The following is a 57671-nucleotide window of genomic DNA, read 5'->3' as shown; positions in this document are numbered from 1 at the left end:
AGAAATACTAAAGCTATTCATTTCGGCTAATTCGGCATGAGCTCCTACGGCTAAAATTTCGCCATCTTCAAATAAAATGCTGTCAAATTGCTCTAATTGGCCGTCTTTTATGGTGTAACCGTTAATATTGTGGAGTAATGTTGGCAGTGCTTTTGCTGAGCTTATTCCCATCATGCTCAGCGTTATAAAAGATAGTGCTATAAAAGAAAGTATGGTGTTGATGACTTTTTTCATAAATGGGTCGGTTTTTTTAAAAGGAATTACCATACTCTAATACAACTGATTACTAAGATAAAGCGAGTAACATACTTTATAAGGTACTGATTTATAAGGTATGGATTTATAAAGCATATGCTTGCAGCGTACGGATTTATGATATACCGATTAAGGACGTTTGGAGTCGGTAATTAACATAAAACTGTCATCTAACTGACCTTTCACTGTCACTTGAGCTCGTTATAAAGTGAAAAACGTGAGAGGTATTATAATGTTCAAATCATTCAAAGGCTTACCTGATTTACCTTATGCTGTTGCACCTGTTGAGCAACATAACCTAGAAAAGCAAGCTCTTGGAGAAAAGTACCAGAGCGATATTCTTGATCTAATTCAGGCGCTGATCCGTAAGCCATCCATTACACCAAAAGACGAAGGTTGTAGCCAATTACTAGAGCAGCGATTAGGTGCCATAGGGTTTCAAACGGAATACTTTAATAAAAACCAAGTAACTAATTTGTGGGCAAAGCGGGGGCAGTCAAAGGGCGCTCCTGCTGTGGTCTTCTCTGGACATACGGATGTTGTTCCACCAGGTCAGAACGCTCATTGGCATACAGGTCCATTCGAGCCCACCATCAAAGACGGTATGATATATGGTCGCGGAGCTTCGGATATGAAGGGTAGCTTGGCAGCGATGATTGTTGCGGCTGAACACTTTATAGCGCAGTATCCTGAGCATAGAGGCTCTATCGGGTTTATGTTTACGAGCGATGAAGAGGGAGATGCTGTTGATGGGACTAAGCATATCGTGCACACTTTAAAGCAACGTCGTGAAGGTATTGATTTTGCAATTGTTGGAGAGCCCACCACTGACAAAAACTTAGGTGATTCGATTCGAATTGGTCGTCGAGGCTCGATTAATGGGAAAATCACGATCAAAGGAAAACAAGGCCATGTGGGCTATCCTGAACAGTTGATCAACCCGATACATAACTCGTCAAAGTTAATTCATAAACTAGCGACAAAACGCTGGGATATGCCAAGCCGATACTTTCCTTCAACCAGTTTTCAGTTAGTTAAAGTGCACTCAGAGAGTGGCGCTATGAATGTCACGCCTGCAACTCTGGAAATGGTATTTAACTTTCGGTATTCACCACGTAATTCTTTCGAGAAAATTAAGTCTTACGTCGAAAAGAAAGCACAAAAGTACGGCTTAGAAGCACAGTTCGAGTGGGAGCATGAAGCTTCTCCCTATCTAACGCGCCGCGGTAAGCTCAGAAAAACCGTGCAAAAAGTGATCCAACAAGAAAGTCAGATTAAAACCAAGTTGACGACAGGTGGTGGTATCTCTGATGGTCGCTATATCAAGCAGCTGGCGACTCAAGTCATAGAGCTGGGACCTTGCAATAAAACCATTCACCAAGCAAACGAATGCGTTTCGGTTAGTGAACTCAATCGTTTGTGTCACATGTATTATCGACTTCTTGAAGAGTTGCTGGTAAAAGTTGTCGATAAAAACTAACTCAGCTGTCTTTATTAATATCAATCGAGCTCTGCTGGTGTTCATCGATTATCAGCAGTAAACTGACGTCACAACAAATGATCTAGATTCACTATGTTCGAGATAGCCGGAATTGATCACATTGTCTTACGAACCAGCAAGTTGGCAGAGATGTTAGAGTTTTACTGTGATGCGCTGAAGTGTACTGTAGAGCGCGAAACCTCTGAAGAACTGGGGTTGACTCAGTTGCGTGCAGGGAGTGCTTTAATCGACCTCGTAACAGTCGATGGCAAGCTAGGGCGCATGGGAGGCGAAGCCCCTTCAACAAGCGGCAATAACCTTGACCACTTCTGTCTGCAGCTAAAAGCTATTTCTGAGTCTGATATTAAGCAACACCTAGAAAGCCATGGCGTTGACGTCGGAGAGTTTGATGAGCGCTATGGTGCCCAGGGCTTTGGACAGTCGATTTATATCCAAGACCCTGAAGGAAATACAGTCGAGTTGCGCTCTGCAATTATTCCAAGCTCGTTGTAAACCAAAGATCGTAATCCATAAAGTGTATGGCTGGGAGTTAGCAGTCGGTATAGAATGCAAAGCTTTGCTGTGTAATATAACTACTTAAGGAGTTCGTGTGAAAGGTTGCTTGTTTATAATTTTGTTATTGTTGTTGGGATGCCAAGGAAAAGAGAATGATAAGGGGTTGGAGTGTCTCTTGAACGATGATTATGACTGTGCCTATAAAGAGTTTTATCCGCGTGCTAAAAACGGAGATGATGTTGCGCAGTACCACATCGGAGAAATGTTCTCGTTAGGATTATTAGGGGAACAAGATCATGCAAAGGCCATGAAGTGGTTCAAGTTATCAGCGGAACAGGGTAATGAAAAGGCCATTCAGCGTTCTGCTGAAGGCTACGAATTTGGACATGGGGTTAAGCAAGACAAAGATAAAGCCTTAGAGTTGTACCATGAGGTTGATCATCTACCTATAGTGCAATTTATTTTAGGGTTTAAATATCTTACTGGAGATTTGGTGGGGCATCGAGATTATAAAAAGGCCTTAGAGTGGCTTCTAAAGTCCACGGAAGGAGACACAGGCTACAATATCCCTGAGCAATATATTGGTAGAATCTATTTAGAAGGTGGAGATGGAGTAGAGCAAGACTTCCATAAAGCCGCAAAATGGTTTCAAAAAGCCATAGATTTAGGGGCTACTGACGTTAAAAATGAGCTTGCACAACTCTATTTACAGGGGCTTGGCGTTAAGCAAAACAAGTCTAAGGCCATAGAATTATACAAAGAAAGCTGTAATGACAGAGGTCATAACGGTATTAATTTTATTGAGGGATGTGAAAAATATAGAGCTTTAACTGAACAAAATTAAGTTGAACAGTGAGTTCATTAAGTATGGATGGGCAGACTTTCTTTCTTCGAAAGTACATTCCAACTCAAAGTCTGCCACCTCTTTTTTCTGTTTCTATATTTATTTCATTATATAAGCGTTTTATTTATCGGACCAAATCGCCAGTTCATTACCGCTTGGTTCGGTAAAGTGAAACCGGCGACCGCCTGGGAACGAAAAGATAGGCTTGATGACTGTGCCGCCTAAATCTTCCACCACTTTTTGAGTGTCTTCTAATGACTCAGAATAGAGCACGATGAGAGCGCTGCCGTTTTCCGTGCTGGCCTTGAGGTTTGACTGAAAAAAGCCACCCTCTAACCCTGACTCGCTGAATGCGCTATACTCAGGGCCATAGTCGACAAACTTCCAGCCAAACGCTTTTTGGAAGAAATCCTTTGTGGATGCCAAATCATTCGCGGGGAATTCAACGTAGTTGATCAATGTTTTACTCATCAAAGATCCTTGTTGTGTATTTTTTAACGTAAAGAAAGTTATAGCGCTGATCTAATAAAAAGAAAAGCCTGCAATGCTGATAGGGGCACATCGCAGGCTTAAAGTGTTGTACTAGAGAAGTTTATTGTTATGAATATCATGTTTAATCGATATAACGTTTACGTTTCTTCTCTTTAAGCTTCAACATATCAATCCACACCACGCTATCGACGCAATCGCCAAAGTCAGGGTCTACACCAAAGTCGTAAAACGTCACGCCGCCCGGCTCACACAGATCGCTGTATTGCTTGAACAGAGTTGGAACAGAGACCTCCATATTAGCGAGTTCTTTTTTTAGCACCTTGAAAGCTTCGGGTTGCTCAAGATGGTTAAACAGGCGTTCAAGCTTAGCTTTTTGCACCGGCTTTATGCGATAAGGATTAAAGGAGCGTACTAGGTTGATGTTTGAGCCATAGTATTGGCTAAAGTAATACACCAGCATGTCTTTTGCGTAAGCAGGGTAGTCGTTGCTTAAGCTTACTGAACCGAACAGGTAGCGAATATGTGGGTTCTGGCGGATGTAAGCACCGATTCCGAACCATAAATAATCCAAGCTTCGTTTGCCCCAATACTTGGGTTGTATAAAGCTTCTACCTAACTCCATCGCGGTTGGGAATTTCTTTTGTAAGCTCTCTTCATAACTAAATAACGTTTCTGAATACAGAGTATCGTCTTCATTGAGCTTGTGAATATCGGCGATACGATAGCTCCCTACGACTTCCATATCGTTTTTATCCCACAGGACGATGTGTTTGTAATAGTAATCGAACTTGTCCATATCTCGTCGGTTGCCAGTGCCCTCACCAACTGCGCGGAAAGCTATTTCTCGTAAACGACCAATTTCACGTAATATTGCGGAATCTGAAGTGTCTTCTAGTAGGTAAATGCTTTTGCCGTCAGAAGTTTCGCCAATTTTGTCGCATTGGTTAAGCTCATCAATAAGGACTTTTCTACTTTCTGGGTGGGCAATGGCTCGCTCTGTTTCAAACAAATCTTCACGCTCACGCTTTAAGCCATAAACATGTTGTTTGAAGCGACTAATACTTTCTTTGCTGCTCGGCAGCATGCCACTAAATGATGAAAACGGAATTAGTTTGCCAATCTTAATCGGCAGGGTTAATGAGACATTTTTGAACATTTCTCGTACCAAGAACAGGGCACTCAAGGGCTTCGCTATCAACGAAAAACCATAAAAGAATCGTGAGTTTTTTCCGCCAACGTGCACTGGTAGAACAGGGGATTTAGTGTGTTTGGCCATTTTAAGGAACCCTGAGCGCCACTTGCCATCACGAATACCTTTAACGGACAGTCGCGATACTTCTCCCGCTGGAAAGAAAATGACGGCTTCGTCGGCTTCGAGAGCTTGTTGAATAGAGGTTAAATTTGCTTTCGGTTTTTTCCCCTGGCTTAGATTATTTATTGGTAGGAAAAATGGTCTTAGCGGCGATAATGCCCATAGCATATCATTTACCACAATTTTGACGTCTTTGCGGACTGAGTAAATTAATTCCAGTAGAGCAAGGCCATCAAGAGAACCTAAGGGGTGGTTTGCGATAATGACCACTCTACCGGAAACTGGAACGTTCTCTAAACATGAGTTAGAAACGGTATAACTTAGCCCCAATCGCTGATTAACTGTTTCCAAGAAGTCCACGTGAGACATGTGTTTGTTTTGTTGTATAAAATCGTTGATTTCGTCTTGGTGAAACAATCGAGCTAAAAAGCGAGTCAAGCCGGAGTGTAACCTTGGAGACTGCTCTAATTGAGGTAAAAATCGAGTAAGGACGTCTTTGCTGTCAATCATATTTTTCCACCTTGTTGTGTTTTTGTGTGATCGGTATGTGACAGAAATTTATTCAGGATAGTATTCATGATGTTCATTATTAAGCGACTCTGTGACAAGCCTAAGTCACTAAAGAGACACTTTGATGACAAAATTAATGGCTCAGCACGTAGACAGTAACTTGCGACAAACCCTTGTCTGACGTACTATATGGCGTCTTCTGGGCACCTATTGGATAGCTGCCCATCAATATTGTTTATCAGTACTTTTAAACAACATTTTAAAACTACAACCAAGCGTTAGGCAGATACGAGATTATGGCAACTGAAATGCGTAGCCACTACTGTGGTGAATTATCGAAAAACGAAGAAAATCAAACAGTTACTTTATCAGGCTGGATTCACCGCCGTCGTGATTTAGGTGGCTTAATCTTTTTACAGTTGCGCGATCGTACTGGCGTTATCCAAGTGGTTGTCGATCCTGACTTTGAAGAATTGTTCAGCACAGCTGAGCAGCTGCGTAATGAATTTGTGGTACAGGTTAAAGGCCAAGTTCGCGCCCGTCCTGAAGAAATGATTAATAAAAACATGGCTTCTGGCGAAATAGAAGTTCTAGCGCAAGAGCTAGACATCTTAAACCGCGCTAAGCCACCAGCGATTCCGATTGATGAAAACTTAGAAGCGTCAGAAGAGCAGCGTCTAAAATACCGCTACCTTGACCTTCGTCGTCCAGAAATGGCGGAGAAGATTATCTTCCGTCACAAAGTGACTAGCGCCATGCGCCGCTATATGGATGAGCACGGCTTTATTGACGTTGAAACGCCAATATTAACTAAAGCGACGCCAGAAGGTGCACGTGATTATCTAGTTCCGAGCCGTGTGCACAAAGGTTCTTTCTACGCATTGCCACAGTCGCCACAGCTGTTTAAGCAGCTGTTGATGATGTCTGGTTTTGATCGCTATTACCAAATTGTTAAGTGTTTCCGTGATGAAGACTTACGTGCGGATCGCCAGCCTGAATTTACACAGCTTGATATCGAGACATCGTTCTTGAACCAAGAAGAAATCATGCAGTTAATGGAAGGCTTGATTCGTCACTTGTTCAAAGAGCTTAAAGAAATTGAGTTACCAGAATTCCCACGTATGCCATACGCCGAAGCGATGGAGCGTTATGGTTCCGATAAGCCTGATTTGCGTATGGACACTGAGCTCGTAACCGTTGATGAGCTAGTTAAAGACGTTGAGTTTAAGGTTTTCGCAGGCCCAGCTAATGACGAAAAAAGTCGCGTAGCAGCGCTTCGTGTTCCAGGTGGTGCCCAGTTTAGCCGTAAACAAATTGATGAATACACTAAGTATGTTGGTGTTTATGGCGCTAAGGGCTTGGCGTGGATGAAGATTAATGGCGCTGGCGCCGAAGGTATTCAAAGCCCAGTGTTAAAATTCTTGGGCGAAGAGGTGGCGCTTAACATCATCGAAAAAGTCGGTGCACAGGAAGGCGATATTATCTTCTTTGGCTCAGACACAAAGATGACGGTTGCCGATGCCATGGGCGCGCTACGCTTAAAGACTGCACAAGATTTAGGCTTAGTTAAAGACGAGTGGAAGCCACTGTGGGTTGTAGACTTCCCAATGTTTGAAGAGATTGATGGCCAGATTCATGCGCTTCACCATCCGTTCACTGCACCAAAAGAAAACGACGTAGAAGCAGTTAAAGCAAACCCAACGGGTACCTTGTCAAAAGCATACGACATGGTCTTGAATGGTAGCGAAGTAGGCGGTGGTTCTGTGCGTATTCATAGCGAAGAAATGCAGGAAGCCGTGTTTGGTATTTTAGGTATCGACGAAACTGAGCAACGTGAAAAGTTTGGCTTCTTGTTGGACGCCTTAAAGTTCGGCTGCCCACCGCACGGTGGTTTAGCGTTCGGTCTCGACCGTTTGGTTATGCTGATGGTTGGCGCTGACTCGATTCGTGATGTTATCGCGTTCCCTAAAACGACGACGGCGAGCTGTCCTTTGACGCAAGCTCCGAGCAATATTGAAACTAAATTGCTTGATGAACTTGGTATCGAGATCAAAAAGAAAGAGTCATAAGAGCATATGACATAGAGATTGCTTCGCCACTAAAGTGACTCGCAATGACGTAACGTATAAGTGTCATTGCGAGGTTTCGCAGATACCGTGGCAATCTACTCAGGCATAAACGAGCCAAGTGCCTGATGCGTTTTTAGTTAGAAAAGGCAGGTTAGAGCTAAAGCCTGTAGAAAAGAAACTGTCAAAAAGTTAAGTAAGAGAATGCTTTAGGCCAAGTGCCTGATGCGTTTTAATAAGAAAAGCAGGTTAGACTAAGATCTAACGGTAAATTTAGAGTTTTAGAGTAAATTTTAAAGAAAAGAAGGTTGACTAGACGAGGTTTAATCGAGGCGTAAAGATGTTTTGAAGCACAGTTTAGTTATCGCTAAATGAGCACTCAAAACAGTTTTACAACAAAGAGTAAACGCAGGATAGCGACCTGTGAGGAAGGTATTTATGGCGGGTCACAGTAAATGGGCAAACATCAAACACCGCAAAGCTGCCCAAGATGCAAAACGTGGAAAAATCTTTACTAAAATTATTCGTGAGTTAGTGGTAGCTGCGCGCGAAGGTGGCGGTGATCCGAATGACAACCCACGTCTGCGTGCTGCCATGGATAAAGCGCTTGGCGCTAACATGAAAAAAGATACCATTGAGAAAGCGGTTGATCGTGGTACAGGAAACGCAGAAGGCGATAACTACGAAGAGTTAAACTACGAAGGTTATGGCCCAGGCGGTGTGGCGATTCTTGTAGAGTGCATGACGGACAACAAAAACCGTACAGTCGGCGAAGTACGGCATGCTTTTACTAAGCACGGTGGCAACTTAGGAACTAGCGGTTCGGTTGCCTATCTTTTCGAAAAACGTGGTCAGTTTGTGTTCGGCGACAACTATAACGAAGATGAACTGATGGAAGCGGCATTAGAAGCAGGCGCTGAAGATTTCATCACTCATGATGATGGTTCGTTTGAAGTGTTAACCACACCTGAAGATTATTTAGACGTTAAAGAAGCGTTAAAAGAAGCCGGTTTTGAAGCTGAAAATGCCGAAGTAACAATGCTTCCATCGACTCAGGCCGAATTAGATGTTTCCGAAGGTGCTAAAGTGATTCGTCTGATTGATCGTTTGGAAGAGCTGGACGATACGCAGAATGTGTATACAAACGCCGACATTCCAGCGGAATCCTACGATCAGGTTTAAGCTAGTCGTATCGCCTATACTTTGTTAAAAGTGTGATGCCAAATACTCATTTATTGAATATAAACTCCGTGTTGCCATCACACTTTTGCCGCGTCTAGCCATCACGACTGACGCTTAAAAGGATACCCTTAGGAGCTGTTGCAGTTTTTCCTAGGCTCTATATTCTGGTTTTGAGTAACTCCGCTATTTATAAAACTTTTGCCGCGCCTCAGCTGCATCTAATTCATTTCTAGCCCACGGCGCTAATGCTTAAAAGTTTCTATTATCTATGTACTAACAGGTTATACGTGATTTGAAAAGCTAGCTCCAACCTTCCCCTTAAAGTTAGCCTCATTATTTAAAATAATAGTGTAAATTGGGCATGGAGGGCCAATTTAGCAAAGACGAAACATGGAGGTTTCGTTTTGCGACACGTTAAATGATTTTAGATAATGAGGGAAGTGCGGAGCACCTAACTTTGCGGGGCGAGTTTTTTGGTTCGTTTTTTTGCTCGTTCAAAAAATGAACGAAAGAAGCAAGTTGTCATATTAGAAGGTAAGTATTAGCTTAAAGTATTGCTATAAAAAACAGACCATAAAACCCCACAGCAATATCTTTTAGTCGTGGTATGATTAACACACTTTAATAGAACATAGTTTTATAAGCTTTGAGATTGCTTCGTCGCTTAACACTCACTCCTCGCAATGACGGGATAACAATATAAATGGCAATAATACTTGGCATCGATCCCGGCTCACGCATTACTGGCTTCGGGATAATTGAAGTCGGTGGCGATATTCCTGTGAACAAGCCACGTTATATAACCAGTGGTTGTATTCGCATCAAAGATGATTCTTTGGATTTAAAGCTAAAGCAAATTTTTGATAGTGTGTGCGAGTTGATTCTTGAGTTTAAGCCTGACGAGTTTGCCATCGAGTCGGTGTTTATGTCTAAGAATGCAGACTCTGCATTAAAACTTGGGCAGGCGAGGGGAGCGGCTATCGTTGGCGCTTCGCATTATGCATTACCCGTGTTTGAGTACCCAGCGAGAAAAGTTAAGCAATCGGTCGTCGGAACTGGCGCCGCTGATAAAACCCAGGTTCAACACATGGTAAAAATGCTTTTAAAATTACCATCAAGCCCACAAGCTGACGCAGCTGATGCACTGGCTATCGCCTTGTGTCACGCCAATACGAGCCAAGGTTTAGCGCAGTTAAAAGGGGCAAAAACTATAGCAAGAGGACGGTTACGTTGATTGGTCGAATTCGTGGAACGTTAATAGAAAAAACGCCACCTTTTATTATTATTGAAACTAGCGCTGGCGTCGGTTATGAAATCCAAGTACCGATGACGACGTTTTATCAGCTTCCTGATGAAGGTGCCGAGGCGATAGTTGTTACTCACTTATCGGTTTCCGAGAACCTTCATGCGCTATATGGCTTTATTAGTAATAAAGATAAGAACTTATTTCGTGAATTAATCAAAGTTAATGGAGTCGGCCCTAAGTTAGCCCTAGCGATATTGTCAGGGATGGAAGCGGACGAATTTGTGATGACGATTCATGATAATAATGTAGACCGTCTTATTAAATTGCCGGGCGTGGGTAAGAAAACTGCTGAACGTTTATTAGTCGAGATGTCGGATCGCTTAAAAGAGTGGTCAATTTCAGGCTTACCTGAAAGCAACGAGGCAGGCGCTACAGCGCCGTCTACTGTTCGAGTTGGCGATGTGACTCAAGAAGCAGTTAGTGCGCTGGTGGCGTTAGGTTATAAGCCACAGCAAGCGAGCAAAGCGATTGCGCAGGTTGAAAGCGAAGGGTTAAAGAGTGAAGAAATCATTCGTTTAGCCCTAAGACAATTGGCCGGATAACAAGTTAAAGCTGCACGATTAATAAGGTATGTGCAGCTTTATTCTTAGAGTGGCTAGAGAGTGGCTAGATTTCAGTTTGTTGCTTAAGCTCTTTAAGCTCATCGAGTTTTAGCCTATAGAAGAATGCTCGGCCATAAACATTATCGTTGATTCTCCATGTCCCATCCATAACCATTCCACTGTGTCTGATTACTAAGTTATATTGAATAACAGTATCTGAGTTGCTGTAACTCTTTGTAAACGAGAGGTATTTACCTTGGCGCTTGGGGTCCAAAGTTATTGCCGCTTGAACATACTCGCTGGGGTGGTTGCGTGGCTCTAAGAAGGTCATGGAAAATTCATCACCCAGGTCTTTCATGACCGCAGTGAAGGCCCCATCTGGTTGGCCTTTTGGCATATCGTATTCATAATAGCCGATCCATTGACCGGTAAGGTTAACACTATCCTCAACGGTGGCTTCTGATTTCTGCAGGCTATTTTGAGCCACGCTCTCACCAAAGAACTCTTTCCACAGCTGTGCTTCTTCTTGCGTGAGCTTTGAGTTGTCGCTAGCCGCCATGACACTAGCGGGCACAAAAAGAACGACTAAAAAAATAGTCATTAACGATATAAGGAAAGCCTTCATAACGGGCCCATCTTGTTGTTTTGTATGAATAATAATCATTGAGTCTAAAGTGATTTATAATTTAGGGCAAATGCTTTACGGTTGCACGACATCAATCGGATCATCTAAACTAAGCAATTATTAATCCTTTCTGTGAGCTTTGCACTCAAAGAACAGATACTAACTATCAATATCGATAAATCATGGCCGATAAACAATTCCGATACAAAGAAACTCAAGCAATGATGCCACCAATGGTTATCAAGCTAGTCATACTAATGCTTATAATCATCATGGGCTTATTTGGTTATATGTATATTGCGCAGGAGTTCCTAGAACTTGAGGTAGGTGAAAATGCCTTGCCACCACTTTGGGCTCTGGCTATTTTTATCCTGACTGCATTGCTGACTTATTATGTGGCGAACCTCAAAATCAATATTAAAGTTGACGATAGAGACCTGATGCTTGGTTTGGGAGTTATCGGCAAACGTAGCTTTCCGCTTGATAAAATTCGTAGTGTTGAACTCTACGAAGGTAGTCCTGCTAAGGATTTTCTAGGTTATGGCTATCGAGTTGGTTTGAAAAAGTTAGGGTATGTTGGCAGGGCTCCAGAGGCTATAGCGATAACTTTTGAGCACTTTAAGCGCACCTTGGTGGTTACTACAAAAGACCCTGAAGCGTTAATAAAAAGTCTAAAAGACTTAGACTAAAATCAAAGGCTTAGTTTAGATCGAGTAAATGGTATTGGTGTTTGTCTTTGAAATATTCCACCGGCTGGGGTTCATCAAATAAAAAACCTTGGCCGCCTCGGACACCAATAGATTGCAATGCCTGTAACTCTTTAACCGTTTCAATCCCCTCAGTTTCTAATTCAAACCTGCGCTCTTTGGCAAAGCCCATAAGCGCTCGAATCAAAGATTGCTTGGTACTGTCTTTGTGGACATCTTTAGTTAGCGTCATATCAAGTTTAACGATCTCTGGTGCTAAAGCGACAACATGCCTTAGGCTCGAGTATCCAGCGCCCGCATCATCGACCGCGATTCTCAGGCCTTCTTCGCGTAAAGGGGCTAAAACTTTCTCAACAATACTGTAGTCGTCGATTAAGCTATGCTCTGTAATCTCTAACACTAGTCGCTCTAGAGGAAGACCAGAATTTGCCAAAGAAGACATAAAAGAGGTGTTTGCCAACAGATCAGGGGTGATGTTAATCGATAGACTGATATGACTGGGCAATTGTGGGAAAACGCTTTTCGTTAATTCAAGGACCCTCGTTGTTGCTTCTTCCGATAAGCCAGCGTAAACCGCGGACTCGAAAAATTTGTGGGGTGGCCACTGTCCATCGTTTATTCTGGATAAAACTTCATATCCTACAATATTACCAGTTTTTAAATTCACAACTGGGTGTAATTTAACTGCCAGAGCACCGTTGGCAATCACCTTACGGATATTATCCTTTAACTCTGTGTCGATACTGGCATTATTTTGTTGGATTTCAATAATGGTTGCACTCAAATCTGCAATGACTCGAACATAAGCTAAATCTTTTTGATTAAGGCGAGAGTCCGCGACTCCTTTGAACACACATAAGGTACCGTAGACTTTACCGTCAGAAAGGATAACGGGAACTCCAATATAGGAGCCAATATTGATCCTTCTAGTGACTTTTAAACCGTTTGTGATTTTATGTGCTTTAGTATCTTTAATGATTTGAGGAAGACTGTTCTGCACAATATGATAACAATAGCTATCACATAAAGAGTCTTCATCGCCCACTTCGATGTTTGAACTATCGATTTGACTGATTACTTGAAAGCGGCGTTTGCCTTCAGTGAATTCGCTAAGGAAAGCCACCTCCATATTAAGGTGTTCACGCAGAGAATGGAGAAGTTTCTGAACAATTTCTGTCCAATCGTCATCCACATGACTGAGACTAATATCAAAAAAACTTTTAAAGATGTCAAAGTCAGCAGAGGGGTCGATCGTATTGTCAGGAGCTTGATCCATATATATTCCTTCATATAAACCACAATCCTAGATTACTACTAAACGAGTACCGCTTCAACTTGAAGGAGGGAAGCTAGAATCTGCGCAACTTCCCCTTTGATAGGCTAACTTTCTTTATCTTCAGCCTTTTTAACTCGGATTTTGTTGCCGTCTATACTTCTACCATTAAGGTTCTTTACCGCAACTTTAGCCTCGCCTGGCTTAGGCATTTCAACGAATCCAAAGCCTTTTGAGCCGCCGGTGGCTTTATCCATAATGAGCTTACACCACTGAACCGTGCCGTATTCTTCAAATAACTCTTTTACCTGCTCTTCAGTAGTCGTGCGAGCAAGGTTTCTTACCAATAATTTCATATATTAATCTAATTTCTAAATCGTGAAGCACATCATACCATTAGATGGCGATAATTTTTCATTTATTAGTAAAGGCATGATATCTCTGTTAGCCAAAAAGCGAACCAAAAAATTCGAAAATACCGCCAATAATCTCCATACCCCCATCTAACAAAGCCTCAAAGAAACCTGCGATTATTTCAAGAAAGCCCTCGCTAGACATAGCGCTAGGCACTACTAGCCCTAATATGCCCGTGGCTAATATCGTGGTTACGTATAAATTAAAACCAGCGATAACTATAAAGATAAGTGATCCAATAAACATCAGTGATGCCACTGAAGAAAGAATTCTCTTTCCAACAGGCTTGTCTTTTCGATGTGCCAAAGTGTTACCTCCTTGTATTGATATTTTGATAAAGCTTTAACTAATGTTAAGACTCGCTGTTATCATCCAAGCTTTTGCCTTGGTGTTTTAAGGCTTCCAACTCCATTTTTCTCAACTCTTTCTTGTGGTCGAGATAGGACGCATACATGACAAAAATAACGCCAGCAATGACGCAAATACTTAAAAATCCCCATAAACCCATATCAAAACTCCGCTTTTAAGGTTAAAACCATTGAGAATGTCCTAGAAGGACACTCACCGCTTAAAACTAGTCCTCGGACTTATCTTTCCACTGTCCCCAAGGGTCACTGCTAGTCGATGAGCTGTGGCTTTTGCCACGACCGCCTGATCGACTACCGGACTTACTACCATAGTTTTTATTATAATCTCGGCCGCGCGAGGCGCCAGCTCTTTTGTTATGACCTGATTTATCGCTAAATTTTCGCCCACCGCTTTTGCTGTACTCTTCTGCTTTTGCCGCACGCTTTTCCTGCAATTTCTCAGCATCTTCCAAGCTTAACTTTGCCGGTTCGCCTGGCTTTTCGTCATCAGACACGATGCGATCACGTGGCGGAATATGGAACTGCTCGGACGATACTGGCGGTAGACTTTTATACTGATACATATAAAAAGCCTCAACCTTCTCGCGCGCCCAGTCAGTTTTCTTAAGGAACTTAACGCTAGACTCGACGCTAGGGTTGGTCTTAAAGCAATTAAGGTTTAGATAAGCATGGAGAATCTCGAAGCCATAGTGATCTACTAATTCTGTCACTAAGGCCTTCAAACCCACACCATTAAGAGGGTTGTTCTTGTAATTTATTTCTTCAGACATTCAATATTCCAGCAAAAAGAGCTATATCACCTCATTATAACTGTGAATGGCCAAACTAGCACGAAAAGCTAAGAAATACGTGTGATTGGCAGGTTTTAGCGCATTGAGAGCGGTTTGCACTCAAAGAAGGTTGCGTTAGCTTGCAGTACAAGCTGCTACTCACTAGGCGCCTGAGCATCAACGCTATGCTTGGTCTTTATTAAGAAAAAAGCACAACCGAGCACAGCCATGACGGCAAGCGAAGCAGCGATCACTTTGTTGCTTTCAGACAAGTGAAAGGATCCACCCACCATCGCGGCTAACATCAGCAACAAGAAAGCGAGCAATGATAAAACGCCCATAGCTCTTGCGATCATTAGCGACGCTGTAGCGAGAGGTTTGAAGTAAATAGACAGAAGCAAAAATAAGCTCAGTAGAATAAAGAGAAGAGTCCAAAGACCTATACCGAACACCCCCGCAGAATAAAAGCAGGTGGCGAGCGTAACGGACGACAATAGAATTTTTAGAATATTGACCATGATTTACTCTTTATTTTAGTAATTAGAGTCACAAATATAGTGGCGTGGTTGGGGGCTGGAACAGCTTAATACCCTATTATCATCACCGACGCCAAAATCAAGTAAGCGTTATTAATGATCGCTGCCCATCCTAATAGTTCGGTTAACTGCGCTAACGTAATCATAGACTCACCACCTAGTGAAGTATTCGATACCTCACTATACTACCCGTCATGGTGAAAGAGTATTGCTTTGTTTAGCGGTGTAATAGAGTGGGAATAGAGGGGCTTAAGGGGGACGTGACAGGGCGTAGGTTGTAGGGTGCGTTATAACGCACCATTAAAACCACTTTATGAAATTCGGTTCGTCTGATATATATCCAATAATTGCAATGATTAGAATTAAGTTTAAAGCTCCCACTATATAACCAAAAATTTTAACGCTATTATCTTTCATATAAGATTGAAAATAGCCAAAAGTGAACCCAAGAAATAAAACGGGCATTAGTAATATTCCTAGGTAAATATAAATTGTGCCTGAATGATCCCAGCCCATAGAATACTTTATAAACGTCATAGCTTTGCTGTGTTTCTTTTCTAGCTCCCCTGACTCCGTTGCCTGAGGTAAAAGACTCAAATAACCAAGGTATAAAAGCAAAGGCCAAAGAGTAAGAATTATGCCTAAATATATAGATTCCATATGATTACTTATTAGTTTTTGTAGCCTTGATTAGCGGTAGCGCACCACGGGAGACCTTTGGGAATGCCTTTGGTGCAATTCCTTCAATCGTAATCGAGGGAAGTCGTTAAAGTTTGGATTAAAACCTCGAAGTCACTTCGTTCCTTTGAGGCTGCGCTTGCTAATACACTCTGACCCCATTAATTAGTTTCTTGCTTTCTGTACCTCATAGCTCACTTTAATTGCTGATGTAATATAAAAGGAATGGTATAGCGAGCATTAAGAATATAAAAAAATAGGTAATACCCAAAATTAGATAGAATTTCACTTTACTCTCATGCTTAAAATAATAACCAGTCCTTAAGCTGATTACTTTATGACGGTGCGCCAAGTAGGCTATACTTATCAGTAGTAACCAGCCAGATATAACCACCCCTAAGCCTATACCCACCTTAAATTCAATTCCAAAAGTAGCTTTTAAGCCTAGTGCTAGTACAAGAACAAAAGGTAATAAAAGCCAAAGCTTCTTCTCGCTTTTTTTGTACTTCTTAATTGTTTGTTCATTTCTAAGAAACATATTACGCCCTAAAATGTACTCTGACCCCATTTATTCCTATGTAAAATTTGTCCCACAGCAGCGTCTTGTTAGACGACAACTCGGTTGCGCAAGACGCTACGGTAGTAACTATCGTACTCTCCATCGCTCGGAAAACGCCTATCTATGTACTCAGACCATTCAGAATTAGAAAGTGGATTATGCAGCAATGGCCCCTTTTTCAGTGAGCCATTATATAATTCGATTGAGAGGGGGCATTCAGGTTCAAGCTCTACTGCCCTTTTTAGAATGTCTGTATAAAGCTTGTCGTTTTCATCAGAGTTTCCAGGGAACAGATATCCGGCAATATTCATCCCATAACCAATTTCTCTTAAGATATCTGGAGAATCTGACGATAAAGATTTCGGGAATATTTCGACCAAACACTCATGAGCCAATTCGATGATATCTTCCTCGGGCTCAGGCTCAATACAAAATGACTCCAACGGAAGATACCACCCGTAAAATACGCTGCGGCTCATAGCGATCACAGAATTTTTCTCATCAAACGCCAATTGGACGGCATCTTTCCATTTCCCTTTAAACTCTAGTTGATCAAGGTGGCTACGTATCATGCTCTTCCGCCTAACACTATATTACTGGACAATGCCGGTAATCTTCTGATTTTAAATTAATTATTTTAATGTGCATTTTTGTGGGTAATGCCAAGCAAAGCAGACATCAATGACGTGTTTGTTTTAAAGGATATTAGCAAAATCAGGGTGTTAGTGGAAATCTTTGTTAGTTTCCGAGATATGGGGGCTCTTACCAATTCCAATTGTACTCGCACCACTTACCTTTATAATGTCCACAACTTTTATCAATCCATAATTACATGCTGTTTTTCGAGAACATGGCGCTTCGCCGTGGTAAAAAAGTTTTATTTGAAGACGCGAGTTTTATCATCAACCCAAAGGATAAGGTTGGGGTTACTGGGGCTAATGGTACCGGTAAATCGTCGTTGTTTGCGTTGATCCGTGGGGAGCTTGAGGAGGATTCGGGCAATTTCTCGATGGCGGGGAATGTGACGATTTCGAGCGTGCGTCAGGAGACGCCCGCGGTGGAGACGTCGGCGTTGGAGTATGTGATTGAGGGTGATGTCGAGCTGTGTGAGATTGAGGCGGCTTTGGCTAAGGCGGAAGCTGAGGAAGATGGTCATGCCATCGGTAAGCTTCACCAACAACTCGATTCGATTCAGGGCTACGCGGCAAGGGCGCGAGCTGGATCATTAATGCACGGCTTGGGTTTTAGCGCTGAGCAAGAGCAATTACCGGTATCGAGCTTCTCGGGCGGTTGGCGTATGCGCTTAAACTTAGCGCAGGCGTTGATGTGTCGTTCGGACTTGTTATTACTCGATGAGCCGACGAACCACTTGGATTTCGAGGCGGTGGTGTGGCTCGAAAAGTGGCTAGAGACTTATCAGGGCGCTGTCTTGTTGATTTCGCACGATAGGGATTTCCTCGACCGCGTGATTAACCGTGTGGCGCATATCGAACAGCAGCACATCAAACTTTACAGCGGCAATTATTCCAGTTTCGAATTACAGCGTGCAGAACAGTTAGCGCAACAGCAAGCGAATTACGAGCGTCAGCAAAAAGAAATTGCTCACATGCAATCTTACGTCGATCGCTTTAAAGCCAAGGCGAGCAAGGCCAAGCAGGCGCAAAGCCGTGTTAAGGCTTTGGAACGTATGGAAACCATTTCGGCCGCACACGTCGATTCACCGTTTAACTTTAGTTTTCCAGAGCTTGGTCATGTGCCAAGCCCTTTAATGCAATTAAAAAGTGTCAGCGCTGGCTACGATACTGATACAGGCCCAGTGACGATTCTCAACAAGGTTGGTTTTACTTTATTACCAAACGATCGTATTGGCCTTTTGGGTAAAAACGGCGCCGGTAAATCGACCTTAATTAAGGTGTTGGCGGGCGAGCTGGCGGTGCAGTCTGGCGAGCGAATCGAAGCTAAGCATCTTAATATTGGTTACTTTGCTCAGCACCAACTTGAACAATTACACCCACAAATGTCGCCAATTCAGCATCTACAGCGTGAATATCCCGATGCCACCGAGCAGGAGTTACGTAACTTCTTAGGCGGTTTTGATTTCCATGGCGATAAAGCGCTAGAGCCTGTGGCACCGTTTTCGGGTGGTGAGAAAGCACGTTTAGTGTTGGCCTTACTGGTTTATTCGAAACCGAACGTACTCTTGCTCGATGAGCCGACTAACCACCTGGACTTGGAAATGCGTCATGCCATGACCGTGGCACTGCAAGGCTTCGAGGGCGCGGTGGTGTTAGTGTCGCACGATAAATACATGCTAAGAACCGTGACTGATGACCTGTATTTGGTGGCTGACGGTGGCGTGAAACCGTTTGAAGGTGATTTAGACGATTATGCCAAGTGGGCGCTTGAGCAATCGAGCATTGAACGTCGTTCTAACAAAGATAAGGCGGATGACACGCCTTCAGACCAACAGCCTGAGGTCTCTCGAAAAGAGCAACGTCGAATCGAGGCCGAGAAACGTAAAGCCTTGCAGCCTTTGAAAAACAAGCTGAGAAAGGTTGAGCAGGAACTTGATAAGGTTCAACAGCGAAAAGCTGAGCTGGACGAGTTAATGGCTGAACAGTCTTTGTATGAAGAAACGAATAAAGGCAAGTTGGCTGAGTTAAGCACCGAGTATGGCGACGTAAGTCAACGCTTGGAAACGCTTGAAGAAGACTGGCTGATGTTGAATGAGGAATTAGAAGGCTAAAGCGTCATTACTTCGCCGTTCCTCGCAAAGACGACATTATCTGTCAATCCTAGCAAAGACGGATATTCTTTTCTGGTGGCTTTAAATAACGGAGCTTAATGAGCTTATAAAACCATCTAACCCTTTAAATTAACTAGAAAAAGGCAGAATCTGGCCAAATATGGAAAAGGATTTGTTTTGGTTCCATCTAAGCCTGAGGCTTGGTAGACTTAACCGCAATAAGCGTTTGCTGCTATGAGCACCCAAAATTAATGATTGAGCACGACAGAATAATAAATCCAACTGAGACAACTGACGAAGAGCAGTTTGATCGCGCTATTCGCCCAACAACCTTGCAGGACTATGTTGGGCAGGAAAAAGTACGCGAGCAGATGGAGATTTTCCTCAAAGCGGCTCAAATGCGAAAAGAAGCGCTGGATCATGTGCTTATCTTCGGCCCTCCTGGGCTCGGTAAAACCACGCTTTCCAACATTATCGCCAACGAGATGAACGTGGGGATTAAGCATACGTCGGGCCCTGTGCTCGAAAAAGCGGGCGATTTAGCCGCTATGCTGACCAACCTTGAGCCTAACGATGTTTTGTTTATCGATGAGATTCATCGTCTTAGCCCACACGTTGAAGAAGTGTTGTATCCGGCGATGGAGGACTACCAGCTCGATATTATGATTGGTGAAGGTCCTGCCGCTCGTTCGATTAAGGTTGAATTGCCGCCGTTTACGCTTGTCGGAGCGACCACTAGAGCAGGTTTATTGACCTCGCCACTGCGCGATCGCTTTGGTATCGTGCAACGTCTTGAATTTTATAATATTAAAGACCTCACGGGCATTGTCATGCGCTCGGCGCAGATTTTGGGTTTGCAGATTGAAGAGTCTGGAGCGCATGAAGTCGCACGCCGCTCACGCGGCACGCCTCGTATTGCTAACCGTTTATTGCGTCGTGTGCGCGATTATGCCGAAATTAAGTCGGATGGTTTAATCACGGACAAAGTCGCCGATCGTGCTTTGGATATGCTTGATGTTGATGCTAAAGGCTTCGATACCATGGATCGCAAGCTATTACTGACGATCATCGAAAAATTTGATGGTGGTCCAGTGGGTTTGGATACTTTAGCAGCGGCGATTGGTGAAGAGCGCGATACGATTGATGATGTTTTAGAACCGTTTCTTATTCAACAAGGTTTTATTCAGCGGACCCCCAGAGGCCGCGTTGCAACAAAGCATGCCTATGAGCACTTTGGGATCATCCCTTCCTCGGATGACTTATTTGATAAATAAATGTGATATTTAAACCTGATAAAAGGTTTTATGAGTAAATTTTCGTCAAGAATATTTTTTCGGGATAGCCTTAACACTATTTCGAACTTGAATCGTTATAATAAGTTGCGGTTAAAATTACGTTACTCTTTGTTGCAGCTCGCTCGTTTAGGTTGACTAAACCACGCTCGCAGCGCCTCGATTAACGTAATTTTCCCTCGCAACGAGGTAATTTAATGGTAGACAGAAAGCCGGTTACAAATAAGCGTGAATTTAATTGGCCAGTCAGGGTCTATTACGAAGATACTGATGTGGCCGGCGTGGTTTACTACGCGAATTACTTGAAGTTTTATGAGCGTGGCCGTACGGAATGGTTGCGTTCATTGGGTTGGGAGCAGGATGTATTGATCGACAAGGGGTTGGCGTTTGCGGTAGCTCATGTCGATGCAAAGTATATTCGCCCAGCCCGTTTTAATGACCAATTGGTGGTTAAAACGCGCATTAGCTCGGTTAGAAAAGCGAGCGTAATTTTTGAACAAGAGATTCATCTCGTTGACGAAACTCAGAAGAGTGAAGGTAGCGATGGTGAATCCGATGACAATAAACAACAAATAGTGAATAAGGCAACAATACGAGTGGCTTGCGTAGATATGGACACCATGACGCCTGCTCCTATGCCGAATTATTTACAAGAGGAGATTGCACGTGAATGGTGCTAATGACATGTCCATTGCTGGTTTAATTTTAGACGCCAGTATCCCTGTACAGCTTATTATGCTGTTACTTTTGATTGTTTCTGTAATGTCTTGGGCGTTGATCTTCCAACGTTCCTCGGTTCTTAATACCGCATCGAAAAAAAGCAAAAAGTTTGAAGATAAGTTTTGGTCAGGCATCGATCTGAGCAAACTGTCAACCGAGCTGTCGCAGAGCCAGCAGAAAAAGCAGGGGCTTGAGTCGCTGTTTTTAGCAGGCTATAAAGAATTTATCCGCTTACGCCAGCAAAGTGGCGTTAGCCCTGAAGCGGTGATGGATGGAACTCACCGTGCCATGCGCGTGGCACACAGTCGTGAAGTGGAAAAGTTAGAGCAGAACTTATCGTTCTTGGCGACAGTGGGTTCGGTAACGCCTTATATCGGTTTATTCGGTACGGTGTGGGGCATTATGACCTCGTTTATCGCGCTAGGTAGTGTCAAGCAGGCGACGCTAGCCATGGTTGCTCCAGGTATTGCGGAAGCTTTGATCGCGACTGCGATGGGTCTTTTCGCTGCAATTCCTGCGGTGATTGCCTACAACCGTTTTACTAATCGTTTGCAGCGCATTGAAATTCGCTATGAAAACTTTTTAGAAGAGTTCTCTGGAATATTGCACCGTAAGGCGCACAGCTAATTAAAGGTCGATAATTATGCCGCAACTCGTACGCAGACAAAGACGTCGACTTAACGCTGAAATCAATGTGGTTCCATACATTGATGTGATGCTGGTGTTATTGGTGATCTTTATGATTACCGCGCCACTCATCACCGCTGGAATCCAAGTTGACCTACCGACGGCGGACTCTGAGGTAATTTCGTCGGATGAAGAAACGCCGTTTATTGTCTCTTTCGATAGCGAAGAACAATACTATCTTGATATCGGTGCTTCTCCAGACAGTAGAGCTCAGCCGATGAGTCGTGAGGAGCTTTTGGAAAAGGTCGTAAGCGAGCTTGAAAAGTCGCCGAGTTCACCTATTTATATCAATGGTGATAAGTCGGTGTCTTATGGTGAAGTGATAGAATTGATGGACCAATTGAGGAAAGTCGCAGGGATAGAAAATGTTGGTCTTATGACACAGCAACCCGAATAGGTGACAACTTTGTCTAATAAGAAAAACATTTTACCTATTATTTTATCGGTCGTACTGCATTTAGTACTGATCGGTGCAATTGTTTGGAAGTTTATTTGGCAGCCAAATATTCCTGATCATAAGTACGTCGACGCACCGATTCAAGCGCGCATCGCGCAAGCTCCGAAACAAACGCCGCCTCCGGCTAAGTCTGAGCCATCGAAAGCGGAGTTAGAAAAGCGCGAAAAAGAGCGTCAGAAAAAGCTCGAGCAAGAAAAAGCAAAGCAACGAGAAATAGAGCGTCAAAAGAAAATTGCTGAACAAAAAGCCAAAGAAAAAGCCGAGGCTGAGAAACAGGCGAAAGAACAGGCTGAACTTGAGCGCAAGAAAAAAATTGCGCTAGAGAAAAAGCTTGAGGAAGAAAAGCGCAAAAAAGAAGAAGCTGAGAAAAAGCGTCTGGCCGAAGAGAAGCGCAAGAAAGAAGAGGCCGAGAAAAAACGTAAAGCCGAAGAAAAACGTAAGAAAGAAGAAGCCGAGAAAAAACGTAAGGCTGAAGAGAAACGCAAGAAAGAAGAAGCTGAACGCAAGAAGCGTGAGGAAGCCGAGCGTAAACGTAAGGAAGAAGAGCAGCGACTTCTAGAAGAGCTAGCGGCTCAAGAAGGCGAGTTCTTCGATGCAATGGAAGGCGACGTTAAGAAAGCGCAGGTCATGACCGAGCGAGATAAATACTTGGCTATGATTGACGCAAAGATACAACAAAACTGGTACAAACCTAAAAACCCAGGAATGTGTAAAGTCCAAATTAGGACTGGGCCTGGTGGGGTTGTGCTTGATGCGCAGGTTGTTAATGGTACAGACGATGCAACCTGTAATACGGGATTGGCTGCGGTCCACAGATCGGAACCTTTGCCATTCCCTGAAGATCCAGATGTCATTGAAGAGCTGAGAGTTATTGGAATTACGTTTGAACCAAAACAAGATTAAACAAAGAGAGTAGAGACTCTATGAAACATATTTGTAAAAAACTGATGATATTGTGTATTGGCTTGATGGCTTATTCGGCTCAAGCTGAAGTGCAAATTTATATTACTGAAGGCCGCGATGATGCGAGACCTGTGGCCGTTTTGCCATTTAAGTTTGAAAGTGCGTCGGAAGTAAAGATTTCACCGCCACACAATTTTTCACAAATCATTGCGGATGATTTAGAGCGCAGCGGTAAATTCAAGCCAGTTGATATTTCTGATTTGCCGCAAAACCCAAGCGACATCACGGAAGTGGATATTGATGCTTGGAAAGAATTAGGCGTCGACGGTGTGGTTTATGGTGTTGTTAAAGAAACAGCACCGGGTAAGTACATGGTGTCTTATGACTTGATTGACCCTTATAACGATAAGGCGGTGATGGAGTCGAATATTGCTTCAGGTAGCTACCCATTAGTAGATCAGTCGTTCCACTTAATGGTGCTAAAAACCAAACTGGTCAATGATGATAATTTCCGTTGGGCTGCGCATATTGCGGCTGATGAAATTTATGAAGCGTTAACTGGTGAACGCGGTGCTTTCGCGACTCAGATTGCTTATGTTCAAGTCGATCGATTAGCGGAAAAACCTTATGAGTTGAATGTGGCGGATAGTGATGGTTTTAATCAAACTAAGATTTTTTCATCAAAACAGCCAATCATGTCACCAACTTGGTCGCCAGATGCGAATAAACTAGCTTATGTTAGTTTTGAGAATGGTCGTTCGGAAATATTTATTCAAACCATTGCTACGGGACAGCGTGAGTTAATCGCAAGTTTTAAAGGATTTAATAGTGCGCCAGCTTGGTCACCAGACGGTACTAAAATGGCGATGGTACTGTCGAAAGACGGAAATCCAGAAATTTATGTTATGGATTTAGCCACAAAAAGTCTTAAACGATTAACGCGACATTATGCAATTGATACCGAACCTTCGTGGAATCCAGATGGTAAAAGTTTGATATTCACCTCAGATCGAGGAGGAAAACCGCAAATTTATAGGGTTTCACTTGCAGGAGGGGATGCAGAAAGGGTAACCTTCGAGGGTAGGTATAATGCCGGCGCTGAATTCGCACCGGACGGGAAAACTATTGTGATGGTTCATCAAAGCAATGGTAATTTCCATGTGGCTGCACAAGACATCGAGACGGGGAACCTAACTGTGTTGACGACAACCAGTTTGGATGAATCGTTGTCAGTCGCTCCTAACAGTAGCATGATAATTTTCTCTACTGTCGATGGGCGTCAAAAAGTTTTGAGTGCAGTTTCAATGGATGGACGCTTTAAGGCAAGACTACCGGCCAACGTTGGAGAGGTTAAGGCTCCGGCTTGGTCTCCTTTTATTTTGTAAATGTAATAATAGTTAAATAACAATCCTGGAGGATGACAATGAAACGTTCGGTAAAATTACTAATGGCTTTGTTCGCGGCGGCAACGTTAGCGGCATGTAGCACTACAGAGCCAGCAGAAGAAACTACTGATACAACGGTTCAACAAGATGACGCTACAAACGCAGAAGCTGAAGCTTTAGCACGTCAACGTGCTGCTGAAGAAGCAGAAAGACAGCGTATCGCGGCATTGTTGGAAAACACAACAATCTATTTCGACTTCGATAGCGATGCTATCCGTAGTGGTGATATGGAGTTGTTAGAAGTTCACGCAAAGCACATTCAAGCAACAGGTAAGAAAGTTGTTCTTGAAGGTCATGCGGACGAGCGTGGTACTCCTGAGTACAACTTAGCGTTAGGCGAGCGTCGTGCGAAGTCAGTAGCTCAATTAATGCGTACTTACGGTGTATCTGCGAGCCAAATCGAAGTTATTAGCTTTGGTGAAGAGTCGCCAGCGAACCCAGGTCACACTGAGCAAGCATGGCAAGAAAACCGTCGCGTGGAAATTAAATATCAGTAATGAATTATCGTTTTACTAAGATAATCGCATTATCGTTGCTCACAGCATCTGCTGTGGGCAACACTGCTGCTCCTGTGGTCGATGGTAAAGCAGTCGAAGCGGTTCAACAATTCAAAGATAATGACCAAAACAAGTTAGTCGGTGAGTTGATGCGCCAAGTGATGCAGCTTCAACGTGAAGTTAGCTATTTGCGAGGCCAATCTGAAGAGCAAGCCTATTTGATCCAAAAGCTGCAACGTCAGCAAAAAGAATTGTATGCCGACCTTGATCGACGTCTCAGCGACGCAAATCAGGGTGGCTTAATCAGTCCGGAACTAGCTGGCACTGATGAGACGGGGAATCAGGCGGAAGGTAACGCAGACTTGAGTGATGCCCAAATCGCCTATAACAAAGCATTCACCCAGTTTAGTGAAAAAAAATACGCCTTTGCTAAAAGCTCTTTTAAAGCTTTCGTAAAAGACTATCCAGATCATGCGTTAGCCTCTAACGCACACTATATTTTGGGTCAACTACACTTTAACGATAAAGAGTATAAGCAGGCAGCTAGTGAGTTTGAAGCGGTTTATAGCCAATTCCCTGAAACTACAATCAAGGACAAGGCACTATTAAAACTAGCGCAAACTTATGAGATTAGTGGCGACAAAGCTGCAGCGAAAAAAACTTACCAAGAGTTAGCGAAGGCTTTTCCAAACTCTACCGCAGGTAAGCTCGCTAAAGTGAAGCTAGGTTCGTTATAAAACCAACCAGCCGCTCAAAAGCACTAATATCGATAAAAAGCTGACTATTTAGTCGGCTTTTTTGTTACAATCCGCCCAATTTATAAACACTTCTTTTACTACTTAGGTTCATTTTGAGCAAATTACGAATCACTGAGATTTTCCACTCACTACAAGGCGAAAGCCTAACGGTCGGCCTTCCTACAGTATTTGTACGCCTTACAGGATGTCCTCTGCGTTGCACTTACTGCGATACAGACTATGCCTTCGGTGGCGGTGAGTGGATGAGCTATGACGAAATATTAGCGGAAATCGAGCAATATAACTGTCAGCATATTTGTATGACAGGAGGCGAACCGCTCGCTCAAAAACGTGCTTATGAGTTTTACCACTTACTTTGTGAAAAGGGTTACAAGGTTTCTACGGAAACCGGTGGCGCGCATGATATATCGGTCTTAGACAAACGTGTAATGGTCGTGATGGATTTAAAAACCCCTGATTCCGGTGAAATGTCTCGTAATCTATATGAAAACATTGACCGCTTAAAACCAACCGACCAAGTCAAGTTCGTCATTTGTAGCCGCAAAGACTACGACTGGTGCAAAATGACCATCGACAAATACAACTTAACCGAAAAATGCGAAGTCCTATTTTCACCAAGCTATGGACAGGTAGAATATGCAGACTTAGCCGAGTGGATCTTAAAAGATCGATTAAGAGTGAGAATGCAGGTGCAACTGCATAAAGTTATTTGGGGTGAGCGTACCGGGGTCTGATTGGAATTGTTAAAATACTCTTCTGCTTTGTTATTCTAATCGATTCAAAATACTCACTTACTTTAGTAAGCTCCGTGTTTGAATCGATTGAATGCCTCGCAGGCTGAGCATTTTTCCTGCTTCCAATACCTTAAACAAAAGGTTGGTGTTTGTTATCTTTAGTGCTTTATACGATTTTCGCTGTTTAGTGCCAAGCAAAAACTGAGGTTAAGGCCTTCTTCGAAAGTGTCAGAAAAATGTACCTTGCGGGTTATCACGAAACATTTACTTCGTTACTAACTTTTAGGTGACGGTAACCCCCTTAAAAGTTAGCCTTGGAATCATAAGTTATAGTGTAAATTGGGCAGGGAGAGCCCAATTTAGTAAAAACGAAATAGGGATGTTTCGTTTTACGGCACGTTAAATAACTTTTGATTGCGAGGGAAGCGCAGGGCGCCTAACTTTTGGGGCGAGCTTTTTTGGTTCGTTTTTTGCTCGGACAAAAAATGAACATGTTTATCTACTCATAACTAATGATTAATTAGCGCTGTATTAGTATTTTAAAGAAGCGATAGTGAACACCATGACAAAACGAGCAGTAATACTACTTTCCGGCGGACTCGACTCGACCACAGTCCTCGCCATGGCAAAAGAGCAAGGCTACGAATGCTACACCATGAGTTTCAACTATGGTCAGCGTACCGTAGCTGAACTTAAAGCGGCAAAGGCTGTATCGACTCAGTTTGGCGCAAAAAAGCACATTGAAGTGAAACTTGATATGACTGAAATTGGTGGTTCTGCGCTTACGGATCACGATATCGATGTTCCAGTTGGTGACGCTATCGCAGAAGAAGCGGATATTCCAGTAACCTATGTTCCCGCGCGAAATACCGTATTTTTATCAATTGCACTTGGCTGGGCTGAAGTTTTAGAAGCACAGCATATCTTTGTTGGGGTTAATTCTGTCGATTACTCTGGTTACCCTGACTGTCGCCCAGAGTTTATTCAAGCTTTTGAGGACATGGCCAATTTAGCCACTAAAGCCGGTGTAGAAGGCCGTAAAGTGCATATTGAAGCTCCTTTGAGCGACATGACAAAGGCGCAGATTATAGCGTCTGGCGTGGCTCTTGGCGTGGATTACCAGCAAACTGTCTCCTGCTATATGTCAGACGACGATGGCAGAGCTTGTGGTGAGTGTGATTCTTGTATTTTAAGACGCAAAGGTTTTGAAGAGCAGGGCTTTACCGATCCTACGATTTATCAATAACTCTCTCCCAGCAATAAAATCTACAGCGACATAAAAATGTCACCTTTGCTCGAGGCAACGAGAAAGGTATAAAAACCCTGAATAATCAGTTGCTTAGGGTTGTTTTAACGCAACTGTCATATCTGTCAAATTAAGTTCACTGGAAGCTTTTCGCTTTCTGGAAATAATACCCCTGTCTTTAACCAATACCCACATACCTGGGGCGTATATTTCTAGGAGAGAACATGAACACATTGAGCAAAGTAGTATTTGGATTATCAATCGCAGTCTCCACCACGATCACATCTGCGCAAAGCTACACCATGACTTCACCAGTGGATTACCGCAGTTATAAAAATACTCATGGCGGAACAGTTAGTGTTTCGGTTGTGGAAAGCTCTGGTGCAAACTGGAAGCAGTATTCCAGCTACTTCGGGAAAGAAAATCAATGGCTGTGGGTGTCAAACGACGGCCAGAAGGTTTATTGGTATAACGAGTCTGAAGAGGCTGATCTGTTATTTGATGCAAAGGATGCAGTAGGTACGGAATACCCAGTCCGTATTGATGGCTGTACTGATAGAGCCGTGTTGGCTGACAAATCTGCGACGGCAACAATCGCAGCCGGTACTTTCAGCAATGCATTACGTTTAGACTTTTCGGGCTATTGCTTTGACGAAGGGCTTGAAAGCGCTTGGTTTGTACCGAATGTAGGGCTGGTAAAGTGGACGCAAGATTCGATTCTTGGTAGCGTGGAGTTCGAACTGGAACACGCAAAAGTAGGGAGTATGACATTACCGAATCAAGGCGGCATTGAGCTGTCGGCGCAATTTCCATCAGAGCCGGTTATCTTGAATCAGCAACAATCCGTAGAAGCGAATATCACTCTAATTAACCACTCAGATGAAACTATTCGTTTAGATTTCACTTCAGGTCAAACTTTTGAAATTTATCTTTATGATGACAAGGATCAATTAGTCACAATATGGTCAAAAGATAGAATGTTCACCCAAGCGCTGCATTCTATAGAAATCAAGCCTGGTGGTGCTGAGCGTTTTGGCGGTGAACTGAAGTTGAGCAATTTAGACGACCAAAAGCTCGATATTGGTACTTATAAACTTAAAATCGAGATAAAAGGAAGCTATTCCCCAGAAGCCAGTAGCTTCAGCCATATCCCACTCAGCGCTGAATCTGTGCTTCATATCGATAATATGATGAATCACTACTAATAACAGCGTCTTCGGCATTGCCCAAATAATGCACATTCTGTATAATACGCGCGATTTTAAAGGGGTTATCAATTAACCCCTTTTTTGCGCTAGCGTATTTTGGCTCTGAGTAAACAGCCAGCGTTTAGCCGCACAAATTCCCAGTTTGTCTTTACAGACTGTGCCGAGAAGGTAGTCTTGGCAAAATACTAATTTATTGCTTATTAACAATTATTGGAGTCTAAAATGGCTGTTGAACGTACTTTTTCTATCGTAAAACCAGACGCAGTAGCGAAAAACGTTATTGGTGAAATCTACTCACGTTTCGAGCGCGCAGGTCTTCGCATCGTTGCTTCTAAAATGATCCACCTTTCTCGCGAAAAAGCTGAAGGTTTCTACGCTGAGCACAAAGAACGTCCTTTCTTTGGCGCACTAGTTGATTTCATGACTTCTGGTCCAGTAATGGTTCAGGTTCTTGAAGGCGAAAACGCAATCAAAGCAAACCGTGAAATCATGGGTGCAACAAACCCAGCAGAAGCGCTACGCGGTACTATCCGTGCAGACTACGCGGTATCAGTAGACGAGAACGCTGCACACGGTTCAGATAGCCCTGAGTCAGCTGAGCGTGAGATTAGCTATTTCTTCTCTTCAGACGAAATTTGCCCTCGCACTCGCTAAAAACGTTTGTTTTGTCTAATTTCTTTTGTTGCCTGAATATTTTTCATGCTCAATGACCTAGCAGGTCACCTGCGCTAAAAACATTCAGGCGCCTCGAACTTAAACAAAACTCTTCGTTTTTAAGTTTTCTTTAGCCATGGGGCTGTTAAGCAGTTTCTTGAACTAAAGACAAATTTCTAAGTCTTTTAAGAAATATGTGATGACTTAAAATGAAAATGCAGGCTTAGCCTGCATTTTTTAATGACAGTTATTTTGCTATTGAAGTGCTAAGCGCCTAGAATAGCGTAAAATTTATACAAATAGCTTTGTGGCGTTTTCGTTGTAAAGCTTTAAAACCGCTTGTTGATGCTATAACAAGGCATAAAAGGTGTGAAAATACGAAGATTACCATTTAGGTAATTGAGCACTTTTTAGCGCAGTTATAGTGAAGACGGGTGATTTTAATCGCAAAAAGGTATTCCTAATGAGTTGTTCTACTACGGTTAATGAAAAAACCAACCTACTCAACCTGACGCGCGATGAAATGGTGGAGTTCTTCGTTGAACTCGGTGAAAAGCCATTCCGTGCTCAACAAGTCATGAAGTGGGTTCACCAGTTTGGCGTCGATAACTTCGACGAGATGACTAATATCAGTAAGGCGTGTCGCCAGAAACTAGCCGATGTTGCTGTGATCGAAGGTCCAGAAGTCTTAAGTGTTCAGGAGTCTAGCGATGGCACCATTAAGTGGGCTTTGAAAATTCCTGGCGGACAGGCTATCGAAACGGTCTTTATTCCAGAGCGTCACCGCGGCACCTTGTGTGTATCGTCACAAGTCGGCTGTGCACTCGAGTGCAGTTTCTGCTCAACGGGTTATCAAGGTTTCAACCGTAACCTTACTACGGCTGAAATTATCGGCCAAGTATGGCATGCGGCGCGTTATCTGAACGGTAAGCATAAAAGTGATGATCGAGCGGTAACCAACGTTGTGATGATGGGCATGGGCGAGCCTTTGGCTAACTATCAGCCGGTTATCAACTCTATGCAGTTGATGTTGGATGATTTTGCTTACGGACTCTCTAAGCGCCGTGTAACATTAAGTACTTCAGGCATGGTACCTCAGCTTGACCGTATGGCTGATGATATTGATGTGGCTTTGGCTATCTCGCTACACGCGCCAAACGATGAGCTGCGTGACGTATTAGTCCCTATTAATAAAAAGTATCCGATCAAAGAATTCATGGCTAGCGTCCACCGCTACATGGAAAAGTCGAATGCGGCGCGCAAAGTAACTGTTGAATATGTCATGCTGAAAGATGTTAACGACAGCATAGAACATGCAAAACAATTAGCTAAGCTATTGAAAAATACGCCCTGTAAGATTAATCTAATTCCATTCAACCCGTTTCCACAGACTCATTACGAAACGTCAACGCCGAAGGCAATCGATGCATTTAGCGATTATTTGCACCGCAATGGCTTTGTTGTTGTCGTTCGCCGTACGCGCGGTGATGATATTGATGCGGCTTGTGGGCAGCTCGCGGGTAAGATTAACGATAAAACTAAGCGACAGCAAAGACGAACTCAGTTCTCCAACGATATTGATGTGAGGGCTTTAGTTTAAGTTACGATTATAATAAGCAGGTAGGTATTAATGAAATCTCTTAACTGGATGTTACTGGTTGCAGGAATGGCTTTGGTTGGTTGTGAAACGACAACGACAACAACGGTTTCAGCCTCAACCAATGATGGTATCGAGGTTAGCAAGAATAAATATGATGCAACTAAAGCTGCGCAAACTCGTTTGGCGCTAGGTTTGAAGTATATCGAAACCGGTTATATGGAGAGAGCGAAACAGAACCTAATTAAGGCTTATGAGCATAAGCCTGACTTGCCAGATGTTCTTTATGGGTTAGGTTATTACTATCAAGCTGTTTATGAATATGAAAAAGCCGATGGTTATTACCGTCAAGCCATCAAAAAAGCCCCAAAAAACCCAGATTACCTCAATGCCTACGGCGCATTCTTATGTGAGTCAAAAAAAGAGTATGCGGAAGGTATTGAGTATTTTTTAAAAGCCATATCACAGCCTAACTACACATCGGTGGGCGAAGCTTATGAAAACGCAGGCTTTTGTAGTCTAAATGCTGGTCAAGTGACTCAAGCCGAAGAGTATTTTGAAAAAGCGCTAACGCTAAACCCAAGTTTACATAAGTCCTTGTATGGTCTTGCGAGTGTTTTTTATGAGCAAGGCAACCCGCGACGTGCAGCGGATTATATCTTCCGCTTTGAAGGTCGCGCGCGCCCAACAGCTGGTTCGCTGTTGCTTGGCTTCAAGGCGGCAAAAGCTATTGGTAATCGTGCCAGTATGCGCAGTTATGGTGAGAAGCTTATGCAGCTTTATCCTAACTCGCCACAAGCTACAGAATACCTAAACCTGCGATAAGCTATGACTGAAGAAACCGAACAGCATTCTGATAATCATGACTTTGGCCCTGGCGCTTTATTAAAGCGTACCCGGGAAGAGAAGGAGATATCGCTTGATGAAGTGTCGGAACGCCTAAAACTGACGAAGTCTGTGCTTACGCAAATTGAAAGTGACGAATATGCAGGCGATTTGCCCGTCACTTTTTATCGAGGCTATGTAAAAAACTATGCAGAGTTTCTTGAGTTAAATGAAACTGACGTCCTCGCAAACTTCGAACAGTTTTGTCGGAAAAACAATCTATTTAAAAGTCCTTCGGCGCCTAGAGTCGAGGGAATGTCCTTGGAGAAGTCTGTAAACTCTAATAACTGGTTGTTCAAGATTGTCACGGGGTTGATCATCTTGGCATTAGTCGTTGCCATATACTACATAGTGGTTGAAAAAGAGTTGTGGAAAAAAGTTATCCCTGCGGGACAGGAAACTGAGCAGCTGGAAAGTGATGACCAAGGATTAGAGCTTGATAACTATGAGGGGGATGATGGTCAGCCAAACAGCGAGTCTAGTGGCTCATTGTCTTTGCCTGGCGACAAACCACAAGATGAAAGTGATGATGCAGACGGTAGCCTTGAATTAAATACCCTCGAATCAAAAAACTCAGAAGATTCTACTGATAATGACCCAAGATCTGATACTGGTAGCTTACCACTTGATGACGCAGACGAGTCATCGAGTGTTGCAGAGGAAGTTCAGCGTAACTCTAGCAATGTCAGTGCCACAGCTAATTCTGGTCAGTCGCTCTTTTTAAGCTTTACTAATGATTGCTGGGTGCGCATCGAAGACGCTACTGGAAAGGTGTTGGCGCTGGGCATAAAGTCGGCTGGTACAAACTTGCAACTTTCGGGGAAAACCCCATATTATTTGAATCTTGGTAAGGCTTCAGCGGTAGAGTTATCATTCGATGGTAATGAGGTCGACCTGTCGCAATACCCAGATACTCGAGCTGCCAAACTAACTCTTGGCGACTCCTGATTTTAGCATTGATTTAACTGTTACTTGCGATGCTGGGAAATCCAGTGAGATAGGTAACAAGGTGAGATAGCAACAATTATGAATAGTCCATCTTGGATTCAACGACGTAAATCACGTCAAATTATGGTCGGAAATGTTCCGGTAGGTGGCGATGCGCCAATCGCTGTCCAAAGTATGACTAATACGGATACTTGTGATGTTGAAGCTACGGTTCAGCAAATCCAGGCGTTAGCAGATACCGGAGCTGACATAGTCCGTGTTTCAGTGCCGACGATGAAAGCGGCGGAAGCCTTCAAAGAAATTAAAAAGCAATCACCGATCCCTTTAGTCGCGGATATTCATTTTGATTACCGCATAGCACTAAAAGTTGCGGAGTATGGTGTCGATTGTTTACGTATTAATCCAGGTAATATCGGCTCTGAAGAGCGTGTTAAAGCTGTGGTAGACGCGGCTAGAGCGCGAAACATTCCGATTCGAATTGGTGTTAATGCCGGTTCATTAGAGAAAGATCTGCAAGAAAAGTACGGGGAGCCTACGCCCGAAGCTTTGGTCGAATCAGCATATCGCCATATTGATATTCTAGAGCGCCACGGCTTTAAAGATTACAAAATCAGCCTAAAAGCCTCAGACGTTTATATGACTGTTGCTGCTTATCGTATTTTAGCCAAAGAGATCGACAACCCGTTACACTTAGGTATTACAGAGGCGGGCAGTTTCCGCTCAGGTACTGTGAAGTCTTCAGTGGGTTTAGGAATGTTACTGGCAGAAGGTATTGGTGACACCATTCGAATTTCGTTAGCCGCCGATCCAGTTCAGGAAATCAAAGTCGGTTTCGATATTCTTAAAAGTTTGGGTTTGCGTCAAAGAGGGATTAACCTTATCGCTTGTCCATCGTGTTCACGCCAGCAATTTGACGTTATTAAAACGGTTAATGCCCTCGAAGAGCGTCTTGAAGACGTAAACGAGCACTTAGATGTTGCAGTGATTGGCTGTGTGGTTAATGGGCCTGGCGAAGCTAAAGAAGTTTCGGTTGGACTCACCGGTGGTTTTAAGAAAAGTATGCTCTATTTGGATGGCGATAAAAGCCATAAAGTCGCTAACGAAGACTTGGTAGATGAGTTGGAAGCCCGTATTAGAGCTCAGATAGCCGCTAAAAAAGCCCAGACAGACGAAAAGACTAAAGGCGCTGAACAACTGCCTATCGAGGAAGTAAAGTAGCAATTTCCCACTAGATCCGCTATAAGACCTTATAAATTCTGAAATTACGGCGAAATAACTACTGTTTTTCGCCAAATTAGCTATAATTTCGCACTTTCACAAAAATTATCACTTGAACGTATCGGGATAGATTTTGGCGCAAAAAATTCAAGCAATTCGCGGCATGAACGACATATTGCCGGAACAGACACCATATTGGCAAAAGCTAGAAACGATTTTACGTCGTTTGATGAATAGTTATGGCTATTCTGAAATTCGCATGCCGATCGTGGAAAAAACTCAGCTCTTTAAGCGCTCTATCGGCGAAGTGACTGATATTGTTGAAAAAGAGATGTACACCTTTGAAGACCGCAATGGCGATAGTTTAACTTTACGCCCTGAAGGTACCGCTAGTTGTGTTCGCGCTGGGATCGAGCATGGTTTGCTGTATAACCAAGAGCAGCGCCTTTGGTATATGGGCCCTATGTTCCGCCACGAGCGTCCGCAAAAAGGACGTTACCGTCAGTTCCATCAGTTGGGTGTAGAAACCTTTGGTATTGCTACAGCTGATGTTGATGCTGAATTAATCTTGATGACCGCGCGTTTATGGCGTGAATTAGGGTTATCCGACTCGGTACGCTTGGAAATTAATTCCTTAGGCTCAAATGAAGCGCGAGCGGCGTATAGAGATAAACTTGTAGCGTTTCTCGAGCCGATCAAAGATCAGTTGGACGAAGATAGCCAGCGACGTCTCGGCTCAAACCCACTTCGTATCTTGGACAGTAAGAACCCAGAGGTACAGGCGTTAGTCACAGACGCGCCGAAGCTATCCGAGCATTTGGATCCAGAGTCTGAGCAACACTTTAAGCAGCTGTGCAAAATACTGGAAGCCAATGGCGTTGAATATACAGTCAATACTAACTTGGTGCGCGGTCTCGATTATTACAACCGTACCGTGTTCGAGTGGATTACCGACAAGCTTGGTGCACAAGGCACTATCTGTGCTGGTGGCCGTTATGACGGTCTTACAGAGCAATTAGGTGGCCATGCAACCACTGCCAGCGGCTTTGCAATGGGAATTGAGCGAATCGTAGCGCTACTCGAAGAGATTGCACCGATAAAACCAGCGCTTGCAGACGTTTATATGGTGGCGCTTGGCGAAGAAGCTGAAATTAATGCTATTCAGTTGGCTGAGCAGCTTCGCGAGAAACTGCCTGAGTTAAGTGTGCGTAATAATTTTGGCGGTGGTAACTTCAAGAAGCAATTTAAGCGTGCCGATAAAAGCGGTGCCCAAATAGCGTTAGTACTTGGCGAACAAGAGGTGCAAGAAAAAACCGTAGGTGTTAAATTCTTGCGTGAACAAAAAGATCAATTACAGTTGGCTCAATCGGAAGTGGCTGAGCAATTGAAATCATTAATTAACCAGTAATTAGAGTTAGGGGACCAGCAATGGCTCAATATGAGACAGAAGAACAACAGGTTGAAGCGATCAAAAGCTTTTGGAAAGAGAATGGTAAAGCGATTATTTTAGGCGCAGTGATTGGCTTTGGTGGTATTTTTGGTTGGGACTACTATAAAGATTATCAAAAAGAGCAGGCTGAACTTGCGTCGCAGCAGTATGCAGAAGCCGTTGATGCGATTGTTGCTGGTGATGCTGAGCAAGCTCAGTTCGTTGAAAAAGCTGAAGCATTAAAAGCTGACTACAGCGCGACCAGTTATGCCGCTCTAGCAGCTCTAAAGCTTGCTGAAATTGAGGTGGCAAAAAATAATTTAGACGCCGCAGCGGAACAATTGCGCTGGGTTGTTGACCAAGGTAACAAGGCCTTTACTCCAGTGGCCGAGGTGCGCTTGGCTCGTGTTTTACTTGCACAAGAAAAATATGATGCAGCAATCAGCCAAGCCGATTCCATAGAAACAGCGGCATTTAAAGATAGCGCTTTGTTAGTTAAAGGCGAAGCTTTGTTAGCGAAAGGCGACAGAGAAGCAGCCAAGAATGCTTTTATAGAAGCTCGAGAAGCTTCAAGCGGTACGCCTAACCCATTGCTAGCATTACGCTTATCTGAATTTGGAATCGAGAAATAATAACGACAATTCGCTTATAAGCGATAAGTGCTTGATAAAAAATTCTTTATAACAGGATAAAGTATGACATTTAACGTTAAATCTAAATTATTAACTTCATTAGCAGCTTGTGTTCTTCTTGCGGCTTGCTCTGACGAAATCGTCAACCCACCAACAGAGTTGCAAGATGTTGACTCAAAATTTGAAATTGATGTTCGTTGGTCAGAGTCAGTTGGCGAAGGTGCTGATGAGAAGTTTAATGATTTAACGCCTGCTGTTTGGGACAACTATGTTCTAACTGCAGATATTAAGGGCTTAGTGACTGCTTTTGACCGCGAGTCAGGCGATATCGTATGGGAAGTGGATTTGAAAGAACCTCTTTCTGGCGGTATTAGTGCTAATGCGGGTTTGGTAGCGGTGGGCTCTAAGAAAGCAAACGTCATAGTACTAAACGTTGAAGATGGTAGCGAGGTTTGGCGTAAAGAAGTATCAAGCGAAGTTTTAGCCAAGCCTGCAATCGACGGCACCATGATTGTGGTGCGTACCGCAGACGGTAAGATTTTTGCCCTAGACAGTAATGATGGTAGCCAAGAATGGTTTTATGATCGTGTTATCCCTAACTTAACGATTCGTGGAACCTCTGCTCCTTTAATCACCAATGGCGTGGTTTTAACGGGCTTTGCTAACGGTAAAATCGCTGCCTTTAATTTGGGCTCTGGTGACTTGATGTGGGAACAGCGAGTTTCTTCGCCTCGTGGTAGCTCTGATATCTCGCGCATTGTTGATGTTGATACTACTCCTGTCGTTTTTGGTAATGTGCTTTACGGCGCTGGTTATAATGGTTATGCCATTGCTATGGACCTCACAAACGGTCGCTACTTATGGCGCCAAGAGTTATCGACGGTAAAAGATTTATACGTTGATTCTTTACGCGTTTATGCCGTGACTACTGATGGCACTATTGTTGCTATTAGTCGCACCACGGGTGATGTGGCATGGAAACAGGAAGGTCTGAAATACCGTAGGCCGACTGCAGCCGCTGCGCTTGGTGATGAATTAATTGTTGGTGACTTCGAAGGTTATGTCCATTTTCTAGATAAGTCTAGCGGTGAGTTTGTGGCGCGTGATCATTTAGACAGCTATGGTTTTGCACACAAGCCTGTTGTGACAGATGATGAAGTTATCCTAACTAGTCGTTTTGGTTTTATGTACGTCTTCAATAAAGTTGAAGACAAGTAAGAGTATCTATTTATGCTTCCAGTAATCGCGCTCGTTGGTCGTCCCAACGTTGGTAAATCAACACTGTTCAATCGACTGACTAAGTCGCGCGATGCTCTTGTTGCTAACCTCCCTGGATTAACCCGAGATCGTCAGTATGGCCAAGCAAAGCTTAATGGCCAACCGTTTATTGTGGTCGACACAGGCGGTATCGCAGGTGACGAAGAGGGAATTGATGACTTAATGGCAAAGCAATCGCTACAGGCGGTTGATGAAGCCGATATTGTTGTCTTTATGGTTGATGCCAGAACTGGCATGACCGCTGCTGACGAATATGTAGCAGAGCAATTAAGACGCCAACAAAAGCCCGTTATTCTAGCCGTGAACAAAGTTGATGGTGTTCACGCAGAAGCCGCTATCGCCGAGTATTATAGCTTTGGCTACAGTACTATTTTAGGACTTGCTGCAGAGCATGGTCGTGGTGTATCGGCTTTAATTGATACCATTCTCGATAATCTAGAACTTACCCCTGTCAATGAAGAAGAGCAGACTATTGAGGAGCTACAAGCGCGTGGCGTGAAGCTAGCAGTAGTAGGTCGTCCAAACGTGGGTAAGTCGACGCTTATTAACCGCTTTTTAGGCGAAGAGCGTGTTGTTGTATTCGATATGCCAGGAACGACTCGCGATAGTATTTATATCGAAATGGAGCGTCGTGGCAAGCCTTATACTTTGATTGACACCGCTGGTGTGCGCCGTCGAGGCAAAGTTAAAGAGGCAGTAGAGAAATTCTCAGTCTTGAAAACATTGCAAGCCATTGGTGACTCCAATGTCGTTGTTATGGTGATGGACGCTAGAGAGCCTATTACCGATCAAGACTTAAGTTTAATTAGTCATGTTATTGATGCCGGTCGTTCGATGGTGATTGCTATCAACAAGTGGGATGGCATGACCGAAGAGCAGCGTGAAGAAGTTAAGGTTGAAATCGATCGTCGCTTAGGTTTTGTTGATTTTGCACGAATACACTTTATTTCAGCTTTGCATGGCTCTAATGTTGGGCATTTGTGGGAATCCGTTGATGAAGCATGGGAGAGTGCCCTGATCGAGATGTCGGCTTCACAACTGACGCGTCTCTTAGAGCAAGCTTATGAGCGTCATCAGCCGCCAGCCATTAAAGGCCGCCGTATTAAACTACGTTACGCCCACCCAGGTGGTCATAATCCGCCAATTATCGTTATACACGGTAAACAGGTGAGTAAACTTCAGGAAAGTTATAAGCGCTACTTGATTAATTTCTTCCGTAAGAAGCTTAATCTAATTGGTACGCCAATTCGGCTTGAAACCAAAGAGGGTGATAATCCCTTTGCGGATAAGACCAACAAGAGTCGTGAACTGTCACGTCGTCAACGCTTAAAGAAAAAGCGTGCTATTAAGAAGTTCGGCAAGAAATGATTTTAAGAAAGTAAGCCTATTGTGGCTTACTTTCTATTTCCCCATCCTTAAACTTTGTTATTAACTTTTTAGCCTTTTTTGCGTCTTTCGCTGTACGCAATGCCTTACCATTTTCGTCTTGAGTAATCGTATATCCACGATCTAGTGTTGCTAAAGGACTAATATCATTCAGCTTTTGTGCGGTTAGCGCGAAGGCTTGTCGTGATTCCCCTAACTGTTGCTTCATAGCTTGGTTTAATTGCTTTAACCATGCGTCTAACTTTTGTTGAGATTGCTCTAAGTGTCTTTCTGGCTTGTAGCTTTGCAAGCACGATCTAGCATTGTTTAGGTTAAAAGTTTTCTGCTCGAGATAACGCTTTTGTGCGACTTTAAGTTGTTTAATCAGGCGATTCAGGTCGGCTTCGCTTTGTGCCAAACGTTGTTTAGGGTGTACGATTTTAGCGACTAATTTATCGAGTTTTGCTTGTTGGATCTGAAGTTTGTGTTGGAACTCATTGGTTAAGCGACGCTCGAGAGTTTGAAATTTATGGATAATATCAACGCGGTTAGGTACCAACACTTCAGCAGCGGCAGAAGGAGTGGGGGCTCGCAAGTCTGCTACTAAATCACTGATAGAGGTATCGACCTCGTGGCCAACTGCCGACACAACGGGAATCTTGCTGTTGCGAATTTCTCTAGCTAACTGCTCGTCATTAAAGCACCACAAATCTTCGAGCGAACCGCCGCCACGTGTAACCAGCAATACATCACACTCGTTACGTTGGTTAGCAACCTTGAGCTGCTCGATAATGGTTTTGGCGGCTTTTTCGCCTTGCACTTGGCTTGGGTAAATGATCACTGGAACATGGGGCATACGGCGCTTTAAGACGGTTAGAACGTCACGTATGGCGGCACCAGTTGCCGAGGTGATAATGCCTATTTTGTTGGGAAAGGTCGGAATTGGTCGCTTCAGTTCTGGAGCAAAGAGACCTTCGTTATTTAGCTTTTGCTTAAGGCGAGCAAAGGCTATCTGTAATGCCCCTTCGCCAGCAGGCTCCATATATTCGCCGATTAACTGCAAGTCACCCCTTGGCTCATAAAGGCTAAGCTTGGCACGCATCAAGACTTGTTGGCCATCTTCAGGGGTAAAACGAACGCCGCGATTACGGTTTTTGAACATAGCACAACGTAACTGGGCGTCAGAATCTTTTAGGGTAAAGTACCAGTGCCCTGAGCGTGGCGTTGCTAGATTTGATATTTCGCCGGTAATCCAAATTTGACCGATTTCTTGTTCTAACTGGCGTCTTACGTTTAGCGCCAGTTCGGTAACTGAGTAAACTTTGCGTTGTTGTGTCGGTTTTTGTGGTTCTAAAATCGGTTTTATCATAATTTGAGACAAATGCTTAAGTTATTTGGTTGATACCTATTTACCTGCGTGCTATGGGCGCGTTATAATAACGCGCTTCATCAAGTCAGTGCCTGTCGCATTGACGTTAAATAATACGTGGTACACCCTATGCGCATTATAGAGGAAGCTCTAACCTTTGACGACGTTTTATTAGTACCGGGACACTCTACAGTCCTTCCAGCAGACGCTGATTTGCGTACTAAAATTACCCGTGAGTTCGCTCTAAATATCCCACTTGTTTCAGCAGCAATGGATACTGTAACAGAATCAAGTCTTGCAATTGCACTTGCGCAAGAAGGCGGGATGGGCTTTATTCACAAAAATATGTCTATCGAGCAACAAGCCGAGCATGTTCGCCGCGTGAAAAAATTCGAAAGCGGTGTTGTAAGCGATCCTATCACTGTCACCCCCGATACAACTGTAGGCCAACTGAGATCTATGACTCAGGAATACGGTATTTCTGGTATGCCTGTGGTTGAAGGTGATCAGTTAGTCGGTATAGTGACTAACCGCGATATCCGTTTTGAAAATCGTGATGGACAACCTGTTTCATCAGTAATGACGCCAAAAGAGCGTCTAGTGACAGTAACTGAAGGTGCAAGCCAAGAAGAAATCTTGGACAAGTTACACACTCACAGAATTGAAAAACTGTTGGTCGTGAATGATAAGTTCGATCTGAAAGGCATGATCACAGTTAAAGACATTAACAACGCAGAAAGCAAGCCAAACGCTTGTAAAGACCGCTATGGTCATTTACGTGTGGGCGCTGCTGTGGGCACTGGCTCTGAAACGCCAGACCGAGTAGCAGCTATCGTTGAAGCTGGCGTTGATATTATTCTTGTTGATACCTCTCATGGTCACTCACAAGGCGTTCTAGACCGCATTAAGTGGGTTAAACAGAACTATCCAGACAAACAAGTAATCGGTGGCAACGTAGCGACAGCCGCGGGCGCTCGTGCTCTAGTCGATGCAGGCGCCGACGGCGTTAAAGTTGGTATTGGCCCAGGCTCTATCTGTACTACGCGTATCGTAACTGGTGTTGGTGTGCCACAAGTTTCAGCAATCTCAAGTGTTGCTAAAGAACTTGAAGGTTCAGGTGTGCCGTTTATATCAGATGGCGGTATCCGCTTCTCAGGCGATATGTGTAAAGCAATTGCAGCAGGAGCACACTGCGTTATGGTTGGCTCGATGCTAGCCGGAACAGAAGAAGCACCAGGCGAAGTAGAGCTTTACCAAGGTCGTTCTTATAAATCGTACCGTGGTATGGGCTCATTAGGCGCCATGTCACAGAAAAACAGTTCAGCGGATCGTTACTTCCAAAGTTCGAACGCAGCCGATAAATTAGTTCCAGAAGGTATTGAGGGTCGTGTTCCTTATAAAGGCTACATGACAACAATCGTTCATCAGATGATGGGCGGATTACGTTCAAGCATGGGGCTAACGGGCTGTAGAACGATTGAAGAAGTTCGTACTAAAGCTCAGTTTGTGAGAGTCACAAGTGCCGGCATGAGCGAGAGTCATGTGCATGATGTTTCAATCACCAAGGAAGCCCCTAATTATAGAGTCTAACTGTTAAAAAACTCAATCTCCGCAAATTCAAATTGATTTGCCTTGACCTTGAGGATTTTTCCAGCGTTATGTTTAGAAGTGCTTCTAAAAGACGGACAAACCAAGCCGCAGAAATTTAGCTGCGGCTTTTTGATTTTTTAAGTGATACGCAAGTAGCGTATGACGACTAGCTAACCTAGAAAGGTAAGAAGATGCAAACAGATATTCATGATCAGCGTATATTGATTTTGGACTTTGGTTCTCAATACACACAGTTAATTGCTCGTCGAGTTCGTGAGATTGGTGTTTACTGTGAGTTGGTGCCTTTTGACGTTAGCGATGACTATATTCGAGAGTTTAATCCGCAAGGCATTATTCTATCGGGTGGCCCTGAGTCGGTATCGGGCGAAGGTACGCCAAGAGCACCAGAACTAGTGTTCGAGCTTGGTATTCCGGTACTTGGAATCTGCTACGGCATGCAAACAATGGCCTACCAATTTGGTGGCAAAGTTGGCGGTTCTGAGAAGCGTGAGTTTGGCTATGCCGAAGTGTATATCAATACTCCAAATGATTTATTAGACGGAATCGAAGACAGAATCGATGCCGAAGGTAAAGCATTGCTCGACGTTTGGATGAGTCACGGCGATAAAGTATTAGAAGTCCCTGAGACCTTTGAAGTGATTGCTTCTAGCGATAATGCACCAATCGCAGCTATGGCACACAAAGAAAAGCCTTACTACGGTATTCAGTTCCACGCGGAAGTAACACACACGAAACAAGGCGGCCGCATGTTAGAGCGCTTTGTCACAGAGATTTGTGGATGTGAGCGTTTGTGGACTGCTGAAAACATTATTGATGATGCGATTGAGCAAATCAAAGAGCAAGTTGGTGACGACAAAGTCGTACTAGGCCTTTCTGGCGGTGTTGATTCTTCGGTTACTGCAATGTTGTTACACCGCGCTATTGGCGAAAACTTAACCTGTGTATTCGTTGATAATGGTTTATTACGCCTCAACGAAGCGGACCAAGTGATGGCGATGTTTGGCGATAAGTTCGGCCTAAACATTATTCGCATTGATGCAGAAGACCGCTTCCTAGACGAGCTTAAAGGTGTCGACGAGCCAGAAGCGAAGCGTAAGATTATCGGTAAAGTGTTTATTGATATCTTCGATGAAGAGTCTAAAAAGCTGACCAACGCAAAGTGGTTAGCACAAGGTACAATTTACCCAGACGTGATTGAGTCTGCGGGCGCTAAAACAGGCAAAGCACACGTCATTAAGTCTCACCACAACGTTGGTGGTCTGCCTGAAAAGATGGAATTGAAACTTGTAGAGCCTTTACGTGAACTATTCAAAGATGAAGTTCGTAAAATCGGCCTTGAATTAGGCTTACCTTACGACATGCTTTACCGTCATCCGTTCCCAGGCCCAGGTTTAGGCGTTCGTATCTTAGGTGAAGTTAAAAAAGAATATGCTGACTTACTTCGTCGTGCCGATGCAATCTTCATTGAAGAGCTTTATAAGCATGATCTTTACCACAAAACGAGCCAGTCATTCACCGTATTCTTACCAGTAAGATCGGTAGGCGTGATGGGTGATGGTCGTAAATATGATTATGTCGTAGCACTTCGTGCGGTAGAAACCATCGACTTTATGACTGCTCGCTGGGCACACTTACCATATGATTTCCTAGAGCATGTCTCTGGTCGTATCATTAATGAAGTGGACGGTATTTCTCGAGTTACTTATGATATTTCCTCGAAACCGCCAGCCACCATTGAGTGGGAATAATTAGCGAAATAAACATATCTTTTTCAATTTCTGCGGTGTTGGAAACTTGCTCAATCAGTCATGTACTGTGTGTACACTCCTTCTTTGCGCGAGTTTCCGCCTAGCATAAAACGAAAAATCGTATGTTTCTTTTCGCTAATAAATACTTTGTGGCTTATGTAATAAGCCTTTTCCCCACAAGCTATAGCATATAGGGTGGGTTAGCAACTTATCACCTAGCCTAACATACAAGACAATGACTGACTTCACCGATCAAGATCACGACTACATGCAACGAGCTTTTGAGTTAGCGGAAGTCGCTAAGGAGAAGGGCGAGGTGCCGGTGGGTGCGGTTTTAGTGAAGGATGGCGGGGTTATTGCCGAGGGCTTTAATCAGCCAATATTGAGTAATGATCCCACGGCGCACGCTGAAGTTGTGGCTTTGCGTGAGGCAGGTCAAGCGCTTGAGAACTACCGTTTAGTGGATACGACTTTGTATGTGACTCTAGAGCCTTGCGCTATGTGTGCCATGGCATTAGTTCACGCTAGGGTATCAAGGGTCGTTTATGCCACAGAAGATCCGCGTACAGGGGCTGGTGGGAGCGTACTTAATATTTTACGTCATGATCCATTTAATCACCACTGCGAAGTTGATTCGGGCTTGTTAAAAGAGCAATGTTCAGCACAACTCAAAGCTTTTTTTAAAGCTAAGCGCCGAAAATAACCCTATTTTTATTGACAATCTATTTGTATAAATTATATTCAATAGCATGAAAGCAGTAAAAATCGTAATTAACTCAAGCAAGAAACAGGCTAAGAAGGCGCTAAAAAAACGCGCCCTGTACTGCTGTGGGTGAATAATACGATTGTAATTTCTAACTCTTAAAACCCGCACAGGTCATCCTCTGCGGGTTTTTTTATGTCTATATAAACTGAATACAATTGATTAAGGAATCAAAGCATGGCAACAAATAACTCTTGGCAACTGCTTAAGTTTGGTGGAACTAGCGTCTCGACACGTCGTAATTGGGATAATATTGCGCGCATAATTAAGCGAAAACAGGCCAAGGGGAAGAAAGTATTTGTTGTACATTCTGCGGTAAGTTCGGTTTCAAATAAATTGGACGCTTTAATCGAGCTGGCTTTGAAAGGTGAATACATAGGTGCATTCGAAGAGGTGGTAGACATTCATCAAAAGTTACTAACGGAGTTAGAGCTGCCACATAATTTGCTCGACGAAGAGTATGGCTTCCTCAAACGTTTGTTGGATGGAATTTCTTTATTAGGCGAAGTGACAGAGCGGGTTCGTGCTCTAGTGATGTCGCAGGGTGAGTTATGGGCGACTAAAGCAGGGCAGCTGTATTTAAGCAATCAATTTGAAGAGGTGGTTCTTAGGTTAGATGCGCGTGATTATTTGTTTGCGCATGAAACGCCGAGCATTGATTATCTTTGTGCAAACTGTGAATTCGAACGCGATGAAGCTCTCCTCAACGCTATAGAGGACTCTTCAATCATTATTTCGCAGGGCTTTATTGCCTCGACGCGTGATAACGAAACGGTTCTTCTTGGGAGAGGTGGTTCTGACTCATCGGCTGCTTACTTCGCTGCCAAAATTGAAGCAGAGCGATTGGAAATATGGACTGATGTTCCAGGTATATTTACAGCTAATCCCAACCAAGTGGCTAATGCCCGATTATTAAAGCAGCTAAATTATGAAGAGGCTCAAGAGATGGCCTCTGCGGGTGCAAAGGTTCTACACCCAAGAGCCATTAGACCTGCGAAAATTAGTCAGATCCCCATTTATATCCGCTCGACGGTTGATCCGGATATCGATGGCACCGTCATTAGTAGCACTGAAAATAGCTGGGGTATGGTTAAAGGCGTAACAGCTAAAGAGGAAATCACCTTGGTCTCTATGGAGAGCCAAGGGATGTGGCAGCAGGCTGGCTTCTTAGCTGATATCTTCGCCATATTTAAACGACACCATGTTTCGGTAGATTTAGTCTCGACCTCTGAAACGAACATTACAGTAAGTCTTGATAATTTGACGCAGGTAGTCAGTCAAAAAAGGCTGGCAGGGTTAGTTAAAGGCTTATCGGCAATGTGTCGAGTTGAAGTCATGCATGATTGCTCGGCTGTGTCGATTGTCGGGAAAAATGTTCGAGCTATATTGCATAAAATCGCACCGGCTTTTTCAATCTTTGAAACCTACAAAGTATATCTATTGTCACAGGCCGCATCTGATTTAAACCTTACCTTTGTAATAGATCAGGAACATAGCAGTAAAGTGATCGCGTCCTTGCATGAGCTGTTAATCACGAATAATCCCAATAGTGAAATTTTAGGCCCGACGGCGAAAGAGCTGAAGCAAAGTAACGTTACGGGTGAAACAAAAAAGTGGTGGCAAGCTAAGCAAGGTATTATTGAGAAATGTCTCTCTGAGCGGGATAGCGCCTATATCTATGATTTAGAGTCTGTGCGAAATAATATTCAAAATTTACACACTATAAGTGCGGTAGATAAAGTATTTTTTGCCGTTAAATCGAATAATAATCCTGAGGTTCTAAAAACCGCTTACGAGGCTGGTACTGGCTTTGAAACCGTTTCGCTAGGCGAGGTTAACCATGTCCTTACTTTATTTCCAAATATTGATAGGTCTCGAATATTCTTTACTCCAAACTTCGCTGACAAAAAGGAATACGAGAAAGTTCTAGAAAAAGAAATTCGCTTAACCCTAGATAGTACTTACCCATTAAAACATTGGCCTGAAATATTTGCAGGCAAGGAAATATTCCTACGGGTCGATCCAAATATTGGTAAAGGACACCATGCCAATGTTCGCACCGCTGGGGCAACGTCTAAGTTTGGCATACCAATGGATGAACTGGCTGAACTGATCGCAGTTATTAATAGCTACAAAATTAAAGTAGTGGGTTTACATGCGCACGCAGGAAGTGGGATCTTAAGCAATGAACACTGGGCTGAACATGCGCGTTTACTGGCTGAAACTGCATCACAGTTCCCTAATGTAAAATACTTAAACTTAGGTGGTGGCTTTGGTATTAAAGAGCGCTCACAGCAGTCTGAGCTCACCATGAGCCACATTGATGCAAGCCTGCAGGCAGTTCAAGCAGAATACCCACAGTATCAACTGTGGATTGAACCAGGCCGCTATATTTCCGCCAATACTGGAGTACTTGTATCAAAAGTTACTCAAGTAAAGCAAAAGCAGAACTATTACTATGTAGGCTTGAATACAGGCATGAACTCACTGATGCGACCTGCGCTATACGGCTCGTTTCATAATATCGTTAACCTTTCTAGACTTAACGCAGAGAAAGAGCACCTGGCAACTATAGTGGGGCCAATTTGCGAAAGTACCGATAAACTCGGCGTTGAAATCCCCTTTCCTAAAACTCAAGAAGGAGATTTGATTTTAATTGAAAATGCTGGAGCTTATGGGCGCGTTATGGCTAATGAATACAATATGCGCATGCCTGCTGAAGAGGTGTGTATTTAAAAAAAATGTTATTAAAAAGGGGCTTTGACGGCCCCTGATAAATATAACTTTAATCGAGCTTATAGTTCATAGTGTAAAGCATATCGGTTTGCTCTACTGGCTTTCTATCAATTATTTTTGGTTTGAACATCCATTTAGAGACTGCTTTGATTGAAACGTCTGTAAATATGTCTTTCGGACTCTCATGGAGTACTCTAATGTTTGTTGCCTTTCCACTTGGAGCTATATCTAGAAGAAAAACTACTTGACCTTCTATATTGTTTTTCATTGCTTCTTCTGGATATTCGGCTTGAGGCTGGTAAATAGGGATTGCTTCTGAAATAGTTTTTATCGCAGTTTCTTGTTTAGGCAGTATTTGGTAGTTCAGTTTGATCTTTGCTGGCTCTTCACTTAGTCCTTTCCACATTAAGCAGTAAGTTTGCTTTATAGGTGCCTCGAAGCTTTGCTGGAGTGAAGTGACTTTATGTGGCTCGATAGGGTAGCTGACTTTTTCGCCTTCGTGATAGTGAAGATTAAACTCTACTTCATTATTAGATTTAAAGTCGAAGGATAAGGTTTGCCCAGCGTTCATCTCTGGGCAAATTTCGCCGATATCATTTTGGTGTGTTGTGACGAGGACAAAATGTTTACTCGCTGAATTATCAGCCTGTAGTGGTAAAGCGCTTCCAGCTAACAGTAGGCTGCTGATGATTAGTTTCTTCATTATATCCTCGCTTATTTTAGCTGCTTTAATTACAGGCTTTTAAGTTGTTGTCGTTGTTTTTCAATCTTTTTCAAAGTTGATTCAACTTCGGCAAGCTTAGCTTGCTCTTTCTCGACAACAGCTTGTGGTGCTTTATCGGTAAAGTTTGAGTTGTTTAACTTACCGGAAATTCGCTGTAAGTCTTTTTCTAACTTCTCAGACTCTTTATCAAGGCGAGCTAATTCTTGCTCAACGTCTATCAGGCCTGCCATTGGAATTAGGATCTCCATGTTACCCGCTAATGCAGTTGCTGACATAGGAGCTTCATCGCCTGCTTCAAGCCACTTTATAGACTCTAACTTAGCAAGTTTTGATAAGAAGGTTTTGTTGCTATCAAGACGCTCTTTGTCGCTGTCAGAGCCATTTCGGAACATCACATCTAGTGGTTTACCTGGTGCAATATTCATCTCGCCACGTATATTGCGGACGCCAACAATGATCTTCTTTAACCACTCGATATCTTGCTTCGCTTGTGCGTCGACTAGGTTCGAATCTTCTTGTGGGAAGTCCTGTAGCATGATGCTTGGACGCTCGCTGTCAAATGTGCCAGCCAATGGCGCAACTTTCTGCCAGATTTCTTCTGTGATAAATGGCATGAACGGGTGCAATAAGCGCATTAATGAATCGAGCACAGAAACTAGTGTGTTACGAGTACCGCGTTTAGCCGCTTCTGCGTACTCATCGCTATAAAGAACTGGCTTAGAAAGCTCTAAGTACCAGTCGCAGTAGGTATTCCAAGTAAAGTCATACAAAACGTTAGCGGCAATATCAAAGCGGTAAGTTTCAATAGCTTTGTCATACTCACTAATGGTTTTTTGTAGCTCACTCTTGATCCAGCGATCGGCTAAGCTGAACTCCATATCCTTGTTTGTTAAACCGGTATCTTGCTCTTCAGTGTTCATCAACACATAGCGCGCAGCGTTCCATATTTTATTACAGAAGTTACGGTAGCCTTCTACTCGGTTTAAGTCGAAGTTGATGTCACGAGAGGTAGATGCCATGGCGCAGAATGTAAAGCGCATAGCGTCAGTACCATAAGCTTCAATGCCGTCTGGGAATTGCTTGCGAGTACGCTTAGCGATCTTCTCGGCGGCTTTTGGATTCATCATGCCGGTAGTGCGTTTCTCGACCAGCGTCTCAAGCTCAATACCGTCGATGATGTCGATTGGGTCGAGTACGTTACCTTTTGACTTCGACATTTTTTGGCCTTGTTCGTCACGAATCAAGCCAGTAATGTAGATCTCTTTGAACGGTATTTTGCCGGTAAATTTCAAGCCCATCATAATCATTCTGGCAACCCAGAAGAAGATGATGTCGAAACCTGTAACCAACACGCTGGTTGGTAAGAAGGTTTCTAGTTCAGACGTTTCTTCAGGCCAGCCTAATGTCGCAAAAGGCCAAAGCGCGGAAGAAAACCAAGTATCTAGAACGTCTTCATCGCGACGTAATTCGATATCACCAAGGTTATATTTTTCACGAACTTCTTCTTCACTACGGCCAACATAAACTTCGCCTTTGTTGTCGTACCAAGCTGGGATCTGATGGCCCCACCACAGCTGGCGGCTAATACACCAGTCTTGAATGTTTTCCATCCAATGGTAGTAAGTGTTCGACCAATTTTCTGGTACAAATTTGATGTCGCCATCTTTAACCGCTTTAAGTGCAGGCTCTGCGAGTGGGGCAATTTTGACGTACCACTGAGGCGTTAAGTAAGGCTCGATAACAACGCCACTGCGGTCTCCTCGAGGCACTTTTAATTTGTGTGGCTCAATTTTTTCCATTAAGCCTAGAGCTTCAAAGTCTTCAACGATTTTCTTACGTGCTTCATAGCGATCTAGGCCACGATAAGCTTCAGGTGCGTTATCGTTAATCTGAGCTGTTGGCGTTAGGATATTGATCATTTCTAGATTATGACGTTGACCCATTTCGTAGTCGTTGAAGTCATGCGCTGGAGTGATTTTTACGCAACCACTACCAAAATCTTTTTCAACATAGTCGTCGGCAATAATCGGGATTTGACGTCCTGTTAGTGGTAAATCAATCGTTTTGCCAATCTGGTGTTGATAGCGCTCATCATCAGGATGCACTGCTACCGCACTGTCGCCAAGCATTGTTTCTGGACGAGTTGTGGCGATGATGATATGACCTGAGCCATCGCTAAGCGGATAGCGCATGTGCCAAAGGTGGCCGTTCTCTTCGTGCGATTCAACTTCTAGGTCAGATACTGCGGTCAGGAGTTTTGGATCCCAGTTCACTAAGCGATCGCCGCGGTAGATTAAACCTTCTTCGTGTAAGCGAACGAAAGTTTCTAAAACTGCTTCTGATAAATCATCATCCATGGTGAAAGCTTCGCGCGACCAGTCACAAGAGTCGCCCATACGACGCATCTGCTTGGTAATGGTGCCGCCAGACTCTTCTTTCCAATCCCAAATACGATCGACAAAGGCTTCACGGCCTAAATCATGGCGAGTTTTACCTTCGCGGTCGAGCAAACGCTCTACCACCATCTGGGTCGCGATACCTGCGTGATCTGAGCCCGGCTGCCAAAGGGTGTTTTTCCCTTTCATGCGGTTATATCGGGTAAGCGCGTCCATGATGGTATGTTGGAAAGCGTGGCCCATGTGCAAGCTACCAGTGACGTTTGGTGGCGGGATCATGATGCAATAACTGTCGTCATTGTCTTTACTGCCGCCTTTTGGCGAGAAGTAGTCGTTATCTTCCCACTTTTTGTAGGTTTCTTGCTCGATTGCTTGCGGGTTATATGCTTTATCCATGGTCAATTCGTGGTATCTGCAGTTTCAGTAATAAAGCCTTGAATTATAACGCTTGTACGCTATATATCTATATCTGTGTGGAAATTTAGTGAGATTTCGAAGAGATATTGAGGCTATGACACGAAATGAGCCGAATCACCGGTCAGATAAACTACTCGGCCACTAGCTCACTATTTGGCGCAGTTCCGGTATAGACAAAGGATGGCGGTAGGTTTAGTGGTACCCAATTAGTCTTTAGGTGTGGAAAATATTCTTTGATCAGCTGTTTATCGCTTAACCAGTATTGGTATTGTAAGAAAAGTCCGTTGGGTTTTAGCACAGATCGAATATGGGTCAATAGTTCGTGCTTCATTTCCAGCGGAAATAAGGCCAGTGGTAAGCATGATACTAAACAGTCGACACTATCGATTGCAAAGTCTTGAACAATATCCATGGCTGAACTGTGTTTTAAGCTAAATCTAGGGTGGTCAATGCGTTGTAGTAGGGCGAGCAATTCCTCGGAGATTTCATAGGAGGTTAGATGGGCTTGTTGTGGCATATATTTCAGTAATTCACGTGTAATGATGCCATCGCCCGCGCCAAGCTCTACAATCGTTTTAGCGTCTGTTGGAACTTGTTTTGCTAAGTTTCTTGCAAGGAATTTTGAGCTACGAGCTATACTGCCAGTGCTTTTTAAATTCTTTATCGCGTAGCTCGTAAAACCTTTCATAATGCTCCTAGGGTGTTGCCTAATACTTCATTGAACCTATATAGCGTATTACTATAAGGAATAAGAGGGGCTTTTAGATACTATAATTTTTGAATCCTTATATATCTTTTTGTTCTAAAGAGTCGCTAGACTTTTTGCTTTGCCGCTCTTGTTCGATTGCATGTTGAAGCAATTGTTCATAAATCAATCGTTTGTCTTTAGGCATAAGCCAAAAAAGCCACTTTGAATGCTTTTTGTAGACATCGGAATTAACCATTTCTTCAACAGTATCAAACCTATAGGTCTTTCCGTTTATCTTAATTTCAGGGTTTTCTAACTGTTTTGCAATCTTTTCTTTAATTTTTTGTTCGGACAGTGACTGGTTTACAGCTTTGTTTTTATTCGATTTGGTGGCCTCAAATCAAAATAAGCTTTAAGTCCGATCATTACCACGGCGACACTAACGGTGTGACCAAATTTCAAGGCAAAGAAACCACCGAGTATTATTGCGATGTGTAAAACGATAATACGCTTGTAAGGCTTGGTCATTTCCATGGAAACCGTATCAATGGTCTTATTTTTATAGGCAATAACAAAGTCTGTTAAGTGTGCGATAAACATGGCAACAATAACAAGCTGCACAGCTCGTTGGGATAGCATATAACTGACTATATCAGTTAAACCTCGATTTAAGCTCTCTGAATTCTGTAAAAGTTGTTCTTCAAAGAAACTGGTAACGAAAACACCGTGACCATAAGTAAAAAAGCCGTAATGGAGACAGAAAAATCCCGCCGCGAAAAGACCACCAGCAACGAAAAGTGGTGCATTATCGGGACGGATGGTCATTCGTGCTACAGCAAATAGTCCGATAATAATGTTTTCGAACCAGTAGAGAAAGATAATATCGAAGGCGTTCCAGTAGCCTAGAAGTACCCCCAGTAGTGGAACCATGTTGCTCAAGGCGAGAACAATGCTTCCTCTAGTGATGGGGGCGAGTCGCAAAGTGCTTACCCCTTAATACTTCTTGTGGTCTAGGGGGTAGCCACGCCCTCGGTAAAACTTATAACGCTCACGGGCTAGCTCTTTGTCTTTGTCCTCGTTAGGTACGATTTCAAAGCATTTCAGAAAGTAGCTGAAGAAGGGTTGAACCTCGCCGCTTAGGTTAACCAGACAATCATGTTGGTTTTCTGGCGGGTTTTGCTCCGATGTTGCATAACCAATTTGCACTGGCGGTGGCTTGTTCGGACCTTCGCCGACGATGTTATGTGGCACAAACTCCGTTAGTTCTTGGCTCCAAAGCCACTCATCAACGGCGTGTGCTTGTGCTTCATCTTTGGCATGGATATACACTTTGCGTCCTTGCTTGTACAAGCTTTGGACGCATTTACCAATCAGGCGAAGATAAGCTTCTTCGCCTGACTGACTTTCCAGTAAGTGGAAACCTACTTGGGTCATACTGATGTGACCTTACTTTGCGCGGTTGATAACGATTTGCGACAGTAGCGGTACAGGACGACCTGTGGCACCTTTATCTGCGCCTGATTTCCAAGCAGTACCGGCAATATCGATATGCGCCCAACGATACTTTTTAGTGAACTTAGAAAGGAAACAGCCCGCCGTAATCGTGCCTGCTGGACGACCGCCTAAGTTAGTAAAGTCAGCGACGTTACTCTTAAGCTGTTCGTGATACTCGTCCCAGATAGGTAAGCGCCACACACGGTCATTCGCCATGTCGCTGGCGTTTTCGATTTCGTTAGCTAGCGCATTGTTGTTACTCATGACGCCTGAAGCTTCGTGACCTAGCGCGATAATCACGGCACCGGTTAAGGTTGCGATATCAATAACGATTTCAGGGTCGTATTTTTCAACATAGGTTAAGGCGTCGCAAAGCACCAATCGGCCTTCGGCATCAGTGTTGAGAATTTCAATAGTTTTGCCTGATAAAGACGTCACCACATCACCAGGACGTGATGCACCGCCGCTTGGCATGTTTTCTGCGGCAGCAACCACACCTACAACGTTAATCGGTAAGCCCATTTCTGAAACTGACTTAATTAAACCGAAAACCGAAGCTGCGCCACCCATATCGAACTTCATCTCGTCCATACCAGCGCCTGGCTTTAATGAAATACCACCAGTGTCGAAGGTAATACCTTTGCCGACAAAGACTAAAGGCTTGTCACCTTTGTCGCCGCCGTTGTATTCCATGCAAATTAACTTGCCTGGTTGATCGGAACCTTGTGATACAGAAACAAAAGCGCCAGCGCCCATTTCTTTTAGTTCAGACTCGTCGAGGATATTGGTGTTTAGCGAAGAATATTCTTTGGCCAGATCTTCCGCCAAGTTAGCAAGGTAAGTCGGGTTACAAATATTACCAGGAAGGTTTGCTAAATCACGCGTCAACGATTGCCCCGCTGTAATAGCGCAAGCGTGGTTGATGGCTTTCTCGCCTTCGGCTAAGTCAGCACGCGACTCGATGAATAAAGTCATTTTGCGCAGTGGACGACGAGTTTCTGATTTCTCGCTTTTTAACTGCTCGAAAAGGTAAAGGCTATTGTTTGCAGCTTCAACGGCAAAGCGCACTTTCGAGTAAAGCTCTTGGCCTTTGATGTTAAGTAAAGGTAGTGTGTTAATCGCTTCAGTAGCACCAGTTTCGTTCAATAACTTGATAACTTTGCCACTAATTTTCTTGTATTTAATCGCGTCAAATTCACGCTCTTTACCACAGCCAACTAATAATACGCGATCACAGCTCGTGCCAGGCACGTTGTGTAGTAATAAAGTTTGACCAAACTTACCTTCCATATCGCCACGCTTAACGATAGCGTTGATATAGCCTTCGCTAATGTCGTCAATTTGTTGCGCTGGAGCAGATAGTTTTCGAGATTCGAATACGCCTACGATTAAGCAACCTGTTTTTTGTTTTTCTGGGTTACCACTCTTTACAAAGAATTCCATAGATCACCTGCAAATTGTTAATTTTCGTTTATAATGCCGATATTGGCATAAACCGTGCCCATAGTTTAACTGATATGCTCACAAATACCAGTAAATCAATGGGGTAAGGGTATGAGAAAACCTTGATATTAAGTCGTTATTTAAATCGTGAAGTCTTCACTAGCACCTTAGCAATTTTAGGGGTGTTGTTTGCTATATTTCTTAGCCAACGCATCGTTAAATACTTAGCTCAAGCCGCTTCCGGTGATATCACTGGCACCATGGTGTGGCAGATGGTTTTGTTGTACTCGCCTGTTTTACTAGGGTTTTTATTGCCATTGGCGTTTTTCTTGGGGTGTTTATTAGCTTTTAGTCGACTCTACGTTGATAGCGAAATGGCTGTGTTGCGCTCGGTCGGTGTGAGCGAACGAAAATTGATCAGTTTATTGATTCCGATTGCTGTGGTGGTGGCGTTGATTGGTGGTGCGGTTGCTTTATGGTTAGCGCCGGTGGCCAACGAGACCACCTACCAAATACGCGATGAGCACGCTAGCAAGCTTGAGCTCAGTATGCTTGAGCCCGGACGTTTCCAAATCTTCCAGGAAGGTGAGGGCGTGGTTTATGCAGACTCTTCCGATAACCCAAGTCATTTAGGTAACTTCTTCCTCGCCGAATTACCGGCGGACAATAATCCTTACACGCGTATTATTTCGGCTAAGTCAGCCGAGCGTTATTACGATGAAGAGTTGGACAAAAATTACTTACAACTCAACGATGGTCTGGTTTATGAACTGGATGCGGATAAAAATGTTCGCAAAATAACCGAGTTCGAACATTATTACGCACGTTTAGAAGCCGAGCGCTCGATCGTATCGCGTCGTAAAATCTCAGCCACACCAACCATGGATTTATTCCAGGCTGGCGATGGTGATAGCTGGGCGGAGTTACATTGGCGTTTAGCGGTACCTTTATCAGTGCCTTTCCTATTATTCTTGGCGATTCCATTGAGTCGCGTCAGACCGCGCGAAGGGAAGTTCGCCAAAATGCTGCCTGCTTTAATGGTCTATATTGGCTATATCGTATTAATCGTTGTTTTCCGTAAATGGGTCGAAGCAGAGAAAATCCCGGGCTGGTTAGGTTTTATTCCGATTTATATCGTGATGGGGCTTTTAGCGGCTAGACTGCTTTATGCACACGGTCGCGCCAATACCAAAAACAATGGCACGCCTGCTGTTAAGGGGAGTGACTCATGAACATTTTAAGGTTTTATATTGGTAAAACCATTCTAGCTACGTCATTAATGACCTTGATGACCTTGGCTGTGATTCGTGTTTTGTTTGCCCTCATCGACGAAAGCGGTGATTTTGGTAAAGGCTCTTATGCCTTTATTGATGGCCTGTCTTATTCACTGTTGCTCTCGCCACAATATATCTATGAATTCTTTCCAATGGCGATTCTTATTGGCTCTATTGCTGGCCTTGGTGTCCTCGCGTCCCGAAGCGAGCTGACAGTGATGCGCGCGGCTGGTAAAACGACAGGGCAAATCATTGGTGCTGCTTTGTCTTATGGACTAATACTGATCGCATTTTCGGTGTTCTTAGGCGAGTTTGTCGCGCCAAAAACGACCTTAATGGCTGAGAATTTAAGAAACCGTTCTTTATATGGCGAGCAGTTTGTTGATAGTAATCAAGGCTTGTGGCTCAAAGATGGTGCCAATATGGTGCATGTGGGCGAAGTGATTGGCACCTCGCGCCTTAACGAGGTAACGGTCTATGAGTTTAATCGTGAGAACGAGCTGACGCGAATGATAAATGCGGACTCAGCGGAGTTAACCGACAATGGTTGGGTATTACACAGTGGTGTTGCGACGCAGCTGGGCTCTGATGTTAACGACGTGGCTGAGGAAAAGCCGGTTAAACGCTTTGATAAAGTAGAGCGCACTAGTTTTACCGACCAACCTTGGGATACTTCAGTTAGTCTGGATAATTTATCAGCTTTGCGAGTTGATCCTGAGAATATGAATCTGATTAATCTTTATCAGTATCGAACCTATTTAGAAAGCAATGGTTTAGAGACTCAAAACTACGATTTGGCTTTCTGGCAGAAAGTATTTCAGCCTATTAGCACTGCCGTCATGATTATTCTTGCCGCATCCTTTATTTTTGGCCCAATGCGCAGTGTCTCTATGGGAGCGCGAGTGTTGGCGGGAGTACTGACGGGAATGGTCTACTTCTTCGCGGTAAGATCCTTTGGCCCCGTGAGCCTGGTGGCAGGACTGCCAGCCTTTATTGGTGCTTTAATGCCGCCACTCATATTTGCCGTAGCGGCCTGGTATTTATTGAGAAGGGCGGGCTAGAGTGTCGTCTTGGTGCGTTATTGCAAGCCCTCAGACCAAGGTAACTCGTCATTAACAACATTCCCCAGTTACTTATCATTCTGATGTAAGTCAGTAGTTATATTTCAACAAGGATCTCAGTTCTAGCAAGGAAGTTTTCGACCTTCGGCGAGTTACTTTTCTTGAGTGGACAAGAAGAGTAACCAAAAGAAGTCCACCCAAAAGTTAGGCCCTGGGGGCTTCCCTAAATCGTCAATATCACTATTCGAGCCATCAAACGAAACCTCCTGTTTCGTATTGACTAAATTGGGCTGTCCTGCCCAATTTGCTCGGTAACATTGTCGATTTAGGCTAATTTTTAAGGGGTAATTTGGTGCTAACCTATGAAATTTGTACTTTGCCTATAGTGACGGGTTATTTTTTCTTCTTTTCTTTATCGGGCAAAGCAACAACGCGTGTTTTAGTGAGCATATCGTGCCAACCGAGCTTTTTTCGGTTGAGCGGGCTGATAATCATGCCGATCCCGAAAATTGAGATGACAGCTCGAGCAAAAGCTTGACCTAGGGTTACTGGCTGTCCATTGTCATTCACTACCATGATTTTCCAAGCGCTCATGCCTACCGTTTGGCCAAAACGGACGTGGCTCCCGACAAAATACAGTAGTAATAGTAATGTTGGGAATAATGAATAAAGTTTGTAAGTTAGCGAATCTTCCCAACCACTGTTAACGCTCATATCATCAACCCCTAGCATCCAATGAATCAGAGGGAAGGTAAATAGGCCCCATAGGAACCAAATCGCGACGCTAATCAATATGTCGTATAACCAAGCTCC

General features: G+C 43.6%; 56 protein-coding genes (2 of these 56 running past the window's edge). 35 read left to right on the top strand and 21 right to left on the bottom strand.

The window, feature by feature from the left end; genetic code table 11:
• Positions 1 to 234, bottom strand: the start of a protein-coding gene (locus DL796_RS06955) for an amidohydrolase (protein ID WP_110201346.1). The gene continues 1428 nt to the left of window position 1, outside the view; only the first 234 of its 1662 coding nucleotides appear in the window; the start codon lies at positions 232 to 234; its stop codon lies beyond the left edge, outside the window.
• A 253-nt stretch (positions 235 to 487) separates the two neighbouring features.
• Between DL796_RS06955 and dapE the strand changes: the two genes are divergently transcribed.
• From dapE to DL796_RS06940, 3 genes are all read left to right on the top strand, one after another.
• Positions 488 to 1735, top strand: a complete 1248-nt coding sequence (dapE, locus tag DL796_RS06950) for a succinyl-diaminopimelate desuccinylase (RefSeq protein ID WP_110200986.1) — start codon at positions 488 to 490, stop codon at positions 1733 to 1735.
• A gap of 93 nt (positions 1736 to 1828) precedes the next feature.
• On the top strand, positions 1829 to 2248 hold the full coding sequence (locus tag DL796_RS06945) for a VOC family protein (protein WP_110200985.1): 420 nt from the start codon (positions 1829 to 1831) through the stop codon (positions 2246 to 2248).
• Positions 2249 to 2426: 178 nt separating this feature from the next.
• Positions 2427 to 3095 carry a tetratricopeptide repeat protein gene (locus DL796_RS06940; RefSeq protein ID WP_146205079.1) on the top strand — a complete coding sequence of 223 codons (669 nt, stop codon included), beginning with the start codon at positions 2427 to 2429 and terminating at the stop codon, positions 3093 to 3095.
• A gap of 120 nt (positions 3096 to 3215) precedes the next feature.
• On the opposite strand, the gene DL796_RS06935 is transcribed toward DL796_RS06940, so the two are convergent.
• Positions 3216 to 3566, bottom strand: a complete 351-nt coding sequence (locus tag DL796_RS06935) for a VOC family protein (protein WP_110200983.1) — start codon at positions 3564 to 3566, stop codon at positions 3216 to 3218.
• A 142-nt stretch (positions 3567 to 3708) separates the two neighbouring features.
• A complete protein-coding gene (locus DL796_RS06930) occupies positions 3709 to 5409 on the bottom strand; it encodes a lysophospholipid acyltransferase family protein (protein WP_110200982.1) in 1701 nt (566 codons plus the stop codon).
• Between the two features lie 308 nt (positions 5410 to 5717).
• Here DL796_RS06930 and aspS point away from each other — a divergent pair, with 308 nt between their 5' ends.
• The 4 genes from aspS to ruvA all read left to right on the top strand — a co-directional run bounded on the left by aspS (position 5718) and on the right by ruvA (position 10505).
• Positions 5718 to 7478 (top strand): aspartate--tRNA ligase, encoded by a 1761-nt coding sequence (gene aspS / locus DL796_RS06925; RefSeq protein ID WP_110201345.1) that lies wholly within the window; start codon positions 5718 to 5720, stop codon positions 7476 to 7478.
• Between the two features lie 435 nt (positions 7479 to 7913).
• Positions 7914 to 8657 (top strand): YebC/PmpR family DNA-binding transcriptional regulator, encoded by a 744-nt coding sequence (locus tag DL796_RS06920; protein ID WP_110200981.1) that lies wholly within the window; start codon positions 7914 to 7916, stop codon positions 8655 to 8657.
• Positions 8658 to 9360: 703 nt separating this feature from the next.
• Positions 9361 to 9891: a crossover junction endodeoxyribonuclease RuvC gene (ruvC, locus tag DL796_RS06915; RefSeq protein ID WP_110200980.1), complete on the top strand. Its 531-nt coding sequence runs from the start codon at positions 9361 to 9363 to the stop codon at positions 9889 to 9891.
• Entirely contained in the window at positions 9888 to 10505 is a 618-nt protein-coding gene (gene ruvA, locus DL796_RS06910) for a Holliday junction branch migration protein RuvA (RefSeq protein ID WP_110200979.1), read from the top strand. The genes ruvC and ruvA overlap by 4 nt, the downstream gene beginning before the upstream one ends.
• A 64-nt stretch (positions 10506 to 10569) precedes the next feature.
• On the opposite strand, the gene DL796_RS06905 is transcribed toward ruvA, so the two are convergent.
• Positions 10570 to 11106 (bottom strand): hypothetical protein, encoded by a 537-nt coding sequence (locus DL796_RS06905; protein WP_146205078.1) that lies wholly within the window; start codon positions 11104 to 11106, stop codon positions 10570 to 10572.
• A gap of 206 nt (positions 11107 to 11312) precedes the next feature.
• Between DL796_RS06905 and DL796_RS06900 the strand changes: the two genes are divergently transcribed.
• Positions 11313 to 11819, top strand: coding sequence for a YdbT family protein (locus DL796_RS06900; protein WP_110200977.1), 507 nt, complete (start codon positions 11313 to 11315; stop codon positions 11817 to 11819).
• A 10-nt stretch (positions 11820 to 11829) separates the two neighbouring features.
• Here the strand turns inward: DL796_RS06900 and DL796_RS06895 are convergent, their stop codons facing one another.
• The 9 genes from DL796_RS06895 to DL796_RS06855 form a co-directional block, all read right to left on the bottom strand.
• Positions 11830 to 13113, bottom strand: coding sequence for a sensor domain-containing phosphodiesterase (locus tag DL796_RS06895; protein ID WP_110200976.1), 1284 nt, complete (start codon positions 13111 to 13113; stop codon positions 11830 to 11832).
• Positions 13114 to 13217: 104 nt separating this feature from the next.
• On the bottom strand, positions 13218 to 13466 hold the full coding sequence (locus DL796_RS06890) for an RNA recognition motif domain-containing protein (protein WP_110200975.1): 249 nt from the start codon (positions 13464 to 13466) through the stop codon (positions 13218 to 13220).
• Positions 13467 to 13554: 88 nt separating this feature from the next.
• Positions 13555 to 13830, bottom strand: a complete 276-nt coding sequence (locus tag DL796_RS06885) for a hypothetical protein (RefSeq protein WP_146205077.1) — start codon at positions 13828 to 13830, stop codon at positions 13555 to 13557.
• Between the two features lie 46 nt (positions 13831 to 13876).
• Entirely contained in the window at positions 13877 to 14032 is a 156-nt protein-coding gene (locus DL796_RS06880; protein ID WP_170114229.1) for a hypothetical protein, read from the bottom strand.
• 66 nt (positions 14033 to 14098) lie between these two features.
• Positions 14099 to 14662 carry a VF530 family protein gene (locus DL796_RS06875; RefSeq protein WP_110200973.1) on the bottom strand — a complete coding sequence of 188 codons (564 nt, stop codon included), beginning with the start codon at positions 14660 to 14662 and terminating at the stop codon, positions 14099 to 14101.
• Positions 14663 to 14817: 155 nt separating this feature from the next.
• The gene (locus tag DL796_RS06870) at positions 14818 to 15180 is read right to left on the bottom strand and encodes a hypothetical protein (protein WP_110200972.1); all 363 of its coding nucleotides are present in this window, start codon (positions 15178 to 15180) and stop codon (positions 14818 to 14820) included.
• Positions 15181 to 15498: 318 nt separating this feature from the next.
• Positions 15499 to 15858, bottom strand: a complete 360-nt coding sequence (locus DL796_RS06865; RefSeq protein ID WP_110200971.1) for a hypothetical protein — start codon at positions 15856 to 15858, stop codon at positions 15499 to 15501.
• Positions 15859 to 16075: 217 nt separating this feature from the next.
• Complete coding sequence (locus DL796_RS06860; RefSeq protein ID WP_110200970.1) at positions 16076 to 16444, bottom strand: hypothetical protein; 369 nt, start codon at positions 16442 to 16444, stop codon at positions 16076 to 16078.
• Between the two features lie 38 nt (positions 16445 to 16482).
• Entirely contained in the window at positions 16483 to 17007 is a 525-nt protein-coding gene (locus DL796_RS06855) for a hypothetical protein (RefSeq protein WP_110200969.1), read from the bottom strand.
• Positions 17008 to 17267: 260 nt separating this feature from the next.
• Between DL796_RS06855 and DL796_RS06850 the strand changes: the two genes are divergently transcribed.
• The 21 genes from DL796_RS06850 to der all read left to right on the top strand — a co-directional run bounded on the left by DL796_RS06850 (position 17268) and on the right by der (position 39137).
• Positions 17268 to 19181: an ATP-binding cassette domain-containing protein gene (locus DL796_RS06850; protein WP_110200968.1), complete on the top strand. Its 1914-nt coding sequence runs from the start codon at positions 17268 to 17270 to the stop codon at positions 19179 to 19181.
• Positions 19182 to 19432: 251 nt separating this feature from the next.
• Positions 19433 to 20455, top strand: a complete 1023-nt coding sequence (gene ruvB / locus DL796_RS06845) for a Holliday junction branch migration DNA helicase RuvB (RefSeq protein ID WP_110200967.1) — start codon at positions 19433 to 19435, stop codon at positions 20453 to 20455.
• A 215-nt stretch (positions 20456 to 20670) separates the two neighbouring features.
• The gene (locus DL796_RS06840) at positions 20671 to 21153 is read left to right on the top strand and encodes a YbgC/FadM family acyl-CoA thioesterase (protein WP_110200966.1); all 483 of its coding nucleotides are present in this window, start codon (positions 20671 to 20673) and stop codon (positions 21151 to 21153) included.
• 4 nt (positions 21154 to 21157) lie between these two features.
• Complete coding sequence (gene tolQ / locus DL796_RS06835; protein WP_110201344.1) at positions 21158 to 21820, top strand: protein TolQ; 663 nt, start codon at positions 21158 to 21160, stop codon at positions 21818 to 21820.
• 16 nt (positions 21821 to 21836) lie between these two features.
• Positions 21837 to 22277, top strand: a complete 441-nt coding sequence (gene tolR, locus DL796_RS06830) for a protein TolR (protein WP_110200965.1) — start codon at positions 21837 to 21839, stop codon at positions 22275 to 22277.
• A gap of 9 nt (positions 22278 to 22286) precedes the next feature.
• Positions 22287 to 23240 carry a cell envelope integrity protein TolA gene (tolA, locus tag DL796_RS06825; protein ID WP_110200964.1) on the top strand — a complete coding sequence of 318 codons (954 nt, stop codon included), beginning with the start codon at positions 22287 to 22289 and terminating at the stop codon, positions 23238 to 23240.
• Positions 23241 to 23260: 20 nt separating this feature from the next.
• Positions 23261 to 24625: a Tol-Pal system beta propeller repeat protein TolB gene (gene tolB, locus DL796_RS06820; RefSeq protein ID WP_110200963.1), complete on the top strand. Its 1365-nt coding sequence runs from the start codon at positions 23261 to 23263 to the stop codon at positions 24623 to 24625.
• Positions 24626 to 24663: 38 nt separating this feature from the next.
• Positions 24664 to 25182 carry a peptidoglycan-associated lipoprotein Pal gene (gene pal / locus DL796_RS06815; RefSeq protein WP_110200962.1) on the top strand — a complete coding sequence of 173 codons (519 nt, stop codon included), beginning with the start codon at positions 24664 to 24666 and terminating at the stop codon, positions 25180 to 25182.
• Positions 25182 to 25919, top strand: a complete 738-nt coding sequence (ybgF, locus tag DL796_RS06810; RefSeq protein ID WP_110200961.1) for a tol-pal system protein YbgF — start codon at positions 25182 to 25184, stop codon at positions 25917 to 25919. Before pal ends, ybgF begins: the two co-directional genes overlap by 1 nt.
• Positions 25920 to 26032: 113 nt before the next feature.
• Positions 26033 to 26674, top strand: a complete 642-nt coding sequence (gene queE / locus DL796_RS06805; RefSeq protein WP_110200960.1) for a 7-carboxy-7-deazaguanine synthase QueE — start codon at positions 26033 to 26035, stop codon at positions 26672 to 26674.
• Between the two features lie 562 nt (positions 26675 to 27236).
• Positions 27237 to 27920, top strand: a complete 684-nt coding sequence (gene queC, locus DL796_RS06800; RefSeq protein WP_110200959.1) for a 7-cyano-7-deazaguanine synthase QueC — start codon at positions 27237 to 27239, stop codon at positions 27918 to 27920.
• Between the two features lie 224 nt (positions 27921 to 28144).
• A complete protein-coding gene (locus DL796_RS06795; protein WP_110200958.1) occupies positions 28145 to 29125 on the top strand; it encodes a BsuPI-related putative proteinase inhibitor in 981 nt (326 codons plus the stop codon).
• 225 nt (positions 29126 to 29350) lie between these two features.
• Positions 29351 to 29782, top strand: a complete 432-nt coding sequence (gene ndk / locus DL796_RS06790) for a nucleoside-diphosphate kinase (protein ID WP_110200957.1) — start codon at positions 29351 to 29353, stop codon at positions 29780 to 29782.
• Positions 29783 to 30245: 463 nt separating this feature from the next.
• Entirely contained in the window at positions 30246 to 31382 is a 1137-nt protein-coding gene (gene rlmN, locus DL796_RS06785) for a 23S rRNA (adenine(2503)-C(2))-methyltransferase RlmN (protein WP_110200956.1), read from the top strand.
• A gap of 30 nt (positions 31383 to 31412) precedes the next feature.
• Complete coding sequence (gene pilW / locus DL796_RS06780) at positions 31413 to 32204, top strand: type IV pilus biogenesis/stability protein PilW (protein WP_110200955.1); 792 nt, start codon at positions 31413 to 31415, stop codon at positions 32202 to 32204.
• 3 nt (positions 32205 to 32207) lie between these two features.
• Positions 32208 to 33212: a RodZ domain-containing protein gene (locus DL796_RS06775; RefSeq protein WP_110200954.1), complete on the top strand. Its 1005-nt coding sequence runs from the start codon at positions 32208 to 32210 to the stop codon at positions 33210 to 33212.
• 78 nt (positions 33213 to 33290) lie between these two features.
• On the top strand, positions 33291 to 34430 hold the full coding sequence (gene ispG / locus DL796_RS06770; protein ID WP_110200953.1) for a flavodoxin-dependent (E)-4-hydroxy-3-methylbut-2-enyl-diphosphate synthase: 1140 nt from the start codon (positions 33291 to 33293) through the stop codon (positions 34428 to 34430).
• Between the two features lie 133 nt (positions 34431 to 34563).
• Positions 34564 to 35838 (top strand): histidine--tRNA ligase, encoded by a 1275-nt coding sequence (gene hisS, locus DL796_RS06765; protein WP_110200952.1) that lies wholly within the window; start codon positions 34564 to 34566, stop codon positions 35836 to 35838.
• A gap of 20 nt (positions 35839 to 35858) precedes the next feature.
• The gene (locus tag DL796_RS06760) at positions 35859 to 36491 is read left to right on the top strand and encodes a YfgM family protein (RefSeq protein WP_110200951.1); all 633 of its coding nucleotides are present in this window, start codon (positions 35859 to 35861) and stop codon (positions 36489 to 36491) included.
• Between the two features lie 63 nt (positions 36492 to 36554).
• Positions 36555 to 37709 (top strand): outer membrane protein assembly factor BamB, encoded by a 1155-nt coding sequence (gene bamB, locus DL796_RS06755; RefSeq protein WP_110200950.1) that lies wholly within the window; start codon positions 36555 to 36557, stop codon positions 37707 to 37709.
• A gap of 12 nt (positions 37710 to 37721) precedes the next feature.
• Entirely contained in the window at positions 37722 to 39137 is a 1416-nt protein-coding gene (gene der, locus DL796_RS06750) for a ribosome biogenesis GTPase Der (RefSeq protein WP_110200949.1), read from the top strand.
• Between the two features lie 16 nt (positions 39138 to 39153).
• Here der and xseA read toward each other — a convergent pair whose 3' ends face one another.
• Positions 39154 to 40503 carry an exodeoxyribonuclease VII large subunit gene (gene xseA / locus DL796_RS06745; RefSeq protein WP_110200948.1) on the bottom strand — a complete coding sequence of 450 codons (1350 nt, stop codon included), beginning with the start codon at positions 40501 to 40503 and terminating at the stop codon, positions 39154 to 39156.
• Positions 40504 to 40632: 129 nt separating this feature from the next.
• On the opposite strand from xseA, the gene guaB reads away from it, so the two are divergent.
• The 4 genes from guaB (at position 40633) to DL796_RS06725 (ending at position 47361) form a co-directional block, all read left to right on the top strand.
• Positions 40633 to 42093: an IMP dehydrogenase gene (gene guaB, locus DL796_RS06740; RefSeq protein WP_110200947.1), complete on the top strand. Its 1461-nt coding sequence runs from the start codon at positions 40633 to 40635 to the stop codon at positions 42091 to 42093.
• Positions 42094 to 42284: 191 nt separating this feature from the next.
• Positions 42285 to 43862 carry a glutamine-hydrolyzing GMP synthase gene (gene guaA, locus DL796_RS06735; protein ID WP_110200946.1) on the top strand — a complete coding sequence of 526 codons (1578 nt, stop codon included), beginning with the start codon at positions 42285 to 42287 and terminating at the stop codon, positions 43860 to 43862.
• A 235-nt stretch (positions 43863 to 44097) separates the two neighbouring features.
• Positions 44098 to 44565, top strand: coding sequence for a tRNA adenosine(34) deaminase TadA (tadA, locus tag DL796_RS06730; protein ID WP_110200945.1), 468 nt, complete (start codon positions 44098 to 44100; stop codon positions 44563 to 44565).
• Positions 44566 to 44802: 237 nt separating this feature from the next.
• Complete coding sequence (locus DL796_RS06725; RefSeq protein WP_110200944.1) at positions 44803 to 47361, top strand: bifunctional aspartate kinase/diaminopimelate decarboxylase; 2559 nt, start codon at positions 44803 to 44805, stop codon at positions 47359 to 47361.
• 49 nt (positions 47362 to 47410) lie between these two features.
• On the opposite strand, the gene DL796_RS06720 is transcribed toward DL796_RS06725, so the two are convergent.
• The 6 genes from DL796_RS06720 to DL796_RS06695 all read right to left on the bottom strand — a co-directional run bounded on the left by DL796_RS06720 (position 47411) and on the right by DL796_RS06695 (position 54523).
• Complete coding sequence (locus tag DL796_RS06720) at positions 47411 to 48064, bottom strand: energy transducer TonB (protein ID WP_110200943.1); 654 nt, start codon at positions 48062 to 48064, stop codon at positions 47411 to 47413.
• 29 nt (positions 48065 to 48093) lie between these two features.
• The gene (locus tag DL796_RS06715) at positions 48094 to 50877 is read right to left on the bottom strand and encodes a valine--tRNA ligase (protein WP_110200942.1); all 2784 of its coding nucleotides are present in this window, start codon (positions 50875 to 50877) and stop codon (positions 48094 to 48096) included.
• Positions 50878 to 51028: 151 nt separating this feature from the next.
• Positions 51029 to 51586 (bottom strand): class I SAM-dependent methyltransferase, encoded by a 558-nt coding sequence (locus DL796_RS06710; protein ID WP_110200941.1) that lies wholly within the window; start codon positions 51584 to 51586, stop codon positions 51029 to 51031.
• A 363-nt stretch (positions 51587 to 51949) separates the two neighbouring features.
• Positions 51950 to 52567: a DUF6498-containing protein gene (locus DL796_RS06705; protein WP_227593006.1), complete on the bottom strand. Its 618-nt coding sequence runs from the start codon at positions 52565 to 52567 to the stop codon at positions 51950 to 51952.
• Positions 52568 to 52579: 12 nt separating this feature from the next.
• Complete coding sequence (locus tag DL796_RS06700; RefSeq protein ID WP_110200939.1) at positions 52580 to 53020, bottom strand: DNA polymerase III subunit chi; 441 nt, start codon at positions 53018 to 53020, stop codon at positions 52580 to 52582.
• A gap of 12 nt (positions 53021 to 53032) precedes the next feature.
• Positions 53033 to 54523 carry a leucyl aminopeptidase gene (locus DL796_RS06695; protein ID WP_110200938.1) on the bottom strand — a complete coding sequence of 497 codons (1491 nt, stop codon included), beginning with the start codon at positions 54521 to 54523 and terminating at the stop codon, positions 53033 to 53035.
• Between the two features lie 122 nt (positions 54524 to 54645).
• On the opposite strand from DL796_RS06695, the gene lptF reads away from it, so the two are divergent.
• Positions 54646 to 55755: an LPS export ABC transporter permease LptF gene (gene lptF / locus DL796_RS06690; RefSeq protein WP_110200937.1), complete on the top strand. Its 1110-nt coding sequence runs from the start codon at positions 54646 to 54648 to the stop codon at positions 55753 to 55755.
• On the top strand, positions 55752 to 56858 hold the full coding sequence (lptG, locus tag DL796_RS06685) for an LPS export ABC transporter permease LptG (protein ID WP_110200936.1): 1107 nt from the start codon (positions 55752 to 55754) through the stop codon (positions 56856 to 56858). The genes lptF and lptG overlap by 4 nt, the downstream gene beginning before the upstream one ends.
• A 393-nt stretch (positions 56859 to 57251) precedes the next feature.
• Here lptG and DL796_RS06680 read toward each other — a convergent pair whose 3' ends face one another.
• A protein-coding gene (locus DL796_RS06680) for an RDD family protein (protein ID WP_110200935.1) crosses the window boundary here: on the bottom strand, positions 57252 to 57671 show its 3' portion. 60 nt of this gene lie beyond the right edge of the window; 420 of the gene's 480 nt are visible here — the last part of the coding sequence; its start codon lies beyond the right edge, outside the window; it ends in the stop codon at positions 57252 to 57254.

The sequence above is a fragment of the Kangiella spongicola genome (genome assembly GCF_003194565.2).
GTDB classification, from domain to species: Bacteria; Pseudomonadota; Gammaproteobacteria; order Enterobacterales; family Kangiellaceae; genus Kangiella; species Kangiella spongicola.
The sequence above is the reverse complement of the archived record's forward strand: the minus strand, read 5'-3'. Positions and strand labels throughout refer to the sequence as shown.

What these genes read in the sequence shown, in the direction of transcription:
- xseA (WP_110200948.1), bottom strand. Translation starts at nt 40,503, where the DNA reads ATGATAAAACCGATTTTAGAACCACAAAAACCGACACAACAACGCAAA.
- DL796_RS06890 (WP_110200975.1), bottom strand. Translation starts at nt 13,466, where the DNA reads ATGAAATTATTGGTAAGAAACCTTGCTCGCACGACTACTGAAGAGCAG.
- pal (WP_110200962.1), top strand. Translation starts at nt 24,664, where the DNA reads ATGAAACGTTCGGTAAAATTACTAATGGCTTTGTTCGCGGCGGCAACG.
- tadA (WP_110200945.1), top strand. Translation starts at nt 44,098, where the DNA reads ATGACTGACTTCACCGATCAAGATCACGACTACATGCAACGAGCTTTT.
- DL796_RS06840 (WP_110200966.1), top strand. Translation starts at nt 20,671, where the DNA reads ATGGTAGACAGAAAGCCGGTTACAAATAAGCGTGAATTTAATTGGCCA.
- DL796_RS06860 (WP_110200970.1), bottom strand. Translation starts at nt 16,444, where the DNA reads ATGGGGTCAGAGTACATTTTAGGGCGTAATATGTTTCTTAGAAATGAA.
- DL796_RS06930 (WP_110200982.1), bottom strand. Translation starts at nt 5,409, where the DNA reads ATGATTGACAGCAAAGACGTCCTTACTCGATTTTTACCTCAATTAGAG.
- DL796_RS06870 (WP_110200972.1), bottom strand. Translation starts at nt 15,180, where the DNA reads ATGGTCAATATTCTAAAAATTCTATTGTCGTCCGTTACGCTCGCCACC.
- DL796_RS06865 (WP_110200971.1), bottom strand. Translation starts at nt 15,858, where the DNA reads ATGGAATCTATATATTTAGGCATAATTCTTACTCTTTGGCCTTTGCTT.
- DL796_RS06945 (WP_110200985.1), top strand. Translation starts at nt 1,829, where the DNA reads ATGTTCGAGATAGCCGGAATTGATCACATTGTCTTACGAACCAGCAAG.
- rlmN (WP_110200956.1), top strand. Translation starts at nt 30,246, where the DNA reads ATGAGTTGTTCTACTACGGTTAATGAAAAAACCAACCTACTCAACCTG.
- bamB (WP_110200950.1), top strand. Translation starts at nt 36,555, where the DNA reads ATGACATTTAACGTTAAATCTAAATTATTAACTTCATTAGCAGCTTGT.
- dapE (WP_110200986.1), top strand. Translation starts at nt 488, where the DNA reads ATGTTCAAATCATTCAAAGGCTTACCTGATTTACCTTATGCTGTTGCA.
- DL796_RS06760 (WP_110200951.1), top strand. Translation starts at nt 35,859, where the DNA reads ATGGCTCAATATGAGACAGAAGAACAACAGGTTGAAGCGATCAAAAGC.
- tolR (WP_110200965.1), top strand. Translation starts at nt 21,837, where the DNA reads ATGCCGCAACTCGTACGCAGACAAAGACGTCGACTTAACGCTGAAATC.
- DL796_RS06795 (WP_110200958.1), top strand. Translation starts at nt 28,145, where the DNA reads ATGAACACATTGAGCAAAGTAGTATTTGGATTATCAATCGCAGTCTCC.
- DL796_RS06725 (WP_110200944.1), top strand. Translation starts at nt 44,803, where the DNA reads ATGGCAACAAATAACTCTTGGCAACTGCTTAAGTTTGGTGGAACTAGC.
- guaA (WP_110200946.1), top strand. Translation starts at nt 42,285, where the DNA reads ATGCAAACAGATATTCATGATCAGCGTATATTGATTTTGGACTTTGGT.
- DL796_RS06715 (WP_110200942.1), bottom strand. Translation starts at nt 50,877, where the DNA reads ATGGATAAAGCATATAACCCGCAAGCAATCGAGCAAGAAACCTACAAA.
- ybgF (WP_110200961.1), top strand. Translation starts at nt 25,182, where the DNA reads ATGAATTATCGTTTTACTAAGATAATCGCATTATCGTTGCTCACAGCA.
- DL796_RS06695 (WP_110200938.1), bottom strand. Translation starts at nt 54,523, where the DNA reads ATGGAATTCTTTGTAAAGAGTGGTAACCCAGAAAAACAAAAAACAGGT.
- DL796_RS06850 (WP_110200968.1), top strand. Translation starts at nt 17,268, where the DNA reads ATGCTGTTTTTCGAGAACATGGCGCTTCGCCGTGGTAAAAAAGTTTTA.
- guaB (WP_110200947.1), top strand. Translation starts at nt 40,633, where the DNA reads ATGCGCATTATAGAGGAAGCTCTAACCTTTGACGACGTTTTATTAGTA.
- aspS (WP_110201345.1), top strand. Translation starts at nt 5,718, where the DNA reads ATGCGTAGCCACTACTGTGGTGAATTATCGAAAAACGAAGAAAATCAA.
- DL796_RS06710 (WP_110200941.1), bottom strand. Translation starts at nt 51,586, where the DNA reads ATGAAAGGTTTTACGAGCTACGCGATAAAGAATTTAAAAAGCACTGGC.
- ispG (WP_110200953.1), top strand. Translation starts at nt 33,291, where the DNA reads ATGAATAGTCCATCTTGGATTCAACGACGTAAATCACGTCAAATTATG.
- DL796_RS06935 (WP_110200983.1), bottom strand. Translation starts at nt 3,566, where the DNA reads ATGAGTAAAACATTGATCAACTACGTTGAATTCCCCGCGAATGATTTG.
- DL796_RS06880 (WP_170114229.1), bottom strand. Translation starts at nt 14,032, where the DNA reads ATGGGTTTATGGGGATTTTTAAGTATTTGCGTCATTGCTGGCGTTATT.
- DL796_RS06905 (WP_146205078.1), bottom strand. Translation starts at nt 11,106, where the DNA reads ATGACTATTTTTTTAGTCGTTCTTTTTGTGCCCGCTAGTGTCATGGCG.
- ruvB (WP_110200967.1), top strand. Translation starts at nt 19,433, where the DNA reads ATGATTGAGCACGACAGAATAATAAATCCAACTGAGACAACTGACGAA.
- DL796_RS06875 (WP_110200973.1), bottom strand. Translation starts at nt 14,662, where the DNA reads ATGTCTGAAGAAATAAATTACAAGAACAACCCTCTTAATGGTGTGGGT.
- pilW (WP_110200955.1), top strand. Translation starts at nt 31,413, where the DNA reads ATGAAATCTCTTAACTGGATGTTACTGGTTGCAGGAATGGCTTTGGTT.
- DL796_RS06855 (WP_110200969.1), bottom strand. Translation starts at nt 17,007, where the DNA reads ATGATACGTAGCCACCTTGATCAACTAGAGTTTAAAGGGAAATGGAAA.
- ruvC (WP_110200980.1), top strand. Translation starts at nt 9,361, where the DNA reads ATGGCAATAATACTTGGCATCGATCCCGGCTCACGCATTACTGGCTTC.
- der (WP_110200949.1), top strand. Translation starts at nt 37,722, where the DNA reads ATGCTTCCAGTAATCGCGCTCGTTGGTCGTCCCAACGTTGGTAAATCA.
- DL796_RS06895 (WP_110200976.1), bottom strand. Translation starts at nt 13,113, where the DNA reads ATGGATCAAGCTCCTGACAATACGATCGACCCCTCTGCTGACTTTGAC.
- DL796_RS06900 (WP_110200977.1), top strand. Translation starts at nt 11,313, where the DNA reads ATGGCCGATAAACAATTCCGATACAAAGAAACTCAAGCAATGATGCCA.
- DL796_RS06720 (WP_110200943.1), bottom strand. Translation starts at nt 48,064, where the DNA reads ATGAAGAAACTAATCATCAGCAGCCTACTGTTAGCTGGAAGCGCTTTA.
- DL796_RS06775 (WP_110200954.1), top strand. Translation starts at nt 32,208, where the DNA reads ATGACTGAAGAAACCGAACAGCATTCTGATAATCATGACTTTGGCCCT.
- ndk (WP_110200957.1), top strand. Translation starts at nt 29,351, where the DNA reads ATGGCTGTTGAACGTACTTTTTCTATCGTAAAACCAGACGCAGTAGCG.
- lptG (WP_110200936.1), top strand. Translation starts at nt 55,752, where the DNA reads ATGAACATTTTAAGGTTTTATATTGGTAAAACCATTCTAGCTACGTCA.
- tolB (WP_110200963.1), top strand. Translation starts at nt 23,261, where the DNA reads ATGAAACATATTTGTAAAAAACTGATGATATTGTGTATTGGCTTGATG.
- DL796_RS06920 (WP_110200981.1), top strand. Translation starts at nt 7,914, where the DNA reads ATGGCGGGTCACAGTAAATGGGCAAACATCAAACACCGCAAAGCTGCC.
- DL796_RS06700 (WP_110200939.1), bottom strand. Translation starts at nt 53,020, where the DNA reads ATGACCCAAGTAGGTTTCCACTTACTGGAAAGTCAGTCAGGCGAAGAA.
- tolQ (WP_110201344.1), top strand. Translation starts at nt 21,158, where the DNA reads ATGTCCATTGCTGGTTTAATTTTAGACGCCAGTATCCCTGTACAGCTT.
- queC (WP_110200959.1), top strand. Translation starts at nt 27,237, where the DNA reads ATGACAAAACGAGCAGTAATACTACTTTCCGGCGGACTCGACTCGACC.